Consider the following 57671-nt stretch of genomic DNA (forward strand, 5'->3'; position numbering starts at 1 on the left):
CAGCCGGTCCGCCCAGCACAGCGCCGCGTTCTTCGCCTCCAGCACCTCGCGAACCGCACTGGTCCACCAGCTCTCGTGCCGCGGCTCGACCACCACCCGAACATCGTCCGGAATCAGCTCCAGCACCGCCCGCAGCCGATCGGGCTCGGCCGGCAGATTCGGCGGCAACTGAATCAGCAGCGGCCCCAGCTTGTCGCCGAGTCCCCGCGCCGCCTCCACCGTGCGTTCCAGCGGAATCTCCACCTCCGACAGCCGCCGATAATGCGTGATCACCCGACTGGCCTTCACCGCCATCACGAAATCCGCCGGCGTGCGCTCCCGCCACCCTTCGAACGTCGAACGCCGGACCGGCCGATAGAACGCCGCGTTCAACTCCACCGTCCCGAAATGCCGCGCGTAATGCTCCAGCCACCGCCGCTGCCCGACGCCTTCGGGATAGAACACCGCCCGCCAATCCGCATACTGCCAGCCCGAAGTACCGATCGACATCGTCATCCCATGGCGATTCCCACTCCGCCGCCCCGCAACCACACACCGCCGACCTCCTGGGCAGCGAAACCCAGCAACTCGTCCATGGTTCGGAACGGAATATGACGAAAAAAGAGGGCGGTCCTGAACCTGATGGTCAGGACCGCCCTCGTTTGTAGCGGGGACAGGATTTGAACCTGCGACCTCTGGGTTATGAGCCCAGCGAGCTACCGAGCTGCTCCACCCCGCGTCGGTGAATACAACATTACACACGGGGTGGAGAGGGAACCAAATCGTCTGGTCAGGGCGGGTTTTGCGGGCGTGGTATCAATGAAATCGGCATGGTTGCCGGTGGAGTTCTCGCGGTTTCGAGGGATGGTTATGACGATGCGGTTCCGGACCTTGCGGCTGGAGGTCGGTGCGGGGGTTGCGGTTGTCACGTTGAACCGGCCTGAGCGGCGCAATGCGTTCACCGGGGAGATGGGTGCGGAATTGGCTGCGGCCTATGGGTATTGCGATGGGGCGGACGCGGTTCGGGTGGTGGTGCTGACCGGGGAGCCGCCCGCGTTCTGCGCGGGGGCGGATCTGGGGGCGGGTGATCGGACGTTCAGTGAGCCGGGTGCGGGGTTCAGTGCGGCGGGGGTCGGCTTGCCTGCCTGGCGGATTCGTAAGCCCGTGATCGCGGCGGTGAACGGGCATGCGCTGGGGATCGGGCTCACCATGGCCTTGCAGGCCGATATCTGCTTGATGGCGGAGGACGCCAAATACGGTGTGCTGCAGGTGCGCCGGGGCATGATCGGGGATGCGTATTCGCATTGGGTGCTGCCGCGGCTGGTCGGGGTGTCGCGGGCCGCCTACCTGCTGCTCACGGGGGCCACGTTCGACGGGCGGCGAGCCCGGGAGATGGGCTTGTGCCTGGAAGCGTTGCCGAATGACGAAGTGCTCGGCGCGGCAATGGAATTGGCGCGGGATATGGCGGTGAACGCCGCGCCGTTGGCGGTGGCCGCGAGCAAGCGGCTGTTGTGGGAGTCGTTCGAGAGCGATGCGGGGCGCGTGGGTCAGTTGGAGACCGACCTGCATTTGATGCTGATGGGTCACGAGGACGCCAAGGAGGGCGTGCGCGCGTTCCAGGAGCGCCGTGCTCCGAAGTGGTCGGGCAGCGCGAGCGAGCTCCCGGACGGCGATGGGATCGGTTCCAGCACAGCGTTTTTCAATCCCGAGACCGCACCCGATACAGAGCCCACGCCGGATCGCTGAGGTGCCGATCCGGCAGCACTGGAAATCCGCGAGGTCCCGGAATCAACGCAGGGCGAGCAGCGCGGATTCGACTGCGGCGAGCCGCTTCCGGGTTTCCTCGGGGGCGACGGCCGCCCGCAGTTCGATGGCCAGCCGGTCCTGGAAGGTGGACAGAATGTAGGTGGCGGGCGGGCCGAACGCGGCTTCGGGATCGACCGCGGCTTCGGTCATGACGGTGCGGAAGTCCTCGAATTCGAGGTTGTGTGGGCCGCGCAGCTCCGGCACCACGCCCCAGTTCGTGGAGATGACCCCGATGGGTCGCTCGTCGGCCGGCAGCTGCATCAACTGGGCGATTCGCGACCCCATATCGTCGTAGAACCGCAGGCCGGACTGGTGAATCGCCTGACTCTCCAAGTCTTTTCGCAGCTCGTCGGTGATGTCGCGGGCGATCGCCGGGGTGTCGGTGAGATCGCCGGTGGCCACGTAGGCGGCGAATCCCAGCGGATCGGTGGCGGCCGTGTTCTCGACCGGCGGGGTGATCCGGGTGCGCAGGTTCACCGGATAGCTGTAGGAGACCCGCTGCGGCGGCACCCCCGCGAATTCGGCCTCCACGCGCAGGATCAGGGCGGAGAGCACGCCATTGAGCGTCGTCTCGTTGCGGCGGGCGTAGGCCAGCAGGTGCGCGGTGGCGGCGGAATCGAGACGGCAGCGCGCCGCCGCGATCTGGAACACGCGGACCCGGTCACCGCGCGGACCCGGCGGAAACGCCGGGGCATCACCTTCACCGACAGGTGCGGCGGACTGAATTCCATTGTCCACCTTGGTGATTCCACGTTCTGCCAGCACCTGCTCCAGCGACTCCGGATACCCGCGCACCACGTCATCCACCGGCAGGCCCGCCACCGTATCGGTGTACAGCGACCACAGCTCCCCCAGCAGCGCGAGCGAGTGATACCCATCGGCGATGCTGTGATGGGTGAACAGCGTGACCGCGGCCCGGTCCCCGTCCTGAACCACCTGCAACCCGGACAGCACCCGGTTCTGATCAGCGCAGATATCGGACAGTACGGCGTCGATATCGCCCGCGCCGGCAACCACACCCGGCAACGGTCCCGGCCGGGCCACGATGGCGAATCCGTCCGCCTCGGCCTCCAGCGCCGCCGACAGCACCGGATACCGCCGCCGCAGCGCCGCGAAAGCCGTGGACAGCGCGGCGATATTCAGCTCGCCGCGCACCACCACGGAGTAGCCGATATACGCATTGGCCATGGCGAAGAATTTCTCACTCGGGTCGAGCGCTCGAATCCGGCCAGCCTGCACTGGTGCTCCTCATCGCCGAAATGTCTTGTGCGGCACCGGGTGGACCGCTACGGCGACCAGGATATAGACGCGCTCGGCGCGCGGCCGCCGGGTGAGATCGATACCACCCAGCAGCCCGTACCGGCCTAGGTCACCGAGTCCAGCGAGGAGAAGACGACGACATTGGACAGGTAGCTCTTGGCGTTCTGATCGAACTGGCCGCCGCAGGTCACCACCTGCAGGGTCGCGCCGCCGCGGGAACCGTAGACGAGCTGATCCGGGAATTCGGACTTCTGGTACATGCGCACGTCGGTGACCTTGAAGTGCGCGATCTTGCCGTCCGCGCGGGTCACGTCGATCAGGTCACCGGGCTTGACCTTCTTGAGCGCGAAGAAGATGCCCTCGCCCTGATAGGAGTCGACGTGGCCGAGGATGACCGCCGAACCCTGCTCGCCCGGGGCGGGGCCCTGCTGGTACCAGCCCGCCTGCCGGTAGTCGGCGGGGACCTGGACGGTGCCGTCGGCATTGAGCCCCAGCGAGATCAGCGAACCAGACGCGCCGATGGAGGAGATGGTGAACGCCGTGGGCGTCGACCGGCTGATCGCCGGGGCGGTCTGCACCGCCGAGGTGGTGGTGACGGTCGAGGCCGCTGGGGTGCTGTCGGAGGAGCAGCCCGCGGTCAGGACCGAGGTGAGCGCCACCGCCGCGGCGAGGACGCCGAATCGGATTCGCCCGGCGCGCAGCATGTTTCGGCTCACTTCGCGCTCACCTGAGCGGCCATGCCGCCCGCACCGGTTTCGGGTGCGCCCTTGGGAATCACGTAGCCGCCCTGCGGAACCAGGTCGGTGACCGCGGGGCCGCCGGTCATGCCTACGGTCGCGTTCGCGGGAATCGTCATGCCGTACACGGTGTCCGCACCCGCCGCACCGGATCCGGCGACGACTAGGTCGATGCCGCCCAGGCCGCCGGTCTGCGCACCACCGCCTACGGTCCCGCCGACACCGACAGTGCCACCGGTCTGGACTCCGCCACCGACAGTGCCACCCACACCGACATTGCCACCGGTCTGCGCACCGCCACCGACGGTCCCGCCGACACCGACGTTCCCACCGGTCTGCGCACCGCCACCGACGGTCCCGCCCACACCGACGTTCCCACCGGTCTGCGCGCCACCGCCGACGGTCCCGCCCACACCGACATTGCCGCCGGTCTGCGCATCGCCACCGACGGTCCCGCCGACACCGACGTTCCCACCGGTCTGGGCATCGCCGCCGACGGTCCCGCCGACACCGACATTGCCGCCGGTCTGCGCGCCGCCACCGACAGTGCCTCCGGCTCCGCCATTTCCGCCGGTCTGGGCGCCGCCACCGACGGTCCCGCCGACACCGACGTCCCCGCCGGTCTGCGCGCCACCGCCGACAGTGCCACCGGCCCCGGCAGTGCCGCCGGTCTGCGCACCGCCACCGACGGTGCCACCCACACCGCCGTTTCCGCCGGTTTGAGCGCCGCCACCGACGGTGCCGCCGACACCGCCGCCGCCACCGGCCTGTACGTCGACGCCGACGTTCACTCCCCCGGTGCCGACGCCCACATCCACCCCCACTCCGAGGCCGGGCGCCGGATTCGTCGTGGTGGCGGGGTCCGCTGCGGCCGATGCCGCACAGAGCGCGACCGCGGTGGCTACGGCCAACGCGGTGGTGAATGTCCTTGCCGACACTTTTTTATTCGCTTCCAGAAGAGGGGTCCGACACCCCGTTCGTCGGCGCAACCGTGCCGGTTGTTAGCCGGATTCGGTACCAATCCGAGCAATTGCGGCAAATTGGGAGCATTACAGACTGGACGTTTGTTCAATCCCTATGGGGTACACCGGGACCGCAATCGATCTACCCGGCGGTTCGCGCCACCACGAAAACCCGGCGGAACGGAAGCCAGGTGGTGCCATCGGGTTGCGGTGGGTACGCGGCGGTCAGCATGGGGGCCAGCTCCGCCCGGAATTCCGCCCATTCGGCAGCGTCGAGGAGTTCGCGGACCGGGGTCAGCGCGGTGCCGGCGACCCATTCCAGCACCGGGTCCGGACCGGTCAGGCGCTGGAGATAGGTCGTCTCCCAGGCATCGACCGCACAGCCCGCCGCGGTCAGCAGCCCGGCATAGCCCACCGGGTCGAGGACCGCGCGCGGTTCCAGCAGGTTCGCGGCGGCCAGCCTTGCGCGCCAGGCCGCGGTTCCCGCGAGCTCGCGGATGGCGAGATGCGATGGCGCGTCGAAGTTCCCGGGCACCTGGAAGGCGATCCACGCACCGGCGGGCAGCTCACCCGCCCAGCGAACCACCAGATCTTGATGGCCGGGCACCCACTGCAGTACCGCATTGGAAACCACCACATCGGTGTCCGCGCGCGGCCGCCAATCCCGGACATCCTCGAGCTCGGCCTCGATGCCGCGGGCGCGGGCGGCGGCGACCATCTCGGGTGAGGCGTCGGAAGCCTCGATCTCGGCTCCGGGCCAGCGCGCACCGAGCGTCACGGTCAAATTGCCGGGGCCACAGCCCAAATCCACCACCCGGCGCGGGCGGTCGGCGCGCACCCGATCGAGCAGATCGAAGAACGGCCGGGCGCGATGATCGTCGAAGGCCAGGTACTGCTTCGGATCCCACATGACCGCCACGCTAGTCGCGCCGGGCGCGGCCGGAGTTCAGGACAGCCAGGGTTCGCCGCGCAACGGCCGGTCGTCGAGGGCGCGGCGTTCGTTGTCGCGCAGGCGCGGTTCGTAGTGCGCGAAAAAGACCTTGCCGACCAGATCACGGCGGCTGCGGACGCCGGTCTTGTCGAAAATGCTCTTGAGATGCTGCTGCACGGTGTACGCGGAAAGCACCAGCTCCGTGGCGATCTGGGAGGTGGACGCGCCCTGCAGCACCAGGCGGGTGACGTCCTTCTCGCGTTCGGTCAGGCCGTAGGCGGACATCAGCAGCGGGTACAGGCGGCCGGGGTGGGCGGGCTCGATGATGACGGCGACGCGCCGGTCGCCGGTCGAATTCAGGCAGGCGCCGTGCAGGACCACCCAGGTCCCGGCATGCGACAGCACCCGGGTCACGGTGATCTCGCCGCGGTCCGGATGGTCGGCGGCGCGCAGGGCACGCCCGGCCAGGGTGAGCACGCAGGAGGGCAGGCGTCCCGAATCCCGGTCGCCGTCCGGCAGTTCCGCGAGCCAGCGATCGACGCCGGGCGTACTGGATTCGATATTCCCCTCGCGGTCGAGGATGAGCAGGCCGGGCGCATCGGCGCAGTCGGGTTGCCGGGCCTGGCCCAGCAGCAGGGCGGCGCGGGCGCCTTCGGCGAGCGCGGGCGAGACGGTGCGCACGAAACTCTGCTCGGCGGCGGAGAACAGGGGTTCGCCGGGCGCGCGGTACAGCGCGAGCGCGCCCCACACCTCACCGGATCGCGTCCGCAGGCGGGTGACCATTTCCTGGTCGCCGCCCATCGTCATATTGCGGTGCCAGCGCGGACTGCTGGACGGGTCGCCGTTCGTGGCCTCGTACAGGGTGGACAGGCCGGAGGGCGAACGGGCCACGTCCGCAAGCTGATTGACGTCGTCGGCGTAGTACTCGCTGACCAGCCATTCGCCCGGGAACTCGTCCAGGCCGTGATGGAAGTGGCTGGTCATCAGCAGCGACGCCGGATCCAGGGTGTAGAAGCAGGGGGTCCAATAGTGGGGCACGGCGTCCGCGAGCACCTCGGTCGTCGCCTGCCACAGCGACACCAGATCGCGCGGTTCGGCGCACAGCCGGGTGATCTTGTCCGCTGCGCGCCGGTAGCTATCCGCGCTCATCAACCCACCGTACGACCCGGCGCACCGGCGGGAAATGCCATGTTTCTGGTATTCCGGCGCGGACCGCGGCTTCCTAACGTCATCGCTATCGGACATGAGGAGATCGCGATGACCACGACAACGAAACCCAAGGTCCGGCTGGCCCCGCCACCGCCGGCGCTGATGCGCGTGATCAACCCGGCGGTCCGGCGGATCCTCGCCGATCCGCGGCTCGGCCGGCGCTTCAGCCTGCAGGCGCTGCTCGAATTCACCGGGCGCCGCAGCGGGAAGACCCTGCGGGTACCGATCTGCCTGCACACCATCGACGGGGTGCCGACGGTGTTCACCGAGCGGGCGTGGCGGCTGAACTTCACCGATCCCGCCCCGGTCACGGTCACCCGGCAGGGGCGGGTCCGGCGCGGGCGCGCGGTGCTGCTGCATCCGACGCCGGAGCAGCTGGGCGCGGCCCTGCGGCAGGCGCTCGATCACGGCGCTTCGCCGTTCGAACTCGGGTTGAAGGTGAGCCGCGGGCACGACCCGAGCGCCGCGGAGCTGTCGGCCATCGCACGCGGAATGATCCGCGTCGACTTCGACGAGGAGTGAGATCCCATGGAAATCAACAGGATCGGGCGCGATATCAGCGTGCTCGGCGACTGTCAGCCGGTGCCCGGCATCGGGTTCGTGCCGGTGAACGCCTTCGTATTGCACGCGGCCGAGCCGGTGCTCATCGATACCGGGCTGCCCGGCCGGGATTTCCTGGATGCGCTGGGTTCGGTGCTGGATCCGGCCGACCTGGAATGGATTTGGATCACGCACCCGGATCGCGATCACACGGGGGCGCTGCGCGGACTGCTCGACGCCGCGCCGCACGCCCGATTGATCACGACCTTTCTCGGGATGGGACTCATGTCGATGGAGGGTCCGCTGCCGATGGAGCGGATCTACCTGTTGAACCCGGGGCAGTCCCTGGACGTCGGCGACCGCCGGCTGACCGCCTTCCGGCCGCCGTTGTTCGACAATCCTTCGACCACGGGGTGTTACGACGAGCTGACGGGGACCTGCTTCAGTTCGGATTGCTTCGGCGCGCCCATGCCGTCGGCGGAACTCGCGACCTGCCCCGACGTCGGGTATCTCGGCGAGGCGGAATTGCGTGAGCGGCAGACGCTGTGGGCGACCGTGGACAGTCCGTGGGTGCACAGCGTGGATCGGGGCAAGTACCTCGAAACCGTGTACGCGTTGCGGGCATTCGATGCTGGCAGGATTCTCGGCACGCACCTGCCGCCCGCGACCGGGCGCACCGCCGAGTTTCTGGACATGCTCGCCGCGGTGCCGGACGCGAGCCCGTTCGTCGGGCCCGACCAGGCAGCGCTCGAACAACTGCTCGCCACCTTCGAACCGACGGGACCGGCCTGAAACATCTTGCCGTGGTGGGTGTTTCGATCCTAGCTGCGTTCGCGTGCACTGCCCGCCGCCGCGAGCAGCAGCGGTTCCAGTTCGGCGGCGACCTGCTCCAGGGGTTGCAGCGAACGTTCGACACGGCAGAGGACAATCGCGCCCTCGATCGCCGAAAGTATCAGGTTGGCAAGGCTTTCGGCGCGCGCGACGGGTACGCCGGCGTCGGTGAGCGAGGCCGTCAGCGCCGTGCGCCAGCGGGCCAGGATGAGCGCGACATCGGCGTGCAGGGCACGATCGTCCTCGGTGCCGCCGACCGCGACCGCGAAAGCCGGGCAGACGGCGTGGAAATCACCGGCGGACAGCAGCTTTCGCCAGAATTCGACGAACGCGCGCAGGGTTTCCCGCGGGCCGCCCGGCGCTGATCGCTCGATGAGCGCGGCAATGGCGTCGGCGGACAATTGCAGGCTCTCGCTCAGCAATTGCCTGCGCCCACCGGGGAAGTGGTGGTAGACCGAACCGCGCGGCGCACCGGTCCGGGCCAGCACGGCATCGATGGTGACGCCCGCCGAACCGCGTTCCCGCAGCAGTTCGACGCCGCCCACCAGCATCTTCCGCTTGGTCTCACCGCGCGCCACTCACGCCTCCGATTCCAGTTCCGCCTTCACCGCGGCCAGGTTGGCGCGCATATTGCGCTCCCACTCCACCAGCCGGTTGGCGACGATGCGCGCCTCCTTCTCCGGCATGGCGGTGATGGCCATGTTCAGGCCCGAGACACCGGGACCCATCCGGCCCCACTGCCGGACGATCACCGCGGAGCTGGCCGGATCGATCTCGAAACCCCAAGTGGCGCTGACGCCTTCGGGACCGTGCACCGCCCACACCCAGCGCCGCTCCGGCTCCACCTCGATCACTTCGCATTCGGTGCTCCAGGCGCCCAGCGCATCGTGCTTGCTGGTGCCGCGGAACCGCGCGCCCACCTCGACCCGGTCCGCGCCGCCGAGCCATTCCACCGTCGCCAGTTCCTCGGAGACGCGGGACGGCAGCGTGATGTCGGTGACCAGCGCCCACGCCTGGGCGGGGGTACAGGCGACACGTTCGGAGACCTCGACGGTCGGTTGGTCGCGATAGCGCACGGTGAAACCTTTCGGGGGTTCCCAGCAACAGTTTCTATGATCTATAACATAGTCCATGGTCGCAATGCAGCCCACACGAAAACCGCTTCAGGTCGGCGTCGCCATCGAACCCCGCCTGCCCGGCGCGGCGGACTTCGCGATGGAAGCCGAGAAGCTCGGCGTCACCTCGCTCTGGGTCCCGGAAGTGTGGGGCTACGACGCCCTCACCGGCCTCGCCTATCTCGCCGCCAAGACCACCTCGATCGGGTTGGGCACCTTCGTGGTTCAGCTCGGCTCCCGCTCCCCCGCCCTGCTCGCCACCTCGGCGCTCAGCCTGCAGGAACTCTCGGGCGGGCGCTTCCGGCTGGGCATCGGCGTCTCCGGGCCGCGCGTCATGGAGGGCTGGCACGGGGTCCGGTTCCGGAAGCCGGTGAGCACCACCCGGGAAACCATCGACATCGTGCGGATGATCAGCCGCGGCGAACCCCTCGCCTACGAGGGCGAGGTCTACACCCTCCCCCTCCCCGACAGCGCCGGCCGCGCCCTACGCCCCATGGTCGCCCCCCGCGACATACCCATCTACGTGGCCTCGATGGGCCCCACCAACCTCCGCCTCACCGGCGCGGCCGCCGACGGCTGGCTGGGCAATGCCTTCATCCCGGAGACCGCCGAGGTGTTCCTGGATCCGCTGCGCGAAGGCGCCGAATCGGCCGGGCGCGACCTCGCCGACCTCGAACTGGTCGCACCGGTCGCCGTCGAGTTCGCCGACGGCGAAGCCGATGCCGCGCAACGGATTCGCCGCCATGCCGAGGGCTACGCCTTCACCATCGGCGCGATGGGCGCGGCCGGCCGCAATTTTTACAACGAGGCCTTCACCCGCCTCGGGTTCGGCGCCGCGGTCGAGCGGGTGGCCGAGCTCTGGGCCTCCGGCGACCGCGAGGCGGCCCGGCGGGCGGTGCCGCTGGAACTGGGCAGCCACACCAACCTGGTCGGCACGCCGGAGGCCATCGCGGATCGGATCGCGCGCTATCGCGCCGCCGGCGTCTCCACCTTGCTGGCGAAGATGGAGACGCCGTTCGAGGAACAGCTGGTCACCCTGCGCCGCCTGCTCGAGCTGACCCGCGCCTGATGCGGATCGAATCGCTACTGCTCGCCGAAGCGCTCGGCGGCGTAGCCGGCATCGAACTGCTCGGCGAACTCGCCGGTGGGCGGGATCTCGGAGATGACATCGATCAGCAAGCCGCTGGGGTCCGAGACGATGAAGTGCCGCTGACCGAATTCCTCTGAGCGGATATCCAGTTCGGGCTTCAGGCCGCCCTGGACGACCATGCGCTCCCATTCCGCGTCCACATCGTCGACCTCGAAGTTGAGAATCAGGCCGTCGGTCGGCCGCCGGTAAGCCTCGGGAACGGTCGCGTGCGTGTAGTCGAGCAATGCCAGTTCGTAGGGGTGGTCGTCGGCGGTGCGGCGCAGGCTGATGTACCAGTCCGCCTCGAAGGTGATCTCGAACCCGAACCAGGTGGTGTAGAAGTCGCGCGCTTCGGCGAGCTTGCCGGTGCCGATTACGGGGTAGAAGCTGCTGAGTTTCACGGTGTCGCCCTTCGAGCCGTTCCGGTTTGACATACCATCGGTACGTCAACGACGTTAGTTCACATACCATCGGTACGTCAATCGGAAGGTTTCGACATGGCGGGAACACTGCGCACGCAGCAGCGCGAGCAGACCCGGCGCACCCTGCTGAGCGAAAGCAGGCGGCTCTTCGCCGCGAAAGGTTATGCGGCCGTCGGGCTAGCGGAGATAACAGCGGCCGCGGGCGTCACCAAAGGCGCTCTCTACCACAACTTTTCGAGCAAGATCGAACTCTTCCGGGCCGTTCTCGAAGAAGTGCAGAACGAAGTCGGCGATCGCGTCGCAGCCGCGGCCGGGGCCGTCGAGCAGCCGTGGGACCAATTGGTCAGCGGCTGCGAGGCTTTCCTGACCGTCTGCACCGATCCGGAGATCCAGCGCATCATGCTGGTCGACGGTCCGTCGGTGCTGGGCTGGCACGACTGGCGGGCCCTGGACGAGGCCGCCTCCGCCCGCCATCTGAGCGAGGTGCTCACCGAACTCGTTGCGGCGGAGGTGATTCCGCCCCAGCCGATCGAACCCCTCACACACCTGCTGTCCGGTGCGATGAACGAGGCCGCCCTGTGGCTGGCCTCGGCCACCGCACCGGACGCGCTCGCCGACACGCTCACGGCGCTGCGGCGACTGCTCCGTTCGATCCGAACCCCCGATTGAGTGGTGGCGGGGCGATCTCCGCCGGGATTCGATTTCGCGGACGCATTGTCAGTGCTACATGACGTAACAGATACCATCGGGTTCGTGGCTAAGCTCAAGGTGTCCGTTGATGTTCCGATTCCGCCCGATCAGGCCTGGGCGCACGCTTCCGACCTGCCCGAACTCGACAAGTGGCTGACGCTGCACGAGGGGTGGCGGGGGCCGGTGCCCGAGGGGCTGACGCCCGGGACCCGGTTGGTGGGTGTCGCCACGGTCAAGGGGTTCCGGAATCGGGTCAGCTGGGTGGTCGAGACCGCTGAGCCGCCGAATCGGCTGGTGCTCAAGGGGTCCGGGATCGGTGGGACGAAGTTCGGGATCGAACTTCGGGTCGCGCCGAGCGGTAGCGGATCCAAGGTGACCGCTGATTTCAATCTCGGCGGTGCGCCGCTGTTCGGACCGATCGGGTCGGCGGTGGCGCGCGCGCTGAAGGGTGATGTCGAGCGTTCGCTGGATCGGTTCGTGCAGCTCTACGGGTGAGTTGCGGCCTGGCCTGCGCACGGGGCGGGGCGCTCTAGAATCTGGGCATACGCACAGGATGTCCGGATGGCCGGGCAGCGAACAGGTTTGGGAGGCATGGGCGGTCCCGCGCGCGAGCAACCCCGTCAGGAGCGCAGCCGGCTGCGGCGGGAGGCGCTGGTGCGCGCCGCGCTGGAGCTGATCGCCGAGGAGGGGCCGGGGGCGGTGACGCATCGGCGGGTGGCGGCGCGGGCCGGGCTGCCGGGGGCGACCACCGGGTATTTCTTCGGGTCGGTGCAGGACCTGGTCGACGAGGCCCTGGCCTTGCAGGTACACGACCGGATCTCCGAGTTCGGGCCGATGCTCGAGCAGGCGCTGGCCGCCCGGCCCACCCTCGACGAGCTGCTGCGCCTGATCGCGACCACGGCGGCCCGATCGCGGACCGCGGTGATCGCGCAGTTCCAGCTGTACCTCGATGCCGGGCGGCGGCCCGAGCTCGAAGGGCCGGTGACGCAGGCGGTCGAGCAGTTCGAGGCCCTGGCCGCGCGGGTGCTGCGGGCTTGCGGCGCGGTCGATCCCGAGGAAGCGGCCGGGCAGATCGTGGCCATGATCGATGGTTTCCTGCTGCACCGACTCGGGCGGCCGCGCAGTCGCGCCGTCGAGGCAGACTCGCTGCACCAGGCCTTGCGAGCGCTCACGCTGTCGCACGTCGCCGGGCCCGAACGAGATGCGGCCGAGCGGGTACTGCAACAGCGCGTCGGGCCCTAATCCACAGGTAGACCGTGAAGCGGCATCGATTCGGCCAGAAACCTGTACATTCGCACAGATCTGTCTAACCTGTGCGGTAGTACAGATTCAGCCCATCGAGATGAGGACACATGCGATCGGCACTCACCGGGCTCGCCGTCGCCGCGGCGACCGTCGCGACCACCTTCCTGACACCCGCCCACGCCGGCGCGGCCCCCGCTTACGCCGAATACGTCGCTCTGGGCGACTCGTTCGCCGCCGGGCCCTTCGTGCCGGTCCAGAACAGCGCGGCCGTGACCTGCCTGCAATCGTTCGACAACGGGTATCCGGCCCGGCTGGCCGCCCTCCTCGGCGTGCGATCGTTCCGCAACGTCACCTGTTCGGGTGCGAAGGCCCAGGACTTCGACAAGTCGGGCAGTGGCTGGGGACGCAGCGGGGCAGCGCAATACGACGCACTGACCGCCGAGACAGATCTGGTGACCCTGACCATCGGCGCGAACGACGCCGGACTGTTCCAGGATCTGCTCGGCTGCCTGAACCCCCTGCCGGAGCAACACGCTTCGCCCTGCGTGGACCGGTTCACCGCGGGCGGCGCCGACCAGCTGGCCGCCAAGGTGGACGCCTCCGCCGCCATCATCGGCAGCACCCTGGACGAGATCGCCCGGCGCGCCCCACGCGCCCGCATCGCGATCACCAGCTACGGCAAGTACCTGCCGCCCGGCGGCTGCCTGACCCCGACCACGCCGATCCAGCCCCGCGATGCCGACTACCTGCAGACCACCATCGACCGCCTGGGCGACCGCATCGCCGAACAGGCCGCCGCACATGGCGGGACGTTCGTGGATCTGCGTACGGCGAGCCTCGGCCACGATGCCTGTGCCGCCGCCGCGGAGCGCTGGATCGAACCGCTGGCGCCGGCGTCGCCCGCCGCGCCCTTCCATCCCAATGCCCGGGGCGGACAGGCGTTCGCGGGTTTGATCGCGGCGGCCCTGTGATGCGGTGATCGATAGAAAGGCGAAAGGCCCGGAACCTGATGGTTCCGGGCCTTTCGCTGTAGTAGCGGGGACAGGATTTGAACCTGCGACCTCTGGGTTATGAGCCCAGCGAGCTACCGAGCTGCTCCACCCCGCGTCGGTGAACACAACATTACACACGGGTCGGAGAAGGAACCAAATCGCCTGGTCAAGGGCGGGTTTCGCGGGTGTGACGAGACATTGGAACGCGATCATGGTCGATTCCGGAGGCGCCCGAAAAGGTGAATCAGAAGCGTTTCACGCGCGCGTCGACCAAAAATCGGCCGGAAAACGTGACTGATGTCACATTTTCACAGTGAATCAGGTCACATCACGGGCATATAACAGACCGTTCGGATTATGCAATTACAGCATAGCCAACCTGCATCAACGCTGTTTTTATCATCATTCGCTTCATGCAATTCTGAAGTTATCAAGACGTGATCTGCCGAGATCCAGTCGTTATCGTCAGGAGCGGCCCGGATCAAACCTGTGATGGGCTCCGACTCGAACCGCTGCACGCCGGCAACCCTGTCCCGCGGTCGAGTACCCCGACTCCTGGGGACAGGGACCGGCAGCGAATGCCGAGGTCAGCGGGCACAGGGAGGGACATCGCTATGAAACAGAACCGGAAGTTCAACACCCGCGTCCTCGGCCTCGCCGCCGTCACCGGCGCCCTTGTTGCCGTCCCGTTCGGCTTCTCCGCAACCGCTTCGGCGGCCCCGGCCCACGACTGGGACGGCGTCGCCCAGTGTGAGAGCGGCGGCAACTGGGGCATCAACACCGGCAACGGCTACTACGGCGGCCTGCAGTTCTCGCAGAGCACCTGGGCCGCGAACGGTGGCGCCGGCTCGGCGCACAATGCCAGCAAGGAAGAGCAGATCCGCGTGGCCGAGAACGTGCTCGCCACCCAGGGCGTCGGCGCTTGGCCCGTCTGCGGCCAGTACCTGCGCGAGGGCGTCTCCGAGCCGGAGCCCGTCGCTCCCGCCCCGGCCCCCGCCGCCCCGGTCCAGACCGACCGCCAGGCCATGATCGAGCAGGCCAAGAACGTCGCCGGCGATCTCGCCGACCAGTTCGGCGTCCAGGACCAGTACCAGTCGGTCCTGCAGCAGAACGCCGCTCTCATCGAGTCCTGGGGTCGCTAGTAGTACCCCCGAAACTCCTTCCCCATATCGGAAGTAGCGAAAGGCGCTGCCGTCAACGAGGACGGCAGCGCCTTTGGTTTCACTGGCGGCGGGTCTAGCCGCCGGACTTGTTGTAGGCGTCCACGGCTGTCTGCAACGCCTCCAAGGCCTTGCCCAGCTGGCCCAGATCACCCGACTTCTGCGCGGCGGTGACCGCCTTCAGCGCATCGTCGAGTTGTTTGACCGCGGCGTCGCGGCCGGTGGTGGCCGGTGGCGTGGTACCGCCCTGGTTGGGTGGGTTGGTGCCCTGGTTCGCCGGGGGCTGGGTCTGCTGCCCCGGCTGATTCGTTGCGGCGCTGCCGGTTCCGGGCAGCACCTTGTTGAGCGCTTCCTCGACCGTCGAGCCGTACCCGACCTTGTCGCGATAGCTGGCCAAGACCTTCACCAGCTGCGGGAAGGACGGGGCGTTGGTGCCGGCGGTATTGCGTTCCAGATACCAGGGTTCGATATAGAGGATGCCGCCGTCGCCGACCGGGAGCGTCAGCAGATTGCCGTACTTGATCTTGTTGACATTGCCGCCCGTCAACAGGTTCCGGTCCCTCGACACTTCATCGTTGGTTGTCATCGAGGTCTGCGTCTGGCCCGGTCCCGGTGTCTGCCTGTCGGAATCGGCGGGCAATCGCAAGACCGTCAACTTGCCGTAGTTGTCCGGATCCGAATGCGCCTGGATGTAGGCCGACAGGAAGTTGCGCTTGTAACCCACCATGACGCTGGTCAGGTTGAACGCCGCCTTGCCGGTCTTGGGATCGCCGATCAGCTGGTAGTACGGCGGCTGATGCGCACCCGCGGCCGCACCCTCCTGGGTCGGATCGTTCGGCACCGACCAGAAGGCGTTGTTGGTGAAGAACTCTCGCGGATCGTCCACGTGGTACTTCGCCAGCATCTCGCGCTGCACCTTGAACAGGTCCTCCGGGTAGCGGAAGTGCGCCCGCAGGTCAGCGCTGATGGCGCTCTCCGGCTGCACCGCGTCCGGGAACACGCCCATCCACGCCTTCAGCACCGGATCGGTCTGATCCACCTGGAACAGCTTCACCGTGCCGTCGTAGGCATCGACGGTCGCCTTCACCGAATTGCGGATGTAGGAGACCTCCTTGCGCGGCACCAGCCGGCCGGTGGTCTGGTCGATGCTGTCCTCGACCACGCCGTCCAGCGAGGTGCGCTGGGCGTACGGGTAGCTGTCGAGGGTGGTGTAGGCGTCGACGATCCAGACGATCTTCTTGTCCACCACAGCCGGGTAGACATCGCCGTCGGCGGTAAGCCACGGGGCCACCTGCTGCACGCGCTCACGCGGATTGCGATTGAAGATGATCTTCGAATCGGAACCGATGGCGCCCGAGAACAGGATGTTGCGCTCGGCGTACTTGGCCGCGAACGCGAACCGGTTGAACCAGTTGCCGATCGGCACGCCGCCCGAACCGGTGTAGGTGTACTGCGCGTCCGGCTTGTCGTACTCGCGCGGCGGCTGGTTGTTGCCGCCCACGATGGCGTAGTCGGACTCGCCCTTGGAGATCAGCTCACCGAAGTAGATGCGCGGATTGTCGACCGGGATGGCTTCCTTGTCCTTCGCGGTGAACAGGTCGCTCACCGTGGACAGGTCGCCGACATTGAAGACCGGGTAGCCGAAGCCGCCCTGACCGCCGGAGTCACTGCCCGCCGCCGCCTGCGCCTGCTGAGTGTCCTTGGGCGGAGCCTGATTCACGCGATTGGCCGGGGACGCGACGAAACCGTTGCCGTGCGTGTACACGGTGTGCTGGTTGATCCAGTCCTTCTGGTTGTCGGCCAGGTTCTGCGGCTGGAGTTCGCGCGCGGCCACCACGTAGTCGCCGACCTCGCCGTTGACCGTGTAGCGGTCGATGTCGAGGGGATCGGGGAAGCCGTAGAAGTTCTGCAGCTGCTGGTTGCGCTGAATGAAGGTGGGCGTCAGCAGGTTCGGATCCAGCACCCGGATGTTCTTGATGGTCTGCTGATCGGCCGGCACCGTCACCGGATCCTTGGTGGCCACGCCCGGATAGTCCACATAGGTGACCTTGTCCGAGGTGATCCCGTAGGCATCGCGCGTGGCAGCGATATTGCGCTCGATATAGGTGGACTCCTTGGTGGCCGCGTTCGGCCGCACCGAGAACTGCTCCACCAGCAGCGGCCATACCGCGCCGACCAGCACCGAGGACAGCACCAGCAGCACCGCCGCCATGGCCGGAATCCGCAAGTCGCGCAGCACGATCCCGGCGAAGAAGGCGATGGCGCAGATCACCGCGATGGACAGCAGGATCAGCTTGGCGGGCAGCACCGCGTTGATATCGGTGTACGAACCGCCGGTGAAGGTCGGCTCCTTGCGCGTACTCGACAGCAGCGCGTACCGGTCGAACCAGTACGCGATCGCCTTGAGCAGCACGAAGAGTCCCGCCAGCACCGCCAGCTGGATGCGCGCCGAATTGCTCAGGGTGCCCTCGCGCCCGGCCAGCCGCAGCCCGCCGAACACGTAGTGCGTCACCAGGTTCGCGAAGAACGCGATCACCACGGCGACGAACAGCCAGTTCAGGACCATGCGGTAGAAGGGCAGATCGAAGGCGTAGAAGCCGACGTCGATATTGAACTGCGGATCCTTCACGCCGAACGAGCCGCCGTGCAGGAACATCTGCACCGTGACCCAGCTCGATTGCGCCACCAGGCCCGACAGCACGCCGATCACCAGCGGGATGCCGATGCCGAACAGGCGCAGCCGGCTCATCACGGTGGTGCGGTAGCGGGCGATCGGATCACCCGGACCGCTCACCGGCACGAACACCGGGCGCGAGCGGTACGCCAGCAGCAGCGCCAGCCAGATGATGGCCGCCACCACCACGGTGACGATGAGGAACAACAGGATCCGGGTGAGCAGGACCGTGTGGTAGACACCGCGGAATCCCACCTCCCCGAACCAGAGCCAATTCGTATAGGCGTCGGTGAGCCGAGGCCCGACCAGTAACAGAGCCGCCAACGCCAAGGCCGTCACCAACAGCACACGGCTGCGTCGCGACAACGAAGGTAAGCCGGTCGGGGGGCGCATGCCCACGATGCCACTCTCCCAGGGTCCGGCGACGCCCGCGCCGGGATGACCGGCCGGTGCGCCGCAGTCCGATGATGAGTTCGGTCCCACGGGACCGTTCGCGCCCCACTCTACGTAAAACGCCCGGAATTAGAGCCTAGGGATGGGGAACTCTCCGATCCCCCGGGCGGCCAGGCACTCCGTACAGGGCCGCGGCAACCCGGTCCGGGCGCGATGCGAGGATTGTCGGGTGAACCCTGAGCAGTGGGCGGCGTCGGCCCTGTACCGGTGTATTCGCGAAGTCGCGGAGTATGTGGACGGTGAAGGATGGGACCGGGCGCCGCAGATGTTCGCCCTGGTCCCGACGGCCGACCTGGTCGCCGCCGAGCCGTCCCTGCTGGATCAGCTGGACGCGGAGAACGCATTGACTCCCATTGCGCAGGAGGCGTTCCCGGACGACGTGGCGGTGGATCGGCACGCCATGGAGGAATACCTGGCTACCACCAGCTGGCCGCCGTCGGTGGAGGGCTGTGTTCTCGTACAGCAGATCGTGGTGCTGCCGCCCGCGGCCGAACAGTCGCTGGACGAGGCCATCGCGCCGCTGCTCGCCGATGACGAAGCCGCCGATCGGGCCGGGCGGCAGGCGGCGGCCGAGCATCCGGAACGCCGGGACGCGCGGCTCTTCGCGGGCGTGCTGCGGGACGGGACTTCGCTGTCGCTGCTGCAGGTTCGGCCGACCGAGGACGAGGAGGATCCCTTCGGCGATCTCGATCTGCGCACCGCGCCCAACCTCGCCCCGAATCTCGTCGAGGCCCTCAAGCACACCCTCGAGAACGACCCCGACGAATTCGCCTGAGCGATGCCCGAACACGGATATGCCCCGCTGCACCGGCAGCGGGGCATATCCGTAGGTACTACTTACCCGCAGGTCGGGGCGTCCTTACCGGCGTTGATGTCCTCCAGCGATTGCACTGCCCCGGCGAGGTTTTCGACCTTGACCAGGCGCAGGCCGTCGGGAGTGCGCTGCACGGCCTCGTTGCAATTGGCGGCCGGGACCATGAAGGTCTCGGCGCCGGCCTCGCGCGCGGCGATCATCTTGTACTGGATGCCGCCGATCGGGCCGACCTTGCCCTCCGGATCGATGGTCCCGGTGCCCGCCACGAACTTCCCGCCCGACAGCTCCCCCGGCGTCAGCTTGTCGATCAAAGCCAGGGTGAACATGAGACCCGCTGACGGACCGCCGATTTCGGCCAGGTTGAAGTCCACCTGGATGGGCCCGCTGGCGAACTCGCCCGGCACGATGCCCAGGTAACCCTTGTTGGCGTCCTCCGGTTTGGGCGCCAGGGTCACCTCCGCGGTCTGCTCGGCGCCGTCCCGCCGGAACACCACCGGGATGGTCGTCCCCGGCTTCACCGTCGACACCGCCGCCACCACATCCTTGGCGGTCCCGATCGGCTTGCCGTCCACGCTCACCAGATCGTCGCCCTTGCGCAGCACGTCCTTGGCGGGCCCGTCGTCGAGCACCGCGCGCACCCGCACCACGGTCGGCATTTTCAGATAGCGCAATGCCGCGAGTTCGGCATTGTCTTCCGAATCCTTGAACTCCTGCTGATTGTTCTTGTCGATGGTGTCTTTCGGCACACCGGTCGGATACACCTCGGCGCGCGGCACCAGTCCGTGATCACCGTCCAGCCACAGTCCGAACGCCTCGAAGATATTCAGCCCGTCGCGAACGGAGACCGTCGTCATATTCAGATTTCCGGTGGTCGGATCGAGTTGCGCATTCTGCACCTCGACCACCTGTTTTCCGTCGACCGTGCCCAGTGTGTTGAACGTCGGCCCAGGTCCGAGCGCCACGAACGGGACGGTGACGACGCTGCCTGCGATTCCGAGCGCCAAGATCGGGATCAAGGCGGCGAGCAGGGTGAATATCCGACGGTTCACGCGGCCAAGGGTACTGGTGCGGCGGCCGAATGCCGCGTTCCGCTCGGCGGTTCGCTCACTTCCGGGCTCCAGTACCGTGGTCTCTATGACTGACTTCCCGTTCGGATTCTCGAACCGCGACGACGACCCGGAGCGCAAGCCCGGTGACGGGTCGGGCGGTTCCGGTGCGAACAACCCGTTCGGATTCGCGGTGGGCGGTCCGGGCGGCGCGGGCGGATTCGATCCGTCGCAACTCGGTCAGATGCTGAGCCAGCTCGGCGCCATGTTCTCCAGCATGGGCCAGCCGGGCGCGGCGTCCAGCGGTCCGGTGAACTACGACATCGCCAAACGCCTGGCGCGCCAGCAGCTCGGCGCGAGCGTCACGCCGCTCAGCTCGGGGGCGCGCAGTGCCGTCACCGATGCCGCGCATCTGGCGGAACTGTGGCTGGACCCGGTGACCAACTTCCCGGCGGGCGCCACCAAGACCGCGGCCTGGACGGCCAACGACTGGATCGAGGAGACGCTGCCGACCTGGAAGCGGCTCTGCGATCCGGTGGCCGAACAGGTTTCGGGCATGTGGACGGCCACGCTGCCGGCCGAGGCCAAGGAATTCGCGGCCCCGATGTTCGGAATGCTGGGCCAGATGGGCGGACTCGCCTTCGGCTCGCAGCTCGGCTCGGCGCTGGGCCAGCTCGCCAAGGAGGTGCTGACCTCCACCGATATCGGCCTGCCGCTGGGTCCCGACGGCACCGCGGCGCTGATGCCGACGGCCATCTCGGAATTCAGCGCCGGACTCGAACAGCCGGAGAGCGAGATCATGGTGTACCTGGCCGCGCGCGAGGCCGCGCATCAGCGGCTGTTCGCGCACGTGCCGTGGCTGCGCCAGCAGGTGCTGGGCGCGGTCGAGGACTACGCGCGCGGCATCAAGATGGACTTCTCGGCGATCGAACAGGCCGCGGCCGGGCTCGATCCCATGCAGCTGGCGCAGGATCCCTCCAAGCTGGAGGAACTGCTGGCGCAGGGCACCTTCGAACCGCAGACCACGCCCGAGCAGAAGGCGGCGCTGGAACGCCTGGAGACGCTGCTCGCGCTGATCGAGGGCTGGGTGGAGACCGTGGTCACCGATGCGGTGTCGGATCGGCTGCCCGGTGCGGGCGCGCTGGCCGAGACGCTGCGCCGCCGCCGCGCCACCGGCGGTCCGGCCGAGCAGACCTTCGCCACCTTGGTCGGGCTGGAATTGCGGCCGCGCAAGGTGCGGGAGGCGGCGGCGCTGTGGCGGCGGCTGACCTCCGATGCCGGGGTGGAGAAGCGGGACGGGGTCTGGGCGCATCCGGACCTGCTGCCCGATTCGAACGATCTGGATTCGCCGGCCGGGTTCATCGATTCGGTACTGGGCGGCGGGACAACGGCTTTCGACGATCCGCTGGCGCAGCTGGCCGAGACCCTGGAGCGGGAGCGGCTGGCCAAGGAAGGCAAGGCGGAGCCGGAAGGCGAGGCCGAGGGGAACTCCGGCAAGCCGGGTGAGGCCGAGGGCGACGGCGAAAAGGGCGGCAGCGCCTCCTGATACCGGAGTGCGGCTGCTCGGAACCGAGAGCTACACCGTCCGATGCCGTGCAGCGACATCGCTCGGCGAACCTGTGGATAACCCGCGAAAGCGCTGATGAACAAGCGTTTTCGCGGGATTTTCCGTTTTGCGGGCGGCGCACACTGGCGGCATGACCAAGCTCGCCGGGACCCGCGGACCGCTTTTGCATCCTCGAATCACCGTGTTGCACCGGCCGGACGGGGCCGTGCAGCTGGGGTGGGATGCGGGTACCGCCGTGCTGTTGCGGCCGCCGGGTCCACCGCATGCCGGGCCAGCGTTTCTGGCGTTGCTCGACGGGATGCACACCGCGCCCGAAATCTCTTGGCGGGCACACGCATTGGGCATCGATTCCGAGGCGACCCGGGCATTGCTCGCCGCGCTGGACGCGGCGGGACTATTGGCACATAAGGCGGTCCGTTCGCGGCTGCGGCGGGTGACCGTGCACGGGCGCGGGCCACTGGCTGACCGCATGCTCGACGGGCTGGGTCGAATGGGGTTGCGGCCCCGGCATATTCGCGAATACCCGAACGAATGCCCGGAGACGGACCCGCCCGATCTGGTCGTACTGACCGATGCCTTGATGCCGGAACCCGGCCTGATCCGGGACCTGATGCGCGAGCGCGTTCCGCACCTGTCGCTGAGCATTCGTGACGGTCACGGGGTAATCGGCCCGCTGGTACTGCCGGGCGAGACCAGCTGTCTGCGCTGCGCGGATCTGCACCGCCGCGATCGCGATCCGGACTGGCCGCTGCTGGCCGCGCAATTGCTGGGGCGGGTGGGTTGCGCGCCGCTTCCGGACCTCGACGCGACGGCCGCCGTGGCGCTCAAGGAGATCGACACGATCGCTTACAGCGGCGGCGATCACGCACCCGCGACCTTGGACACCACCCTCGAACTGGACCTCGATTCTCACCGTCTCGAGCGCCGGGCCTGGACTCCGCACCCGCGCTGTGACTTCTGCGCGGAGTGCGATTCGCGGCCACGACCGGGCCCGGAATCGCACGATGATAGCCACGGGAGCGGAATGTGATGGATACCACTGGCGTCCATGACCCGCGAGAACGCCCAATTCCCATGGCACTCCGTCTGAGACATCGGCATGATGGGGACGTGTCAGAGATTGTGAGCCGGCGCTCCTCCCGCAATGCCAAGTTGGCCAAGATTCCGCTCGGCATCGCCGGACGAGCGGCCGTGGGATTCGGTCGCAAGCTGGCCGGGGGCGACAAAAAAGAAATCAACGCCGAACTCAACCAGAAGGCCGCCGAACAGCTGTTCGCGGTGCTCGGTGAGCTCAAAGGCGGGGCCATGAAATTCGGCCAGGCGCTGTCGGTGATGGAAGCCGCCGTACCGGAGGAGTTCGGCGAGCACTATCGCGAGGCGCTGACCAAACTGCAGGCCGCCGCACCGCCCATGCCCGCCGCCGCGGTGCACCGGCAGCTCGACCAGCAGCTGGGAACCGGCTGGCGGCAACGATTCCGGCATTTCGACGATGAGCCGACCGCGTCGGCGAGTATCGGCCAGGTGCACAAGGCAGAGTGGTCCGACGGGCGCATCGTCGCGGTGAAGGTGCAGTACCCGGGCGCGGACGAAGCTCTGCGCGCGGATCTGAAGACCTTGAACCGCATGGCCTCGGTGATCAGCTCGGTGATTCCGGGCCAGGATGTGAAGCCGGTGCTCGCGGAGATCAGCGAGCGCACCGAGGAGGAACTCGACTACCGCATCGAGGCCGGGCATCAGCGCCAGTTCGCCAAGGCTTTCGACGGGCATCCGCGGTTCCTGGTGCCGAAGGTGGTGGCGAGCGCGCCCAAGGTGATCGTCACCGAATGGCTGGACAGCGTCGGCTCGGTGGCCTCGGTCATCAAACAGGGCCAGGAGGATCCCGCGGGCACCGTGGAACTCCGCAATCGGGTCGCCACGCTGATGGGTGAATTCCATTTCAGCTCACCGGCGATCGCGGGGCTGCTGCACGCCGACCCGCATCCCGGTAATTTCATGGTCCTCGCGGACGGCCGCCTCGCGGTCATCGACTACGGCGCCTGCGCCCCACTGCCGAATGGTTTCCCGCCCATTCTCGGTCAGATGGTGGCCCTGGAAGTCGAGCAGCGCTACGACGAACTGGTCGAGCTCATGTACGCCAACGGCTGGGTCATTCCGGGCAAAACGGTGACGCACGAGGAAATTCAGAACTACCTGCGCCCCTTCACCGATCCCATCAAGGACCAGACCTTCCACTTCACCCGCAAGTGGATGCAGCGCGTCGCAGGCAAAGCCACCGACATCTCCAACTCCGACATGATGAAAACCGCTCGCGCCCTGCAACTCCCGGCCGAGCACATCATGATCTTCCGCGTCCTCGGCGGTTCCGTAGGCATCTGCGCCCAACTCGACGCCGAAGTCCCTTTTATGAAACTCATGGAAGACTGGGTCCCTGGCTACAAGGAATACCGCACGGCCAGCTGAAAGTCGCTGAACACCAGGGGGTTCGGGGGCGAAGCCCCTGAGAGCTACGAGAGTTGTTCAAACCCCTTGTTACGCAAAACGACCCGCTTACCGAGTGGTAAGCGGGTCGTATGCGTGCTATGCCCCCCGATGCGGGGCGGCTCATGCCACCGCGACCTTGCGCGGGCGACCACGCGGGCGCTTGCGGGCGATCACGACACCCTGGTCGAAGATCTCACCGCCCCAAACACCCCAAGGCTCGGCACGATCCAGCGCGGCGGACAGGCAGCCCTTCTGGATCGGGCAGCTGGCGCACAGCGCCTTCGCCTCTTCCAGCTGGGCGGGGGCCTCGGCGAACCACAGGTCCGGGTTGCCGACTCGGCAAGGCAGGGTCATGGTGACTCCCCGGCGAACGCGGGTAGTGGGGGCCACGGTGTTGCGGCATGTCACGCGGTCACGGGTAACCGTGTTGGACACGTCGTGCTCCTTCAGCTCGTGCAGCGGTCTTTGTCTTGTGGAGGACAGCTGTCTTGTCTTCCGCGAAACCGGTGCCGGTGGCTGAGGTGCCGATAAAACTATGGCCACGGTTTCGCTTCGAGGCGATCCGTGGCCAAAAGGTCCGGGAGGTTATCCCTACCTGAGTCGACTTCGGTGTCGACTCTTGATCACGGTCGCTGAGTGGGTACGGGGGCGGGCTGCCAGCAGATGGGCCGGCTCGAAGGCTCCGGCTTCTGCTACGTCGGCGCCGGTGCTCGCATATGCGAACGACGGCTGCCAGCCACCCATGGGCTTGTCCTGCTTCATAACGATCTGCTTGTCCCCTTGGACTTTGCTTGCAAAGACCTGAAGACCAAGATCGCCGCCGAGGCTGGACAGACGAATCCCCTGAATGCGGCTATCGCTGGCCGCGAGGATGCGCCGGGAGGCGGAAACGACGGACATGACGGACGTCGAATTGACATCGCAGACGCGAGCGCCGTTCAACCCGAAGTTCACGGTGCTGTTCATCGTTCTGCCTCCTTCCTCTACTCAATGCCGATGGTGTCTGTGCGCGCCGGGAGTACCCCGGTGCATGTGAACGACTCTAGGTAGTCATACGGATGCGCACAACCTATTTTTGACCAGCGGTTTTATGGTCTTGCGCACGAGTGCTGTATGCCCCCACGCTGTCGTGCGACCTAGGACGAATCGCGGAGGCGGGATTTGACGATGGCGAGTACGTCGGCGCCGTAGGTTTGCAGTTTCTTCGCGCCGATGCCGGGGATGGCGACCAGGGCGCGGTCGTCGGTGGGGCGTTGTTCGGCGATGGCGGTCAGGGTGGTGTCGCTGAAGACGACGAAATGCGGGAGGGACAGTTCGTCGGCTTTGTCCTTGCGCCAGTCCTGGAGGGCGCCGAGCAGTTCCTGGTCGACGTCGGAGGGGCAGCGGGAGCAGCGGCCGAGCATGGTGGCGGCGGTGGTGAGCAGGGGGCGGCCGCAGATGCGGCAGCCGGGGAGCACCTTTTTGGGGCCGCGTCGTTCGGTGGTGTGGGAGGCGATGCGGGAGGCGGGCGAGTCGTCGGGGACCAGGCCGATGAGGAAGCGGGAGCGGCGGCGGATCTTGCGGCCGCCGGCCGAACGCGCCAGCGCCCAGGACAGGTGGAGGTGTTCGCGGGCGCGGGTGACGCCGACGTAGAGCAGGCGGCGTTCCTCTTCGAGGGCGGCCTCGTCGGAAACCGTTGCGTCCGGGCCGAGTACGTGCTGGATGGGCATGGTGCCGTCGGCCAGGCCGACCAGGAACACGGCATCCCACTCCAGGCCCTTGGCGGCGTGCAGGGAGGCCAGGGTGACGCCCTGCACGGTCGGTGGGTGCCGGGATTCGGCGCGGGCGGCGAGTTCGCGCAGCAGGCCGGTCAGGTCCAGGTCCGAATCCTGTTCGGCCAGTTCCTCGGTCAGTTCCACCAGGGCGACCAGTGAGTTCCAGCGCTCGCGCGCCTGTACGCCGACGGGTTCTTCCTTGGTGAGGCCGAGTTTGGCCAGGGCCGCGCGGACTAAGGTGACCAGGTTCGCGCCGCGGGCATCGGGCAGGTCGTCGCGGGCGGCGGTCTTGCGGAGTTCCTGGACCGCCTGCCGCACCTCGCCGCGGTTGAAGAACCCTTCGCCGCCGCGCACCTGGTAGGCGATGCCGGCTTCGGTGAGCGCCTGCTCGTACACCTCGGATTGCGCGTTGATGCGGTAGAGCACCGCGATCTCGGCTGCGGGAACACCCTTTTCGAGCAGTTTCCCGATGGCCTTGGCGACCGCGGCGGCTTCGGCGGGTTCGTCGTCGTATTCGGCGAAGGCCGGTTCCGGGCCGTCGGCGCGCTGGCCGATCAATTGCAGCCTGGTGCCCGCGATACGGCCGCGGGCGGCCCCGATCACGCGGTTGGCCAGCGAGACGACCTGCGGTGTGGAGCGGTAGTCGCGTTCCAGCCGGACCACGGTCGCCTCGGGGAAGCGGCGTGAGAAGTCCAGCAGGTAGGCCGGACTCGCGCCCGTGAAGGAGTAGATGGTCTGGTTGGCGTCGCCGACGACGGTCAGATCGTCGCGCTCGCCGAGCCAGGCGTCGAGCACCCGCTGCTGGAGCGGCGTGACGTCCTGGTACTCGTCCACGACGAAACACCGGTAGCGCCCGCGGAACTCCTCGGCGACCGAGGTGAAGTCCTCGAGCGCCGCGGCGGTGTGCAGCAGCAGATCGTCGAAGTCGAGCAGCAGACCGTCGGGTGTGGTCTTCAAGGATTCGTACCCCGAGTAGACGGCCGCGACCTTGGCCGCGTCGTAGGGCGCGTCCCGATGCAGCCGCGCCACCGCCGAGGCGTAATCCTCCGGCGCGATGAGCGAGCCCTTGGCCCATTCGATTTCACTGGTCAGGTCCCGCAGGCTGTCGGTGTCGGTGGACAGCCCCGCCCCGCGCGCCGCCTGCGCCACGATCGGAAACTTGCTGTCGATCAACCGCCACGGCACATCCCCCACCACCTGCGGCCAGAAGTACTTCAACTGCCGCAGCGCCGCCGCGTGAAAGGTGCGCGCCTGCACCTGCCCCGCCTCACCGGCCAGCCCCAGCGCCCGCAGCCGATTCCGCAGCTCCCCCGCCGCCCGCGCCGTGAACGTCACCGACAACACCTGATCGGCTCGCACATGCCCCGCCGACACCAGATGCGCGATCCGATGCGTAATGGTCCGCGTCTTCCCCGTCCCCGCCCCCGCCAGCACACACACCGGCCCACGCGGCGCACGCACCGCCGCAGCCTGCTCGGCATCGAGCTCGTCGAGCCGAAGCGTGGAGGTCGTCGCGGCAGTCACGCGCACCATCATGACAGCCGGGTCCGACAGGGCGCCCCCGATCCCACCCCGCCCCCGCGCCACGCCCGGCCGGTCCCGGTGTCATATCGGCATGTCGCGGACCCGAATCGGAGAGCGGCGGTGAGTCCCCGGCCAAAAGCACGCCGGGATGACAAGGGGAAGCGCACACCGGCCGACGGAAGGCACGCATGCCGGACTGATATAGAGACCGCAGGCCGAGCCGACACAAGACACGCACGCCAAGCCGACGGGCCGCCACACACCAAGCTGACGAAGGACACGCACGCCAGGCTGGCGGGAAGGTGCGGGTGAGGGGTTCGAGGGCCTGAGGCGTGCGGGGCCGAGGGGTGGGTGGGATTTCGGGACGGTGGGTCGGTGTTGCCAACCGGCGAACGGGTGGCGGGCGGGTTAGCGTGCGGTCGTGGTGAACGAGACACGGGCCGAGGGTGGCGCGACCCATGAGCGGCATGCGAGTTGGATCGAGTTGTTCTTCGATCTGGTCGCGGTGGCGGGGATCGGGCAGTTGACGCATCTGCTGCACAAGGGGCCGGGGTTGGGGGACTTCGGGTTGTATGTGGTGCTTTATCTGGCGTTTTGGATGGTGTGGGCGTGTATCACGCTGTACGGGAACATCAGCCGGGGGCAGGCTCGGGTGGGGTTGATGCTGGCGGCCATGCTGGGGTTCGGGTTGATGGCGGCGGCGGTGGCGGGGATTCCGGAGCGGCATGCGACGACGTTCGCGGCCGTGTATGTGATCGTGCGGATCGGGTCGGCGCAGGCGTTCGGGCGCGGGCGGTTCGTGGTGGATTGGCCGACCGTGCAGTTCACGGTGGGGGTGCTGCCGTGGATCGCGTCGTTGTGGGTGGGCGAGCCGGGCAAGTACTGGTTGTGGGTGATCGGGCTGGGGCTGGATCTGTGGATCATGTTCGCGATCAGCGGTGAGCGGATGCTGGCGGGCGCGCGGGAGCATTTCGAACGGCGGCTGGCCAAGCTGCGCAAGTCGCCGCGGTTCGACGCGGGGCGGGTGCCGGAATTCCAAGCGCTGCATGCCGATCCGGCGCATCTGGGCGAACGCCTCGGGCTGTACGTGATCATCGTGCTGGGCGAGGGCGTGATCGCGGTGATCGGCGCGGTGGGCGGGGTGCGGTGGAATGCGACCGTGCTGGGTCTCGGGTTCGCCGCGTTCGTGATCCTGGCGGGGTTGTGGGCGCTGACATTGCTGTACGGGTTCATCCCGCGCCTGATGACCGAGCAGGTGGTGCCGGGTGCGGTGCCGTGGCAGCGGATCATGCTCACCCACTGCGCCATCACCGGTGCGCTCGCGACGCTGGCGGCCGGGCTGGGGTTGGCCATCGAACACGCCGAGGGACATCTGACCACCGGTATCGCCTGGTCGTTGTGCGGCGGCGCGGCAGCCTATTTCGTGATCGCGGCGGTGAGCGCGCTGCGCAGCGGGGTGGGCTGGCGCTGGACGCTGGCCTGGCCGATCCCGTGCGCGATCCTGGCGCTCGGATTGGGTGCGATCGGCGCCCACCTCACCGCGCTCCCCCTGGTCTGCGGTGTCGCGGCACTCGTGGTCTGGCCGCTGCTCTGGGAGACCTGGGCCGCGGGTAAATGGGGCCGCTCGGACCGGCGGCGGCCGAACAGCGGTGCGCCCGCCTGAGACGCGTGGCCTGAGCCCGAGCGCCGGCTCGACCGTCACCGGCTCACGCGCGTTCGTCGGCTCAGTCGGGTTCGCCGGCTCAGTCGCGGTCGCGCAAGCGCCGGAGGTCCGTGGTGAACCGCGGAATAGCGGCTCCCAGGGGTGCGAAGAACTCGCGATCGCAGGCTTCGACGGCCGTGATCGCGCGATTGACCAGCGCCGCACCGGTTTCCGTGGGCACCAGCGATTTCGCCCGCCGATCGGTGGGGTGATCGCGCCGCTCGATCAACCCCTTCTGTTCCAGCGCCCGCAGCACCTGCGAGGTCATCATCGGATCGGTGGCCGCGTGCCCGGCCAGATCGCGCTGCATCACCGGCTCCCCGCCGGACCGCCCGGTGTGCCAGGTCAGGGAGGCGAGCAGCACGAATTGCACATGGGTGAGATCGAACGGCGCGAGCGCCGCGCGCTGGGCGGCCTGCCAGCGATTGGTCACCTGCCACAGCAACAGCCCGGGACTCTCGTCGGCGTTCTCGAAATCGGTGTGCAGTCCCTGATTTCCATCGTGCGCCGTCACCGCCCGACCATAGCGCGGGCCGGGCTCACGCCCGGACACCCTCGGCGACCTTGATCAGCGCGGCCAGATCGGGGGCGACGGACTCGGCCAGATCCGCGCCCATGATCTTGTTCCAGAACCAGCGCAGCGGGCCTTCCATGCTGACCCGGACGGTGACGGTGGTGACCTCGCCGGTGGTCACCTCGTGGGCGAAGACCAGGCGCGCCCCGAGCAGCTTGGACACGTCCACGAATTCGGTGTCGGTGAGTTTCTCCACCACGAACCCGACCTTCGGACCGCCCTTGGGCTTGAGGGTGCCGGTCGCGCCCTGCACGAAGGGGCCGTCGAGTTTCACCCATTCGGTGTCCTGATTCCACTCCGGCCAGGACGCCATATCGCCCCAGATGGCGAAGAAGGTCTCGGGCGCGGCGGTCGAAGTGGCGGTGGCCTCGGCGATGATCGTCATGGATTTAGTATGCGCGCATACTATTATCCGGTCAACCCCGGCCGGGGAACATGATCGGAGGGAAGTATGTTGCACAATCCGTGACTGCTACCGACCTGACCATGTACTCGACCACCTGGTGCGGCTACTGCCGCCGGCTGAAGAAGCAGCTGGACGAGGCCGGGATCACCTACGAGGTGATCGATATCGAAGACCATCCCGAAGCCGCCGAGTTCGTCGGCAGCGTCAACAACGGCAACCATGTGGTTCCGACGGTGAAGTACCGGGACGGTTCCACGGCCACCAACCCCACGCTGGTGCAGGTCAAAGAGGCGCTCGCAGCGATCAGCTGAGGGGCCCAGCGCTCAGGGGCCACGCCCCGAACCTCTGAATTACCGAGCCGCACGCCCGAGGCGTGCGGCTTGCCCTTGTCGCCACCGCCGGCGGCGAATCCGAATCAGCTTGCGGCGGCCCAGGATTCGACGATGGTCCGGGCGATCGAGATCGAACCCGGCAGCAGCAGGCGGACATCGGCCTTGGTGCCCCACGCGCCCGCTTCCAGGGCCTCGCGCACCTCGGCGCGCGTGTACCAGTGCGCCTCGGCGATCTCCCCGTCGTGGAAGTTCAACGGCTGGTCCGGATCGGCTTCCGCGGCGAAACCCAGCATGAGCGAACGCGGGAACGGCCACGGCTGGCTGCCCAGGTAGCGGACCGCGCGCACATCGACGCCGACCTCTTCCTTGATCTCGCGCTCCACACAGCGCTCCAGGGACTCCCCCGCCTCCACGAAACCGGCCAGCAGCGAGAACAACCCCTCCGGCCAGGTGTGCTGACGCGCCAGCAGTACGCGGTCGCCACCATCGTGGATGAGGCAGATGACGGCCGGGTCGATGCGCGGGAATTCCTCGTACCCGGCCTCGTTGGTGCGCGACCAGCCGCCATTGGTGACCCGGGTGGCGGAACCGTCGACGGCGCTGAAGCGCGCCTTGTCGTGCCAGTTCAGCAGCGCGATGGCGGTGGACAGCAGCCCGGTGCCGAAATCGTCGAGCTCCAGGGTGGTCCCGAAGGCGCGCAGATCGGTCAGCTCGCCGTCGATCTCGTTGTCGCGCACCGCCCACAGGTGCAGGCCGTCGTCGACGCCCAGGAACACCGCCTCGGGGGCCGGTTCGGCGGCCAGCGACACGGCGGCGTCCAGCACCACGGTGCCGTCGATCACGCGCACTTGGCCGCGCTTGTTCATGCGTAGCAATTTCGCTTGCGCCCAGCCCTCTTTCAGGGCCTGCTCATCCGAGCGGAGATCCTCCGCTCGGTCGAGGGCGGAACGGGAAAGCACCGGAACGGCATTCAACTCGAACGAAGACACGGTTCGAGACTAGCCGGGCGGGGTGGCGCGGCGTCGAACGAGCGGCCTCAGTTAGTGGACGCGGCGCAGATACAGCAGTTTGTCGCCGGTCTCGAGCGCGTCCACCTCGGGATCGCCGACCCGGATGAGCTCGCCCGCGCGGACCACGCCCATCACGATGTCGCGCAGGTGGCGGGGCGAGCCGCCGATCTCCTCGGGTTCCACGTCCCGCTCGGAGATGGCGAAACCGGCTTCGGGAGTGAGCAGGTCCTCGATCATCTCCACGACGGTGGGGGTGGTGGTGGAGATGCCGAGCAGGCGGCCCGCGGTCTCGGAGGACACCACCACCGAATCCGCGCCGGACTGGCGCAGCAGATGGGTGTTCTCGGCCTCGCGGACCGCGGCGGAGATACGGGCCTTGGAATTGATCTCGCGGGCGGTCAGGGTGACCAGCACCGCGGTGTCGTCGCGATTGGCGGCGACCACGACCGCGGCGGCCTGCTGCACGCCGGCCAGGCGCAGCACATCGGATCTGGTGGCGGAGCCGTGCACGGTGACCAGTCCGGCGTTCGCGGCGGTCTCCAGCACCTGCGCATCGGTGTCGACCACCACGATGTCGGCGGGCTTCACGCCGTCGCCCAGCATGGCGTCGATCGCGGTCCGGCCCTTGGTGCCGTAGCCGACGACCACGGTGTGATTGCGCACGGTGTGCCTCCATCGCTGAATCTTGAACGCCTGCCGGGATCGTTCGGTCAGCACCGACAGGGTGGTGCCGACCAACACGATGAGGAAGAAGATGCGCAGTGGCGTCACCACGAGGATATTGACCAATCGCGCTTCCGGCGTGACCGGTGTGATGTCGCCGTAGCCGGTGGTCGACAGCGATACCGTCGCGTAGTACGCGGCGTCCAGCATCGACATCTCTTCGCGCGCGTTGTCGTGGTAGCCGGAGCGGCCGATGTAGACCACGACGGTCGCGATGGCCAGCAGCAACAGCGCCAGGCCGAGCCGCCGCGCCAGCGAGATCCACGGACTGATCTGTTCGGTCGGCACCCGCAGCACGCCCACCAGGGCGTGGTCCGGGCGGTCGGTGAGCCTGCCGATACCACGCGACGAATCACCGAACACGGGAATCACCGGCCATTTCGGGGACGTCTAGGTGCGGCACAGGACCGGAGCGTACCGGGCCGCGCCCGAAATCGCGGCCTCGACCGGCGCGCGTCGCGGCTATCGGATCGGGTCGGGTGGCAGGGATTCCGGATCGGGCGGGGGTTCGAAGTCGTCGGGCGGGGCCCAGTCCGGCAGGCCGGGGTGGGCGCGCAGGGAATCCACGTCGAGGGCACGGGATTCCGGGGATTCCGGGGACGGGGCATCGCGGCGCACCGGATCCGCACTCGGCGCCGGCTCCTCCCGCTCGGGGGCGTTGGTGCGGATGAGGTGTTCGAGTTCGGCCGGGCCGGGCAGATATTCGGGGGCGATGGTGCGGCCGGTGCGGACGTAATGGAAGGCCGCGTCGACCCGGTCCAGCAGCGCCGCCTCGGGCAGCCCGGTGCGCGCCGCCTCCAACCGTGCCCACGCCAGGCGGTACACGGCGAGCTGTACCGCCACCGAATCCGCTTCGGCCGCATTCGGTTCCGCGCCGGTCTTCCAGTCGACCACGGTCCAGCCGCCGTCCGGGCGCGGAAACACCGCATCCATGCGCCCGCGAATCACGGTGCCCGCCAGTGTGGTTTCGAACGACACCTCGACCTCGACCGGATTGCGATCGGCCCACTGCGAGGCCAGGAACGCCTCCTGCAACCGCATCAGCTCGGCGTCCCGGTCGGAGCCGTCGGCGGCGCCGGGCAATTCGTCGAACGCCAGCAGCCGGCCGGCCCCGAACCAGCGCTGCAGCCAGGCGTGGAAGGCGGTGCCGCGGCGGGTGAACGGGCTCGGCGGATACGGCAGCGGACGGCGCAGGCGCGCAGCGAGTTTCGCGGGATCGGAGCGCAGATCCACCAGCGAGGTGGCGGCCAGCTGTCCGGGCAGCTCCACCTCGCGCACCGCCTGTTCCGCGGCGAGATGCTCGGCGATCAGGGCATCGACGTCGGTCCCCCAGCCTTCCGGATCGTCGGCAGTGGCCGGGTCGAACTCCGCTGCCTCGCCCTCGTCCTCGTCAGGCAACCGAAGTGCCGGGCCGAAGTCGAATTCGGCTTGTTGCGGGCGGGCGGCCTCGCGGAGGGCGGCGAGGGCGCGTTTGACCAATTCCGCGCCCTCTTCCACGAATTCGCGGCGCGCGCCCAAGGGGTCGCGGGGCCATTCGGCGGTGGGCGGGTTGTCGGTGAAGGGGTTGGTGGTGTCGGGGAGGGGCGGGTCGTCCCAGCGGTCGATGCGGACGGCGCGGGCCAGGTCGGTGCCGGGGGTTTCGGTGGCCTGTTTCAGGTCGAGGAGGAAGTCGGAGGGGCCCTTGGGTTTCGAGCCGGTTTCGGCCCAGTGGTGGGCGGAGACCAGCAGGACGCGTTCGGTGCGGGTGAGGGCGACGTAGAAGAGGCGGCGTTCCTCGTCTATGCGGCGGCGGGCCAAGGCCTTCTTGTGTTCGTCGAGGGCGTGTTCGAGGTCGGCGCGGTCGTAGATGCCGGACAGGTCGAGGACGGGGACGCCTTCGCCCGCGCCGTCGTCCTGCTGGCGGTCGCCGCGCAGGCCGGTGGGGAGTTCGGCGAGCGCGCCCATCCAGGTGGTGGTGCCGGTGCCGGAGGGGAAGGTGCCCTCGACCACGTGCGGGACGGCGACCACCTCCCATTCCAGGCCCTTGGCGGCGTGCACGGTCAGGACCTGGACGCGGTCGTGGGCCACCTCGACCTCGCCGGGTTCCAGGCCGCCTTCGACTTCCTCGGCGGCGGTGAAGAAGTCGAGCAGGCCGGTGAGGGAGGAGCGGTGGTCGGCGGCGTAACCGGCGACGACGTCGGCGAAGGCGTCCAGGTGTTCGCGGCCGGCGGCGGCGTGGGCGCGGCGGGCCTGGGTTTCGACGCCGACGCCGATGGTGCGTTCCACATCGGCGACCAGTTCGGACAGGGGCTGGCCGCTGCGCTCGCGCAGGGCGGTGAGTTCCTGGCCGAGGGCCACGATGCGCGCGTAGCCCTCGGACGAATACTGGTCCACCGCACCGGGATCGGCGATGGCGTCGCCCAGCCCGGCCCGCTCGGACGGTTCGGGTGCGACCTCGCGCAGGGCCTCGTCCAGCGCCGCGGTGTCGCTGATCTCCTGCGCTGGTCCGCCCGGCCGCCGGATGGAGAGCTCCCGGGCGCGCCGCGACAGGGCCGCGATATCCGCTACGCCGATCCGCCACCGGGCTCCGGTGAGAATGCGCACCGCCGCGCTGCCCGCCGCCGGATCGGCGATCAAGCGCAGGGTGGCGACGATATCCGCTACCTCGGGGGTGTGCAGGAGTCCGCCCAGACCGACGATCTCCACCGGTAATCCGTGCTCCCGCAAGGCTTCCGCCAAAGGCGCGGCATCCGCATTGCGGCGCACCAGCACCGCCGAGGTCGGCGCGGGCTCGCCGGCGTCGGCCGCCGCCTCCCATTCGGCCGCGATCCGTTCCGCCACCCAATCCCGTTCCTGGGCAACGGTTTCCGCGAGCGCCAGTGCCACCACGCCGGGTGTCGCGTCCGGGCGCGGGCGCAGGGCGTCGACCGTCACCCCGCCGCTCTCGATCGCCTTGCGCCGCAAGGGATCCGCCACCAGGTTCGCCAGATCGAGAGCTTCCGGCGGGTTCCGCCAGCTGGTCAGCAGGGGCAGGATCGGGGCGGGCACCCCGGGCGATACCGGGAAATCGGTGGCGAAGCGCGGCAGATTCGCCGCGGACGCCCCGCGCCAGCCGTAGATCGACTGCATCGGGTCGCCGACCGCGGTCACCGCCAGCGGCTGTCCGGCCGAACCGGCAGGGGTGGAACCACCACCGGTCGCTCCGAACAGGGAGGAGAGCAATACGCGCTGTGCGTGGCCGGTGTCCTGGTATTCGTCGAGCAGAACCAGGCGGAAGCGGGTGCGTTCGGCCGCACCGACTTCCGGGTGGATAGAGGCGAGCCGGGCGGACAGGGACATCTGCGCGCCGAAGTCCAGTGCGCCGCGGCGGCGGAGTTCGTCGGCGAGGCGCTGCACCAAGGGCAGCAGGGTGACGCGTTCGTTCTGGACCTCGAGCAGATCCAGCAGTGCCTTCTTGGGGCCGCCCTTCTGCCGGGGTCCGGCCGGCAGCGTGTGGACCAGCCGGTCGAGTTCGCGGTGGGCGCTGGTCAATTGGTGCGGTTCGACGAGATGTTCGGCGAGCTGACCCGACAGCGCCAGCACGGCTTCGGTCACCGACACCGGACTGCGATCGGTATCGAGGTCACCGTCCCAGGTCGAAACGACGCGATAGGCCAGCTGCCAGAGCTGGGTCTGGGTGAGCAGCGTCGCGGTGGGTTCGACGGGCAGCAGCAGACCGTACTCGGTGAGCAGCCGGCCGGCGTAGGAGTGGTAGGTGCTGATCTCAGGTTCCGAACCGGTGAGCAGCGCGCGCAGGTGACCGGTCGGGTCGATGTCCCGCACGATCGGCGCCCCGGCCAGCCGGGCGAGCCGGGTGCGGATACGAGTCGTCAACTGCTGGGCGGCTTTTCGCGTGAAGGTGAGCCCCAGCACCTGCTCCGGCTCGACCAATCCATTGGCGACCATCCACACCACGCGAGCCGCCATGGTCTCGGTCTTGCCCGCCCCCGCACCCGCCACCACCAGCGTCGGCCCGGGTTCGGCCGCGATGACGGCAGCCTGTTCGTCGGTCGGCGTCGGCAACCCGAGCGCGGCGGCGAGCTGCTGGGGAGAAATCCGCTCCGTCACCGCGACGACTCCGCGCGGCCGCACGTCGCGAAGGTCCGCCGCGGCCACCCGCCCGCGGCATCCGCGAAGCTGAGCCGCGCTGCCGCGACATCCACGGCGCGACCGGCGCCCGCGGCGCAGGGCCGGGGCGACCGGGGGTGGGACGACTTCACTCGTCCGTCACCTGCCGTCCGGTGTCCTGGACGGGGCAGCTGCCGGCGACTTTGCAATGGCGGCAGCCGTCGTTGCGCATGGCCAGGTAGCTGGGGCCTTTGGAGGAGTCGGCGGCGTCGTGGATGACGGTGCGCCAGTTGTCGATTCCGTCGGAGTCGAGGGTGGATTGCAGGCGCTGGGTGGCGCCTTCCTTGGCGTTGGGTTTGGCGACGTAGACCAGGCGGGCGCCGCCGGGGTCGCCTTCGCCCAGAGCGCCGGAGGCGGCGGCCACCTGGTAGGTGGCGAGCTGGGCGTGGTCTTCGGCGGCCTGTTTGGAGATGGGGGTCTTGCCGGTTTTGACGTCGATGATGACGAAGCGGCCCATGGCGTCGCGTTCGACGCGGTCGACGCGGCCGGAGATGCGGACCGGATGGCCGTCGGGGGTGCGGGGCGGGAGGGTGAGGTCGACGGGGACTTCGACGCCGATGGCGGTGAGTTCGTCGCGGGTATTGCGCAGCCAGGCCAGGAAGGTGTCGACCATGGTCTCGGTGCGGCGCAATTCGGCTCGCGAGTACCAGTTCTCGCCGTCGCGGGCGGTGGGGTCGATCTTCTTCCAGGCCTTGGCGAGGGCCTGTTTGACCTGGGCCTCGTCGACCTGACCGGCGAGGGCCTGGACCAGGGTGTGCACCAGATTGCCCTTGAGGGCGTGCGGGTTGTCGCCGTCGCCGCCGCCGTGGCGTTCCAGCGCCCAGCGCAGCGGGCAGGTCTTGAGCTGTTCGACGGTGGACGGGGACAGGGCGATGGCGCCGTCGGCGCTGTCCCACAGCGGGTTCGTGGAGGACAGTTCGGCGGTGCCGTACCAGTCGCCGGGATGCGCCCCGCGCACGCCCGCGTCGGCCAGCCGGGCGAGTTGATGGGCCGCGCGGGTGCGGCGTTCCGGGGTGGTTTCGGGATCGCAAGCCACGGAACGCAATTCGGCGATGAGGGCGTGCATGGCGAGCGCCCGGCCGGGATCGACCGGCGGCGGGATCTTGCCGGGCTGCCCGTCGGCGGCATCGGCGTCGAGTTCGGCGAGGAAACGCGAGGGCACCAGATCCTGGTCGCCGGTGACGGATTCGACGGCGGTGACCAGCAGCGAGCGTTGCGCGCGGCCGCACGCCACCAGCAGCAGCCGCCGTTCTTCGGCGAGCAGCGGGGCGGCGCGGCTCACCCGCTCACCGGTATCCCCCACTCCGGCAAGCAGATCCACCAGATCCTCGACGCCGAGCAGGCTGCCGCGCGGCCGCAGGTTCGGCCAGATCCCCTCCTGCACGGCGGCGACCGCCACCGTGTCCCATTCGCGCCCGGCGGCGGCGTGCGCGCTGCAAATGGTGACCGCCGCACCCGGATCGGTATGCGGCGCATTGTCCTGTGGAATCTCCTGCTGCTCCAGGTATTCCACGAAGCCTTCGATGGTGGCGCGCGGCAGCCGGTCCACATACGCGGCCGCCGCCTCGAACAGCCCCACCACCGCGTCCAGGTCACGATCGGCCTGCATCCCGACCGCTCCCCCGCGCTCGGACTGCCCCACCCAGCGCCGCTCCAGGGTGGAGCCGGTCCAGATCCCCCACATCACGTCTTCGAGCCCGCCGCCTTCGCGCCGCTTCTTCCGCGCCCGCCCCAGCGCCTTCAACACCCGCCGCAGCGGTGCGGCCTCCACATCGGTGAGCCGCTCCAGAATCACCCGATTCCCATTGCCCACCAGCAGATCCCGCAGAATCTCGGCCGACGACCGATCCAGATCCGCATACCGATCCGCCGCCTCGGCCGCGGCCTCCCCGGCCCTTGCCGAATCCGCCACGACCCGGGCCGCAATGGCCGTATCCCCTTCGGCCGCAGCCGATCCCGGCAGCGGTTCGTCCCCGTCCGCCTCCGTGACCTCCCGCTCCGGATAGCCGAGTTCCAGCACGGTCCGCCGAATACCGCGCCGCAACCGCCGCAGGCTGATCTGATCCGCCCCGCCCAGCGGCCCCGCCAGCAGATCCAGCGCATCGTCCGCGCTGAACTCGATCGGCCGCGGATGCCGCACGGCCGTCGGATCACCCGCCGTGACCGCCCGCAGCGCCGACAGCATCCACGCCGCCCCGCGCCGCCGCGCCAGCGGCACCTCGGCCGGCGGCTGCCGCACCGGCACCCCGGCCGCGAGCAGCGCGCGCCGCAGCGGAGCCAGCGACAGCGGCACCGATCGCACGATCACCGCCATCCGAGACCACGGCACCCCGTGCGAAAGATGCGCCCGCCGCAGATGATCCGCGATCAGCGCAGCCTCCTTGGCGGGCGTCGTCAGCACCTGCACCCGCACTTCCCCCGCGAAAGGCTCTCCCTCCCAATCGATTCGGTCCACCTCTTCCGGCGGTTCCACCCCATCCCCGGGGGCGATATCCGAGATGAAATCGGTCGTGGCGGGTGGGGTGCGGTGGCGGCCGGCGCCGGGGAGCCGGGCGGTGATGCGGGAGATGACCTCCTGGATGGCCGGAGCGCCGCGGTGGTTGTGGCGCAGGGTGATTCGGTGATCGGCGGGGGTGTCGAGGTCGGCGGCGAAGCGGGCGTCGGCGCCGCGGAAGGTGAAGACGGATTGGTCGGGGTCGGCGGCGATGACGGTGGTCGCGCCGCCGCTGCCGAGGGCGCGGACGAGCTGGGCGGCGTGCGGGTCGAGATGCTGGGCGTCGTCGACCAGGAGGGTGTGCAGGCGGTCGCGTTCGGCGATCAGGAGTTCGGGGTCGGCGGCGAGGGCTTCGAGGGCGGCGGTGACGAGTTCGGCGGCGTCCAGGGCGGGGGCGCTGGCTTCGGGCACATCCATGCCGACCGACCAGCGCAGCAGCTGGATCTGTTCGTAGCGCTCGAAGAAGCGGCCGGCGGCGACCCATTCCGCCCGGCGGTGGATGCGGCCGAGTTCCACCAGGTCTTCGGGACCGAGGCCGCGTTCGGTGGCGCGCAGCATGAGATCGCGCAGCTGTTCGGCGAACCCGGCGGCGGGCAGCGCGGGATGCAGGCGCTCGGGCCAGCCGGCGGCGCCGTCGAGCAGATCGCCGCGCAACATCTCGCGAATCACGATGTCCTGTTCGGAACCGGTGAGCAGCCGGGGCGGCGGATTGCCGCGTGCGGTGGCGAAGCCGCGCAGCAGGCCGAACGCGTAGGAGTGCAGGGTGCGGACCAGCGGGCCGCGGGTGGCGCCGGGCACCCCGCCGAGTTCGGGATCGGCGGCGGCGATGCGGGCGGTGACGGCATTGCGGACGGCGGTGGCGGCGCGCTTGGTGTAGGTGAGCAGCAGCACGGATTCCGGATCGGCCCCGGCCAGGATGCGCGCGGCGGCCAGATCCACCAGCAGCGCGGTCTTGCCGGTCCCGGGCCCGCCGAGCACCTGCCAGGGCCGCCAGCCGGGATCGGGCAGGGTGTCGGCGAACAGCGGCGCGATAGCGGCGTCCCACTCCCGGGGACGGGAGACCGCCTCGGCCCGGCGCACCAATTGCACCGAGCTATCCGATCGCATCACGTCGGCTATTTCAACAGATCGCCCCGACAGGTTTCGTTTGCCATGAGTTGTCCGTGCCGCCGATCACAGGGCAGCGGGTGTTCATGTCCGGCGCAGGCAGCAGAATGGGCGCGTGTCCGATCTTCATATTCATCGCTTCGGTCCTTCGACCGGTCCGGTGGTGCTGGCATTGCACGGGCTGACCGGTCACGGCCGACGCTGGCGGGCGCTGGCCGACGAGTATCTGTCCGACCTGCGGATTATCGCTCCGGATCTGCGGGGGCACGGGAGGTCGCCCGGCGTGCCGCCGTGGGATTTCGAAACCGTCGCCGATGATCTCGCCGAACTGCTGAAAGCCGAGACGAGCGAACCCGCGGTGGTGCTCGGGCATTCGTTCGGCGCGGCCGCCGGGGTGCATCTGGCGCATCGGTATCCGGAGTTGGTGCGCGGGCTGGCGCTGCTGGATCCGGCGATCGGGCTGGACGCGGAATTCATGCTGCACATCGCGAATTCCATGCTGGAGCACCCGGATTACGCCGATGTGGAGCAGGCGCGCCGCGACAAGCTGGAGACCGCGTGGGCGGAGGTGGACCCGGAGCTGCTCGCCGACGAACTGGCCGAGCATCTGGTGCCCACCGCGAACGGCCGCGTGGGCTGGCGGCTGGCCATGCCCGCGATCATCGCCTTCTGGGGTCAGCTGGCCCGCGATTTCGTGCTGCCCCCGGCGCACCTGCCGACGGTGCTGGTGCAGGCCATGCGGGTGGATCCACCGTTCGTCACGCCCGCGTTCCGGGCCGCGCTCGCCGACCGGCTCGGCGACAATCTGACCGTGCGCGAATTCGATTGCGATCACATGGTCGCCCAATCCCGTCCCGCCCCGACCGCCGCACTGCTGCGCGAACTGCTCGGCGGGCTCTGATGCCGACCTCCGACGCCGATATCGAGCGGGTGCGCGAACTGGTGGCCGCCATTCCACCCGGGCGAGTCGCCACCTACGGCGATATCGCGGCCGCCGCGGGCCTGTCCACGCCGCGTACGGTCGGCTGGATCATGCGCACCGATTCCGCCGATCTGCCCTGGCATCGGGTGCTGCGCGCCGACGGCACTCCGGCGCCGCATCTCGCGCACCGGCAATTGCGGCAGCTGGCCGCGGAGGGCTGTCCGCTCGCGGGCGATCGCGTCGACTTGCGCAGGGCGCGTTTCGTTTTCGATTGACGCCTACTTCCGGCGGGTGCACTTCCGGCCGATTTCGGCGGGAATCCCGAGGAAGATCTTGATGTGTTCGGAGTGCGCCACCGAATCGACCCGGAACATCTGCGCCACGATGGTGTGCCGCGTCCCGGACTCCGGATCGCGCAACCGCATCCGCGCCCCTTCCCGCCCGTAGGTGACGATGCCCTCGTCCCAGTATCGGCAGAACAGTTCGTACTGGCCGAGTTCGGCGAGAAACGCGACCGAGGACGCGGTATCGCCGGAACTGGCGATGAGGCCGCGCAGCCAGTGCACGCTGAGCCGGACCTCCTGCTCCCATTCCGGCAGCACCCGCCGGGCCTGGACATTGCCCAGCAGCCAGTGCAGGACATTGCCGTCGCGGACCTGTCCGGGGAAGGCGCGGGTATAACTTTCGTTGTACGCCAGCAGATTCCAGTGGGTATCGAGATAGGCGGCGAGATTCGGCTCGTGCAGATGCAGGGCGTCCACCATTTCTTCGGTGATCTCGCCGCGTAACTCGTCGACGCTGGGATAGTCCGGGGCGCCCAAACCGGCCAGATCATTGAGATGCCGGTGTTCGACCGGGGAGAGCGGGCCGACCAGATCCAGGTAGCGGACCAGCGCGCGCAGCACCTCGCGGGTGGGGCGTTCGCGATTGCCGTTCTCCAAATGCGTGATGTAACTGGCGCTTACGCCCGCGTTGAAGGCCAGGCGCTCGCGGGATATCCGGCGGGCGTCGCGCAGTCGGCGCAACTGCTTACCCAAGGTCGGTGGTTGTAGATTTCCGGGTCTTTGGACGCACTCTGCAATCGGTGCCATCGGTGCTCCTCGCTGTCCTGGTTTTCCTACTCGATTTAGGACAAGGTAATTCATTGCGAGCCTATCCATCTCATTGCGGTGACCGCATGGCAAGGGATTGTGACTTCGAACTCCACAGGGGTACAACGGATTACATAGATTGCGCTGAGTTTGCCAAAAGCTCTCCGATCATCTTTCGGATCAGGGTCCCGCAATGGTTACCGAGCGAATCCGTGCCATGAGTTCCGTTGCCGCGGTGCGATATCGAGAAGCTATTGCGGAATTGCCCAGTGCGGCCGCGAGATCGGCGAGTAGTTCGTCGACGGGGCCGAAAACGACGGTTCCGGTCTCGGCTCCGGCGACCGTTCCGGCGTACGGGCGCAGGCGGTGGAACAGCACGCGCAATTCGCCGGGTTCACCCAGGACCAGCGCGGCGTGCGCACGGAAGACGGTGCCCACCGCGGTCCCCCGAGCCGGGTCGAGGGTGCCGTCGATTTCGAAACTCACTGCGGCCCTAGCTATTTCACCGGCGTGCAGGAGCGACATCGTATAGATGTGGGTCAGATCGCCGGGTAGCGCGCGGCTCGCTGCGGCGAGTTCGTCCACCCGGCCGGAGAGATCGCCGCGCGCCCAATCCACCGCCACCCGGCCCAGCAGCCGGAACTCGCCCCGATTCGGTGCGCCGAGCGCTCCGGCCTGCTCGTCGCGATCCCGGTAGAGCTGCTCCGCGCCGTCCGGATCGCCGCCCAGCAGCACGGTGGCCGCCGTGAAGGAGTCCAGGGCCGGCGTCAACACCCCCGATCCGGCCGCATCGGCGAACGCGGCGGCCAGCCGTTGCTGACGCATCGCTTCGGTCAGATCCGCACCGGCGCAGGCGATCCGCAGGTGCAGGTAGTGCGCGAGCGCGAGATAGTCGGTACGCCCCGCCAGGATGGCCGCGCGCTCCAGCTCCCCCGCCACGTCCGGCAGCTCCGTCCACGCGCCCCGCTCGAGCAATACCGCGGCCAAGGCATTGAGCGCACCGCAGTGCAGCACCGGATCCCCGGCGGCCCCGCCGACCGCCTCGCGCGCCCACTCCAGGACCGGCTGCGGGCCTAGCGGGTCTGCCTCGAAAACCATTGCGGTGCGCAGTGCTACGCGCTCCCACTGGTTCTCCGCCGTCCCGAGTGCATCGGCGAGCGCGTGCTCGATGGCCGCGTCGGGCCGGAGCCGATCCCGGAGCGGCCAGGCGACCGGCGCGCGCCAACTGGTGAGCGCACGCACGACCAGCTCCCGCTCCCCCAGTTCCACCGCCGATTCGACCGCTGCCGTGCGCGCCCGCCGCGCCGCCTCGCTCCGCCCCGCCCCCGCCAGCGCCGCCACCAGCTCGCAGCGCGCCTCCGAAAGTTCCACCCGCCGACCGTGTTCCGCGTCCCGCGCCGCATGCCCCGCCAGCTCGTGCAGGTCGATAGCCGTCTGCCACAGCCGAATCGAGTCGATCTCCGCACTCGCCCCGATCCCGGTCCGCGCCGCCGCCGCGACATACCCGGCCGCTCGGGCCACGGTCTCCGCGGCCGGTGGCGAATGTTTCTCGTGCGCAGCGGGTTCCGGGTCGGTCGGCCGCGGTCTTCGACGGCCGGTCACGAGTGAGTGCGCGTCGGACCGGCCGGCGGTCAGGGCGGGATCTTGGTTGAGGATAGCGGATTCCAGCGCCTGGAGGCGGGGGCCGGGATCCACCGCGAGGTCATTGCGCAGGTAGTCACGGGTGCGGCGCAAGGTGGCCAATGCCTCGGTCTGCTGGCCCAGGCGGTATTGGGCGGTGGCCAGGAGGCGGGCGGTCTCCTCGCGTTCGGGGTGTTCGGCGGCGGTGCGGTGCAGGCCGGTGAGGACTTCGGCCGGGCGCTCCAGATCGAGAGCGGCGTCGGCTCTGAGCTCGGCGGCCAGCAGCCGCAGGTCGGCCAGGCGCGCGGATTCGGCGGCGGCCCAGGGGGCGTCCTCGAAGGCGGCATACGGACGGCCGTGCCAGCGGGCGAGAGCGGCATCCAGCAGGCGGCAGCGGGTTTCGGAGTCGGGGGAATTCAAGGTGTCGCGGACCGCCTGCTCGTAATCGTGCAGCAGCGCTTCGAATTCCCAGGCGTCGACCGCCGCGGCGGGCAGGCGCAGGGCGTAGCCGCCGGGCTCGGAGACCAGGACGCCCGCGGGGACGCGCGGCGGTCGGTCGGGTTCCAGTACCCGGCGCAGGTTGTGGACCTGGACCTGCAGGACCGCGGCGGCGGTGGCGGGCGGCGCGCCCTCCCAGATGTCGTCCACCAGCCGGCCCGCCGTCACCGGCTGGCCGTGCGCCAGCACCAGGCGGCCCAGCAGGGCGCGGCGGATACGCCCGCCGGTGCTCGCGGGTCGCCCGTCGACGAATATCTGCAGGGGACCGAGTACTCGAATCGACCATTCGCTCATCACAACTCCGGCGTGTGCCCATTTTTCTCGGGACAGCTGCGAGGCCTCCCACCTCGCTCGATGCTGAATGTTAGCCACCGGCCCGATATTTCGGTGAAACGCCGTCATTGCGTGTCGCCGCGGCTTTACCGATTTCGATAGGCGGATATGAGGCGCATCACATAACCGCCCGGTCGTCGCCGTTGCCGGCCGGGCGGGATTCGCGGTGGGATCGGCCAACACCCGACCATCCCCACTTATTCCGAGCGCACCCCGGAAAGGTTTGCGCGGCCTCCGAATTGAGGGCTTGCAAATCGAGTTGCGAGCCGATTGCACAGTGAAACGTCCGCATACGCCGAGGTCGTTACTGTTACCGTGCACAAACTGGCAAGCCAGGTCATTGCAAGTTTTCACAAAATGTGCATCGCGCCTTGGAAAACGCACTGCTCCCGACTCCCCGCCCCGGAATCGAAAGTCGGCGGGAAGTCGCGTTGCGGATGCTACTGGAACCAGCTGAGGGAAGGCGGGCCTCGAATGCAGTACGCGACTCGGACCGACCGCTGGCGGATTGCTCGAAGTCGCATCGGGAACAATTCCGGCGGCAGGGAGCCATTATGCGGAGAACCGGTCTGCTTCGAATCTTTGTCGGTTATCTGGTCCGCCCGGCGGAGGCGGTGGCCCGGGCGATCGATCGCCTGGCCGCCGCCCATGCCCGCGAGCCCATCGCCTGGTTCCGGCCCGATGAGCTCGCGGTGCCGCCCGGCCTCTACCGGGATCGCTGCGGACATCTCTGGGAGCGCACCGCCCACGATTGGCGCATGTGGCTGCGCTCCGGCGCCACCATCGATTCGGTGGCGCTGTGGAATTGGAGCCATTACAGCGTCTGCGATCATGCGCCGTTCGTGGTGCTCATGCGGTCCTGACACCGGTCTTCCAGGTGGCGACCGCCCAGATCACCACCACGTCCAGGGTGATGATGGCGAGCGACCACCACGGATAGTGCGGCAGCCACAGGAAATTCGCGATGATCGACAGGGCGGCCAGGAACATGGCCCCGATCCGCCCCCACATGGTGCCCGCCAGCAGTCCCGCGCCGCAGACGCCGAGCAGCGCGCCCAGCACGATATGGGTCCAGCCCCAGGCGGTGGCGTCGAAACTGTAGATGTATTCGGGCCCGACGACATACAACTCGTCGCCGGCCACGGCGGAGATCCCGGCCAGCACCGACAGCACGCTCACGGTGAGCAGCAGTATCGCCGCTCCGATCGAGGTGCCCGCCGCAATGCCCTGTCGCACCGGATGTTCGGTCATGGTCTGCCCCTGTTCGCTCGGTGGGTGAGATGGACCGACTCTGCGCCGATCCCCCCGGCCCGCCCTCATCCGTCGCGGATGAGCGGGCCCGTACCCGTTCCGTTTCGCACCCACAGGAGATGCCGACCGTGACCTCCACCCGAATTTCGGACCTGCCCCTGGTCGCCCCGCCGCGCGCCGCCCCGCATCGCGCCCGGCTGCTCGCCGAGATCCGTTCCGCCAGTCCGGAATTGGTGCGGGAGCTGGCGGCGCGCACGGCCGACTGGTACGACGAGAACGGCCAGCCGATGCTGGCGCTGCCGCATGTGCTCGCGGCGGGCGATCCCGAACGCGTGGCCGATTTCCTGTGCCATCGCGGCATGGCGATGGTGCTGGAGGGCCACGGCGGCCGGCTGTTCACCCAGCTGGAGCGGTCCTGCCCGGGCCTGGCCGAGGATCCGTTCGTCTGGGTGCTGCGGGCGGTCGACGCGGTCACCCACGAGGACCCGGAAGCGGCGAGTGCCTTCCTGGATCTGGTCGATTCCCGTGCCGGAGTGACGGATTCGATGGCCCCGCCGGAGTGGCTGACGGTGCTCACCCGGGCCGCCCGGGTGGATGCCGCGCCGGACCGCGACGACCTCGGCGATCTGCACGGCACCGGGCAACCGGATATCGACTGCTATCTGGCGGCGCAGGCGGCGACCGCGACCCTGCTGCGCGGGGACCGGGAGCGCGCCGAGGCGCAATTGCGGCGCGGGCTGGCGCTGGCGGCGGGGGCCGATCGGCCGCGGGCGGCGGTGCGGGCGGTGACCCGGCTGGCGGTCACCGCCGGTTACGGCGGCGCGGTGACGACCATGCGGGAGCGGGCGCGAAAAGCGCTGGTGGTGGCGGAGGATCATGAACTGCGCGGCAGCACCGACGCCCTGCACGCGCGGGCGCTGGCGGCGTTCGGGGCCTACCTGCAGGGTGATTCGTACTCCCCGCGCGATCTGGAACCGCTGGCGCGCACCCGCGAGCACCGGGACGGTTCGGTGCGCCCGGTGGGCGGCTGGGCGGCGCAGGTGATCGGCCGGCTGCTGGCCTTCCGCGCGGGCGAGGACCGCTACGCAGGCGCGGAAGCCCTGCGGCACAGCATGCTTTCGCTGCTGGAGTACGGCGGGCCGTTCCCGGTGAGCGCCGGGGATCTGCTGGCGCACGTGGTGTGGGCGCTGCTGGAGGTACGCGAGCCGCGCACCGCCCGCCTGCTGATCGGGCGAGCACGCACCCAGCTGGGTGACACGCCCCTGGTGGAGACGGCCCGGGTCATGCTGGCGGTGGGCACCGAGACCGTCGGCGCCACCCCGGTCGTCGGTGAATTGCTCACGCGCGCAGATGATCTGGGCCCGGTGGAGCGGATCACCGCCTGGCTGCTGTACAGCGCCGTGCACGCCGATCAGCGCCAGCGCAATCCGCACCGGGTGCGCAACGGTTTGGAGCGGGCGCTGGAGCTGGCCGCCGATTCCGGGGTGATCCGCCCGTTCCTGGACGTGCCGGGCACCATCGCGCTGCTGGACGAGCGGGTGGGCGGCTTCGGCCATCGCGACGAGCTGGTGGCCCGCATCCGCAACCATCCGCAGGCCCGGCGGCGACCGCCGGAGCAGCAGCTGACCGCGACGGAACTGACCGTGCTGCACTATCTTCCGTCCGGTCGCACCGCCCAGCAGATCGCCGCCGAACTGGGCGTATCGATCAATACGGTGAAGACGCATCTGCGGGCCATCTACGCCAAGTTCGGGGTCGGCTCCCGCACCGCCGCGCTGGCGCAGGCGCGGCGCGCGGGATTGCTGTGATCAGCCCACCGGAGCGCCGTCCATGGCCGCGTCCAGCACCAGCGCCGCGTCGATCAGCGACAGATGCGTGAACGCCTGCGGGAAATTGCCCAATTGCTGTCCGGTGACGTCGATTTCCTCGGCGTACAGGCCGACGTGATTGGCGTAGGTGAGCATCTTCTCGAACACCAGCCGGGCCTGCTCCAGCCGTCCGGCGCGGGCCAGCGCGTTGACGTAGTTGAAGGTGCACAGCGAGAAGGTGCCCTCCGCACCGGCCAGGCCGTCCGGGGAGGCGTGCGGGTGATAGCGGTAGACGAGACTGTCGGTGACCAGTTCCGCGCCGATGGCGTCCAGGGTGGTCAGCCAGTTCGGGTCCCGCGGGGCCACGAATCCGACCTGCGCCATGCGCAGCAGCGAGGAATCCAGCACATCGGTGTCGTAGTGCTGGACGAAGGCCTGCCGGCCGGAATGCCAGCCGCGTTCCCACAGCTGGGCGTGAATGGCGTCGCGGGTCTGCCGCCAGTGCGCCACCGGGCCGGGCAGGCTGCGTTCGGTGGCCAGCCGCACCGCCCGGTCGAACGCCACCCAGCTCATCAGGCGTCCGTAACTGAAATCCGCTCGGCCGCCGCGGGTTTCCCAGATGCCCTCCTCGGGCTGGTCCCAGTTGACCGAGAGCCATTCCAGCAGTTCGACGATCTCCTGCCAGCCCTGGTGCCCGATCCGCAGGCCGGCCCGATCGGCCTGATAGATGCTGTCCAGCATTTCCCCGTAGATATCGAGCTGCAATTGCCCGGAGGCGTCGTTGCCGATCCGGACCGGACTGGAATCCCGGTAGCCCGCGAAGTTCTCCAGCACGTCCTCGGGCAGATCCCAGGACCCGTCCACCCGGTACATGATCTTCAGCGGTCCGCCGTGCGCCCGGTAGCGCTCGCGCAGCCAGCCCGCGAAAGCCGTTGCCTCGTCCCGGAATCCGAGTGACAGCAACGCCGAGACCGAGAACGAGGCGTCCCGGATCCAGGTGTAGCGATAGTCCCAATTGCGTTCCCCGCCCAGCTGTTCGGGCAGTCCGGCGGTGGGCGCGGCCACGATGCCGCCGGTCGGCGCGTAGGTCATCAGCTTGAGCGTGATGGCCGACCGGTGCACCATCTCCCGCCAGCGCCCGCGGTAGGTGGAGCCCGCCAGCCAGCCGTGCCAGAACGCCACCGTCTCCCGGAACAGGTCCTCGACCTCGGCCGGGCGGATCAGCCGCGGCGGTCCCGGCGCGCCCGATTCCAGCACCACCCCGCGCGTCTGCCCGGCCTCCAGCGTGATGGTCCCGCGCACGTGCCCGCCGCCGACCACTTCCAGCCGCGCCAGCCGGGCCTCGTCGGGTTCGCGCACCGCGTGCACGGTGAGCACCTCGGTGCCGGCGTCGAAGACCGCGCCGTCGGTCAGCACATGGGTGGCGTGCGGCCGCCGCCCGTAGTCGAAGCGTGGGATCAGATCCAGTTCGAAGGTCATCCGGCCACGCACGCAACGCAATTGGCGCACCACTCGGTGCCGGTCGGTGGGCGCGGGATCGGTGATCGGCGGCATGAAGTCGACGATCTCGCCGGTGCCGCTCGCGGTCATGAACCGGGTGATCAGGATGGCGGTGTCCGGGAAGTACATCTGCGTGCTGCGATACGGCTGCCCGCCGGCCGGCCGGATGCGGCAGTGCCCGCCGCGCTGGGTGTCCAGCAGCGCCGCGAACACGCTGGGGGAATCGAAGCGGGGCAGGCAGAGCCAGTCGATGGTGCCGTCGGTGGCGACCAGCGCGGCGGTTTGCAGGTCACCGATCAGGCCGTGGTCGGCGATCGCGGGTGACGGGTCCACGAAGACCGGTGGGGTGGCTGCCATCGGATTCTCCTCACGGGTAGGGGTCTACCGATCCGGTAGGCCGCCCACCGTAGGAGCGCGGGCCGGGGGCGGACCTCACCCGAACGGTGTGAGGGCCCGGGTGCGCTCGCGGTGCACGATCGAGGGCGGTTCCGGCGATCCCGGCCCGCGGCGACCGGCCCGGCGGTTACCGTGGAAGGCATGTCCACGCGCCTGGCTTGTGTGGTATTCGATGCGGCCTCGCCCCGCACCGCCGCCCGTTTCTGGGCCGAACTGCTGGGCTGGGAGGTGACCGTGGACCGGCCCGCCGGGGTGGAGGTGGCCGCGCCCGACCCGGACGGTCCGGACGTGGCGCTCACCTTCCTGCCCGCGCGGGTGGGCAAGACGGCGAAGAACCGGATCCACCTCGATCTGGCCAGCCGGTCGCTGGATCATCAACGGGTGCAGGTGGATCGGGCGCTGTCGCTGGGGGCGCGGCGGCTCGATATCGGGCAGGGGGCGGTGCCCTGGTCGGTGCTGGCCGATCCCGAGGGCAACGAGTTCTGCGTGCTGGAGCCGCGCGAGCACTATGTGGATACCGGCGCGGTGGCCGCGATCGTGGTGGACACCGCGAATCCGCTGCGGCTGGCGGAGTTCTGGTCCACGGCCTCCGGCTGGCCGGTCACGCACGACAGCGCGCGCTACACCGGGATTCGTTCCGCCACCGGACAGGGTCCGTGGCTGGAGTTCCTGCGCACGCCCGCGGCGCTGGACGAGCGCAGCCGCCTGCATCTGGATCTGATCGCCTTCCCCAGCGACGATCCGGCGGCCGAGGCGGCTCGACTACGGGCCGCGGGCGCGCGCCCGGTGGGTCCGGCCGATGAGCCGGTGGTGGTGCTGGCCGACCCCGAGACCAATGAATTCTGTTTACTGCAATCGGCTTCCGATTGACGTCCGCGGTAGCGCAGGGCGGATCAGGCCGCGCCGCGGTCGTAGCGCCGCCGTTCGCGCGGCGAGAGCCCACCCCAGATACCGAACCGCTGATCGTGCGAGAGCGCGTAATCCAGGCATTCCTTGCGCACCTCGCAGGAGCCGCAAATCCGTTTGGCCTCACGGGTCGAACCGCCCTTGTCCGGGAAGAACGCCTCCGGATCGGTCTGCGTGCACAGCGCCTGCTGATGCCAGGACTGGGACTCGAAGGAGTCGTCGCGCCGGGCCAGGGTTTCGAACATCGCGTCGAAATTGGTGAACAGCAGCTTCATTTTCCTCATCCCTTCATCGGTGCATAATCCGCGCGGTGACACCCCGTTGCGCACCGCGCGACTGTTTCGTATTACGCGCGAACGATTTACGCGCGACCCATACCGCAATCGCCGACCGCCGCCAGCCGCTGCTGCTCCATACCGCCGGCGAAGATCCGGCGGGCGTGCACGGCGGCCGGAGTGGTGGACCACGGCGCGAGTGCGGTGGTGAACATCAACTCGCACCACGACAATGCCGGCACCTCGCCGATGGAAAGGGTGTTCAGCAGCGACAATTCGGTGTCGGAGGTATTCCAGGCGGCGAACAACCACGTGGCATCGAGGCGGCCGAGGAATTCTTCGGCGTCCTCCGGAAGGCCGAGCGGCGCGTCGACCGCGAGATGCACGACCGCGGAAATCGCGTGCCGCATTCGCGCATCGAGACCGACGCCGTCGTGCAGCAGCAAACCTTCCAGCGACTCGCGCAATCCGGCGCCGGGATCAACATGGAAGTCACGGCGGCCGGTGGTGATGTCGAACATTTGATTCCTCCTGACGATTTGCGCTTGTCCCGAAAGCGCTACGGCCTGATTAGAAATGGCGCGAGACCGCGTTGTCCAGTTTTGAGCACATTTAGGGCAAACCCCTAGCAGTACTGACACTGGCCAGTGTGGGTACCCGTCGGGAACAGCACCGAAGGGTGTCCGGCACAACCCCGGCAACCTGCGCAGATCGGGCAGTTCGGACCATTACGGTCGGTGCATGCCTTACGTTCGATCAGGTTCCGCCACCGTTCATTACGTCGCCGGAAACACCGCCGGGCCGACTTTGCTCCTGGCGCACGGATTCTTCATGGACGAATCCATGTTCGATCCCATGCGCGAACCACTGGCAATAGCCGGTATCAATCTCGTCACGATCGACGCACGCGGCCATGGTCGCACGCAGACACCCGATGGCGAACCGTTCAGTTATTGGGATCTGGCTGCCGACGCATTGGCGGTACTGGATGAACTCGGAATCGAGCAAGCGGTCGTGGGCGGCATGAGCCAGGGCGGTTACGCCGCGCTGCGCATGGCCCTGATGGCGCCCGAGCGGGTGCGGGGCCTGGCCCTGATCAGCACCGAATCCGATGCCTGCACACCCGCCGAGCTGGCCTACTACCGGACCTTCTTCGAACGCTGGTGCGGCGTCGAGCCTTTGGCGCCGCTGGTCGCGGAATTGGCGCCGCAATTGATCGGCGGTTCCGATCCGCGGCTGTGGCGCACCTGGACCAGCCGCTGGTACGCCTCCGACCGGCAGGCCGTACTGCCCGCCGCGCACTGCCTGATGGATCGCGGTTCGCTGGTGCACCGACTATCGGAGATCACCGCGCCGGCGCTGATTCTGCGCGGCAGCCACGACGGCACCAGCACCGCCCAGAAATCGGATCTGATGGCCGCGGAACTGCCGGGCGCGGACGGTGTGGTCACCATTCCGGGCGCCGGGCACGGGGCCGCGTGGACGCATCCCGAGGTGGTCGCGCCGCTACTGGCGCAATTGGTGCACCAGGCCACGCAGCCGGTCCCGGCGCCGAGCCGCGATCAGTCGATCGGCGCCTGACCCACCGCTATTGCTCGCAGCTGTCCGGGCATTCCTTCGCCATTCCCAGGAAGATCTGGATCTGATCGGGATAGGCGGCGCAGAAGACCCGGAACATCTGCACGGTGATCATGCGGCAACGACCCGTCACGATGTCGCGCAGGTGCATGCCGGGGCGGTCGCCGCCGTAGGTGACCGCGCCTTCGTCCCACAACCGCCGGAACAGCTCGTACCGGCCGAGTTCGGCGAGGAATTCGGCGGACCAGGCGGTATCACCGGAACTGGCGATCAGCCCGCGCAGCCATTCGACGGTGAGCCGGACCTCGGTCTCCCAGTCGACCATGACTTTCCGGGACGCCTCGTTGCCGAAGAACCAGCGCAGGATATTGACGTCTTGTTCCAACCCCGGAAACGCGGCGGCATAACTGCGGTTGCACGCCAGCACATTCCAGCGGGTATCGACATAGGCGGCCATATTGGGCTCGTGGAGTTCGAGCGCCCGGAGCATGTCGGCGGTGATTTCCGCGCGCAGTTGCTCGATGGTCGGGAATTCGGTGACGCCCAGCCCCGCCAGATCGAGCAGATGCCGGCGCTCGACCGCCGACAGCGGGTCGATGCGATCCAGGTAGCGCACCAGGGCGTCGACTACTTCGCGGGTGGGACGGTCCCGGTCGCCTTTCTCCAAATGGGAGATATAGCTGGCGCTGACGCCGGCATTGAAGGCCAGGCGCTCGCGTGAGACGCCGCGCGCATCGCGTAATCGGCGCAGCAGCAGACCGAAAGTCGGGGGGCGCAGTTCTTCGAAGTCATTCGGCTTCACGCGCTGTACCACGCCGTATCCCTCTCCACAAACACTCAGCAACCATCCTTCATCGGTCGAGGGCCGCCGCTGCCCCGGCGGCGGGATCCGCCTGACGTCGACCGGCGCGGTCCGGGGAATCGCCGCGTACCCGCCAGTTCTTGTTTCGGATACTGCCATATACGAAAGTGACGGAGTCCGAAACATGATCATTCCGGTCATGTGTCGCTGCCCACCTTATCGCGGCCGAACCATGGGCAATTGCATAGCAAGCCAACGATTCCTGGGGCGGCGCGCAGCGCGGCGGACCCGAGCGCCCGGCATCGAGCAAGCCGTGCCGCCGAGCCACTACGATCGGCAGACATGATCAGCCACGCGCCGGGTTGCGCTTCGTGACGACCGTCGACGCGATCGTGCTGGCCGGTGGCCGCGCCAGCCGCATGGGCGGGGTGGACAAACCGGCCATCGTGGTCGGCGGGCAGTCCATGCTCGATGCCGCGCTCACCGCGGTCGCCGGATGCGATCGCACCGTGGTGGTCGGGCCGCACCGGCCGGAGTTGCCGCCGGAGATCCTGCAGGCGCAGGAGGTGCCGGCCGGGGGCGGACCGGTGGCGGCCATCGCGGCCGGACTGGGAGCCCTCGCGGGCTGCGAGTTCCCGGCCGGGCTGATCGTGGTGCTGGCGGCGGACATGCCGTTCCTGACCGCGGCGGCCATCGGCGAATTGCTCTCGCACGCGCGCGAATCCGGCAGTGACGCGGTGTTCGCGGCGGATGCGTCCGGGCGGCCGCAGTATCTGGTGGGGGTATGGCGGCGCGGGGCGCTGACGGCGGCGCTGAAGAATCTGGATTCGGTGGTGAACCGGCCGATGAAGGCGCTGGTGCCGGTCGATACCGCCATGGTGGCGCTGGCGGGGGTGGACGACTGCGATACGCCCGAGGACATCCGGCATGCCCGGGTGAGCGCCGGGCGCAGTGCGGCGGCGACCGGATTGGACGAGGCGCGGGAGATCCTGCGCGGGAACATCTCCCGGCTGCCCGCGCATCGGGTCGCGGTGCGGGCGGCGCGGGGCGCGGCGCTGGCCGAACCGCTGGTCGCGGTGGAGGCGCTGCCGCGTTTCGACGTGTCGGCGATGGACGGTTATGCCGTAAGCGGCGACGGCCCTTGGCAATTGCGCCGGGATATCGGGTTCGCGGGCGGGCAGCGGCCGGTGGGGTTGCTGGACGGGGAGGCCGTGCGGATCGCGACCGGGGCGCATGTGCCGGAGGGCACCGGCACCGTGGTGCGGGATGAATTCGTCAGCGTCGAGGGAGACGGGCTGCTGCATCGCCTGCCGGACAGCCCGATTCGCGATGATGTCCGCCGCCGCGGCGAGGACTGGCTGCCCGGGTTCGAGCTCGCGCCCGCCGGCACGCCGGTGACCGCCGCCTTGATCTCGGTCGCGGCCAGCGCCGAGGTGGGCACGGCCGCGGTGCGCGGTCCGGTGCGGGCGCGGATCGTCATGACCGGCGACGAGATCCGCAGCGAAGGGCCGCTGCACACGGGGCAGACCCGCGATTCCCTCGGCCCGATCCTGCCCGAGCTGCTGGCCTGGTACGGCGTCACCACCGTGGACCGGGTCCACCTGCGCGACACCGCCAATGCCTTCGACGAGGTGCTGGCCGCCGCCACCGACTGCGACCTGCTGCTGATCGTCGGCGCCACCGGCGGCGGGGCGGCCGACCAGCTGCGCGCCAGCCTGGACCGCGCCGAGGCCCGAGTCCTGCTGCGCCGCCTGCACCTACGCCCGGGCGGCTCCACCGTGGCCGCCCAATTGGCCTCCGGCCCCGTGGTTCTCGGCCTCCCCGGCAATCCCTTCGCCGCCACCGCCACCCTGCTCGCCCTGCTCCGCGCCACCCTCGAGGGCCTCACCGGCGCGACCCCGGCCCGCCCGCTGCGCGGCCCGCTCCGCAATGCCGCCGAAATCGCCGGTCCCGCACCGCGAATCGTGCCCGCCCGGCACCATCACGACGGCGGGTGGATCGGCGACGGCCACCTCCGCACCGCCCACCTGGCGGGCCTGCTGGACCGAGACGGCCTGGTGATCGTGCCGCCGCACGCCGAAAACGACGCCGTCGTAGAGTTCATTCCCCTGCGCGGCTGACCCACGCAGGGCCGGGCCTACAGGGCTTCGATGATCATGGCGTTGGCCTGGCCGCCGGACTCGCACATGGTTTGCAGGCCGTAGCGTCCGCCGCGTTCGCGCAATGCGTGGACCAGAGTGGCGGTGAGCCGAACCCCGCTGGCTCCCAGGGGATGTCCGAGGGAGATGGCCCCGCCGTGGACATTGACTCGGGACAGGTCCGCGCCGGTTTCGTGCGCCCAGGCCAGCACCACGCTGGAGTACGCCTCGTTGACTTCGAACAGGTCCATATCGGACAGCTGCATGCCGGTCTGCTGGAGCACCTTGGCGGTCGCGGGAACCACGGCGGTGAGCATGAGGTGCGGATCGTCGCCCACCGCCACGTGACCGAGGATGCGGGCCAATGGGGTGAGGCCGAGGCGGCGGGCACTGGCGCTGGTGGTGACCATGACCGCGGCACTGCCGTCGCCGAGCTGGCTGGAATTGCCGGCGGTGACCTGCCAGCCGATCTGCGGGAAGCGGTTCGCCAGCACCCGGTCACGGTCGAGTTTGGCGAAGGCCGAGGGCAATTCGGCCAGGCTCTCCGCGGTGGCGTGATAACGGATGCACTCGTCGGTGTGCAGGCCGAAGATCGGCGGGGTGAGTTCGGCGTCGAAGAGCCCGTTCTTGGCGGCGTCGGCGGCCCGGTGATGGCTGCGCAGCGCGTAATCGTCGAGCTGGGCGCGACCGAATCCCCAACGGGCGGTGATGAGTTCGGCGCTGATCCCCTGCCAGGGCACGCCCTCCGGATAACGCTCCAGGAAGGCGTCGCCGGTGAGATCGGCGTGTTCGAGCCGATTCAGGCTGGTGCCCATGGGAATTCGGCTCGTCGACTCCACGCCGGTGGCGATCACCACCTCGCAGTCGCCCGCGATCACCGAATGCGCCGCGAAACGCAGCGCCTGCTGACTGGCGCTGCACTGCCGGTCGATGGTGGTGGCGGGCACCGATTCCGGCAGCCCGGCGGCCAGCGTGGCGCGCCGGGTCACATTGGTGGCCTGTTCGCCGACCTGGCTGACCACGCCGCCGATGACCTCGTCGATGAGCGCCGGATCGATGCCGGTCCGCTCCACCACGGCGCGCAGGCTGTGCGCCATCATGTCCACCGGGTGCACCGCGTCCAGCGCCCCGCCGCTCTTACCCCTGCCGATCGGTGTGCGCACCGCTGCGACGATTACCGCGTCCCGCATTTTCCGAACATTTCTGTGACCACTTACCTGACTGAGTAATTCGGCACCGGCAGCGCGTGCACCGCGTGCCGCCGCTCTTTGGCGTCGATGAGTTCGCGATCGATCACCCGGCGTTCGAGCTGATGCACCGAGGTGATCCGGCCGGCCTGTTCCAGCACGATGGTGAACACGAAGCGATAGTCCCCGCGGTCGCCGGGTTCGGCGGATTTCAGGGTGAGCCGCAGCGTCGCCGGCACCGGGTAGAGGAAATTGTGGAATTCGGTCTCCAGCCGGTCGATGGTGGCCAGCCAGCGGTCCGGCAGCAGATTCCCGAAATACCGTGCGGCCACGGCGAAGAACATGTGATCGCACGCCTCGATCGCGAGCAGCCCCGGCACGTGCATGACATCCCGGTCCCGGGTCAGCAGCGCCAGATCGGCCGACAGGCGCAGATCGGCCGAGAATTCGGTGTCGGAATCCCGCCGCAAACCGGAAATCAGGATGTCCTTGGAGTTTTCGATGAGCAGGTCGTCACAGGACGGCAGCGGGCGTTCCGGCCGCGGCCCCACTTCGATCGAGTCGAATCGGTAGCGGCGCACGGCGGCGGAGATGCGCTCGGCATCACCGCGTCCCACGCCCTGCCCCGGCTGCAATATCACCCGGCCGTCGGGGACCGTTCCGGTCTCCAGCGCGGCAATGGCTTCGGCGACCGTCCACGCGCCCGTCGCTTCCGCGAAAGCCGCGAATCTGTCGCCGACGACGTGAACTATCTTCGGGTCGAACACTTGACGCTCCACTATCTCTTCTCACCCGCCCCCGCGGTGTGGCTCACGGTGTGATTCCCAGAACGCGCCGCATGGACGCGAGTTTCGCCGAGGTCTCGGCGAATTCGGTCGCCAGGCGGCTGCCCGCGACCACGCCCCCGCCGGCCCGCAGCGTCAGATGCCGCTCGCGGGAATCGAATTCGAGTCCGCGCAGCGCCATATAGAATTCGCAATCCCCGGCGCGGTCGAACCAGCCGACCAGGCCGCCGTAATAACGCCGCGCCGATTCGTGCGCGGTGATCAGCCGCAGCGCTTCGGCCTGCGGCACCCCGCACACCGCCGGCGAGGGATGCAATGCCGAAACCAGTTCGGCGATCGGCGTATCCGGATCGCTGAGCCGGCCGGTGATCGGCGTGCCGAGATGCCAGACGCCGGGCGCGGCCACCAGTTCCGGCTGGTCCGGATAGCTCAGCCCGGTACAGAGCGCGGCCAATCCCTTGATCATGAACTCGGCCAGGTGGCCGTGCTCGTCGAGGTATTTGCAGGTGTACAGCTCGGCGCGGGCCTGCGCCCGGTCTGCCTCCTCGGACAGCAGCGGATTGCGCGGCACCGTGCCGGCCAGCGGGGTCATGGCGACCACGTCACCGGTCTTGCGCAGGAACAACTCCGGGCTGGCGCCCATGGTGTAGACGCCGGGCGCGTCCAGATGCTCGACGAAATAGCTGTGCACCTGCGGATACAGCTGGGCTATGCGCTCGTACATGCCGAGCGGGTCGACGGCGTCGGTGTAGGAGAAGCGTTCCGA

At 68.8% G+C, this 57671-nt stretch carries 52 protein-coding genes and 2 tRNA genes (2 of these 54 running past the window's edge); 22 read left to right on the forward strand and 32 right to left on the reverse strand.

Features of this window, described 5'->3' with window-relative positions:
• Both NY1_RS21245 and NY1_RS21250 read right to left on the reverse strand, forming a co-directional pair.
• Nucleotides 1-489 carry the 5' portion of a DUF72 domain-containing protein gene (locus tag NY1_RS21245; RefSeq protein ID WP_169815386.1) on the reverse strand. 321 nt of this gene lie to the left of the window's left edge, so only the first 489 of its 810 coding nucleotides appear in the window; it begins with the start codon at nt 487-489; its stop codon lies beyond the left edge, outside the window.
• Between the two features lie 155 nt (nt 490-644).
• Nucleotides 645-718 (reverse strand) — tRNA-Met (locus NY1_RS21250).
• A 131-nt stretch (nt 719-849) separates the two neighbouring features.
• Here NY1_RS21250 and NY1_RS21255 point away from each other — a divergent pair.
• The gene (locus tag NY1_RS21255; protein ID WP_218028405.1) at nt 850-1725 is read left to right on the forward strand and encodes an enoyl-CoA hydratase/isomerase family protein; all 876 of its coding nucleotides are present in this window, start codon (nt 850-852) and stop codon (nt 1723-1725) included.
• A 42-nt stretch (nt 1726-1767) separates the two neighbouring features.
• Here the strand turns inward: NY1_RS21255 and NY1_RS21260 are convergent, their stop codons facing one another.
• From NY1_RS21260 to NY1_RS21280, 5 genes are all read right to left on the reverse strand, one after another.
• A complete protein-coding gene (locus NY1_RS21260) occupies nt 1768-2973 on the reverse strand; it encodes a phthiocerol/phthiodiolone dimycocerosyl transferase family protein (RefSeq protein ID WP_067716084.1) in 1206 nt (401 codons plus the stop codon).
• A gap of 176 nt (nt 2974-3149) precedes the next feature.
• Nucleotides 3150-3761 (reverse strand): class F sortase, encoded by a 612-nt coding sequence (locus tag NY1_RS21265; protein WP_233434418.1) that lies wholly within the window; start codon nt 3759-3761, stop codon nt 3150-3152.
• Nucleotides 3758-4720, reverse strand: coding sequence for a hypothetical protein (locus NY1_RS21270; RefSeq protein WP_157762413.1), 963 nt, complete (start codon nt 4718-4720; stop codon nt 3758-3760). Before NY1_RS21270 ends, NY1_RS21265 begins: the two co-directional genes overlap by 4 nt.
• Nucleotides 4721-4886: 166 nt before the next feature.
• Nucleotides 4887-5654, reverse strand: coding sequence for a trans-aconitate 2-methyltransferase (locus NY1_RS21275; protein ID WP_067716295.1), 768 nt, complete (start codon nt 5652-5654; stop codon nt 4887-4889).
• Between the two features lie 36 nt (nt 5655-5690).
• Nucleotides 5691-6824, reverse strand: a complete 1134-nt coding sequence (locus tag NY1_RS21280; protein WP_067716089.1) for a helix-turn-helix transcriptional regulator — start codon at nt 6822-6824, stop codon at nt 5691-5693.
• A gap of 108 nt (nt 6825-6932) precedes the next feature.
• Here NY1_RS21280 and NY1_RS21285 point away from each other — a divergent pair, with 108 nt between their 5' ends.
• Both NY1_RS21285 and NY1_RS21290 read left to right on the forward strand, forming a co-directional pair.
• Entirely contained in the window at nt 6933-7406 is a 474-nt protein-coding gene (locus NY1_RS21285) for a grhN (RefSeq protein ID WP_233434419.1), read from the forward strand.
• A 6-nt stretch (nt 7407-7412) separates the two neighbouring features.
• Nucleotides 7413-8216 carry an MBL fold metallo-hydrolase gene (locus NY1_RS21290; RefSeq protein ID WP_067716092.1) on the forward strand — a complete coding sequence of 268 codons (804 nt, stop codon included), beginning with the start codon at nt 7413-7415 and terminating at the stop codon, nt 8214-8216.
• Nucleotides 8217-8245: 29 nt separating this feature from the next.
• Here NY1_RS21290 and NY1_RS21295 read toward each other — a convergent pair whose 3' ends face one another.
• The gene (locus tag NY1_RS21295; protein WP_233434420.1) at nt 8246-8833 is read right to left on the reverse strand and encodes a TetR/AcrR family transcriptional regulator; all 588 of its coding nucleotides are present in this window, start codon (nt 8831-8833) and stop codon (nt 8246-8248) included.
• On the reverse strand, nt 8834-9331 hold the full coding sequence (locus tag NY1_RS21300; RefSeq protein WP_067716094.1) for an SRPBCC family protein: 498 nt from the start codon (nt 9329-9331) through the stop codon (nt 8834-8836).
• 55 nt (nt 9332-9386) lie between these two features.
• Here NY1_RS21300 and NY1_RS21305 point away from each other — a divergent pair, with 55 nt between their 5' ends.
• Nucleotides 9387-10439 (forward strand): LLM class flavin-dependent oxidoreductase, encoded by a 1053-nt coding sequence (locus NY1_RS21305; RefSeq protein WP_233434421.1) that lies wholly within the window; start codon nt 9387-9389, stop codon nt 10437-10439.
• Nucleotides 10440-10453: 14 nt separating this feature from the next.
• Here the strand turns inward: NY1_RS21305 and NY1_RS21310 are convergent, their stop codons facing one another.
• Nucleotides 10454-10900, reverse strand: coding sequence for a VOC family protein (locus NY1_RS21310; protein ID WP_067716303.1), 447 nt, complete (start codon nt 10898-10900; stop codon nt 10454-10456).
• Nucleotides 10901-10996: 96 nt separating this feature from the next.
• Between NY1_RS21310 and NY1_RS21315 the strand changes: the two genes are divergently transcribed.
• From NY1_RS21315 to NY1_RS21330, 4 genes are all read left to right on the forward strand, one after another.
• Nucleotides 10997-11590, forward strand: a complete 594-nt coding sequence (locus NY1_RS21315) for a TetR/AcrR family transcriptional regulator (RefSeq protein ID WP_067716101.1) — start codon at nt 10997-10999, stop codon at nt 11588-11590.
• A gap of 84 nt (nt 11591-11674) precedes the next feature.
• Nucleotides 11675-12106 (forward strand): type II toxin-antitoxin system Rv0910 family toxin, encoded by a 432-nt coding sequence (locus NY1_RS21320; RefSeq protein WP_067716306.1) that lies wholly within the window; start codon nt 11675-11677, stop codon nt 12104-12106.
• 96 nt (nt 12107-12202) lie between these two features.
• On the forward strand, nt 12203-12853 hold the full coding sequence (locus NY1_RS21325; RefSeq protein ID WP_067716104.1) for a TetR/AcrR family transcriptional regulator: 651 nt from the start codon (nt 12203-12205) through the stop codon (nt 12851-12853).
• 110 nt (nt 12854-12963) lie between these two features.
• Complete coding sequence (locus NY1_RS21330; protein ID WP_067716106.1) at nt 12964-13827, forward strand: SGNH/GDSL hydrolase family protein; 864 nt, start codon at nt 12964-12966, stop codon at nt 13825-13827.
• A 62-nt stretch (nt 13828-13889) separates the two neighbouring features.
• On the opposite strand, the gene NY1_RS21335 is transcribed toward NY1_RS21330, so the two are convergent.
• Nucleotides 13890-13963 (reverse strand) — tRNA-Met (locus NY1_RS21335).
• A gap of 499 nt (nt 13964-14462) precedes the next feature.
• On the opposite strand from NY1_RS21335, the gene NY1_RS21340 reads away from it, so the two are divergent.
• The gene (locus NY1_RS21340) at nt 14463-14990 is read left to right on the forward strand and encodes a transglycosylase family protein (protein ID WP_067716109.1); all 528 of its coding nucleotides are present in this window, start codon (nt 14463-14465) and stop codon (nt 14988-14990) included.
• A gap of 94 nt (nt 14991-15084) precedes the next feature.
• On the opposite strand, the gene NY1_RS21345 is transcribed toward NY1_RS21340, so the two are convergent.
• Nucleotides 15085-18081, reverse strand: coding sequence for a UPF0182 family protein (locus NY1_RS21345; protein WP_067716112.1), 2997 nt, complete (start codon nt 18079-18081; stop codon nt 15085-15087).
• A 223-nt stretch (nt 18082-18304) separates the two neighbouring features.
• Here NY1_RS21345 and NY1_RS21350 point away from each other — a divergent pair, with 223 nt between their 5' ends.
• Entirely contained in the window at nt 18305-18910 is a 606-nt protein-coding gene (locus tag NY1_RS21350) for a PPA1309 family protein (protein ID WP_067716114.1), read from the forward strand.
• 62 nt (nt 18911-18972) lie between these two features.
• Here NY1_RS21350 and NY1_RS21355 read toward each other — a convergent pair whose 3' ends face one another.
• Entirely contained in the window at nt 18973-19998 is a 1026-nt protein-coding gene (locus NY1_RS21355; RefSeq protein WP_067716117.1) for a YlbL family protein, read from the reverse strand.
• Between the two features lie 85 nt (nt 19999-20083).
• On the opposite strand from NY1_RS21355, the gene NY1_RS21360 reads away from it, so the two are divergent.
• The 3 genes from NY1_RS21360 to NY1_RS21370 all read left to right on the forward strand — a co-directional run bounded on the left by NY1_RS21360 (nt 20084) and on the right by NY1_RS21370 (nt 24022).
• Entirely contained in the window at nt 20084-21541 is a 1458-nt protein-coding gene (locus tag NY1_RS21360) for a zinc-dependent metalloprotease (RefSeq protein WP_067716119.1), read from the forward strand.
• A gap of 151 nt (nt 21542-21692) precedes the next feature.
• On the forward strand, nt 21693-22592 hold the full coding sequence (locus NY1_RS21365) for a TOMM precursor leader peptide-binding protein (RefSeq protein ID WP_084535179.1): 900 nt from the start codon (nt 21693-21695) through the stop codon (nt 22590-22592).
• Nucleotides 22593-22636: 44 nt separating this feature from the next.
• A complete protein-coding gene (locus NY1_RS21370; protein WP_067716125.1) occupies nt 22637-24022 on the forward strand; it encodes an ABC1 kinase family protein in 1386 nt (461 codons plus the stop codon).
• Between the two features lie 141 nt (nt 24023-24163).
• Here NY1_RS21370 and NY1_RS21375 read toward each other — a convergent pair whose 3' ends face one another.
• The 3 genes from NY1_RS21375 to NY1_RS21385 all read right to left on the reverse strand — a co-directional run bounded on the left by NY1_RS21375 (nt 24164) and on the right by NY1_RS21385 (nt 27330).
• On the reverse strand, nt 24164-24397 hold the full coding sequence (locus NY1_RS21375) for a WhiB family transcriptional regulator (protein ID WP_084535181.1): 234 nt from the start codon (nt 24395-24397) through the stop codon (nt 24164-24166).
• 237 nt (nt 24398-24634) lie between these two features.
• Nucleotides 24635-25009: a hypothetical protein gene (locus NY1_RS21380; protein ID WP_067716130.1), complete on the reverse strand. Its 375-nt coding sequence runs from the start codon at nt 25007-25009 to the stop codon at nt 24635-24637.
• Nucleotides 25010-25179: 170 nt separating this feature from the next.
• Complete coding sequence (locus tag NY1_RS21385; RefSeq protein ID WP_233434422.1) at nt 25180-27330, reverse strand: ATP-dependent DNA helicase UvrD2; 2151 nt, start codon at nt 27328-27330, stop codon at nt 25180-25182.
• 412 nt (nt 27331-27742) lie between these two features.
• On the opposite strand from NY1_RS21385, the gene NY1_RS21390 reads away from it, so the two are divergent.
• On the forward strand, nt 27743-28984 hold the full coding sequence (locus NY1_RS21390; protein ID WP_067716135.1) for a low temperature requirement protein A: 1242 nt from the start codon (nt 27743-27745) through the stop codon (nt 28982-28984).
• A gap of 79 nt (nt 28985-29063) precedes the next feature.
• Here the strand turns inward: NY1_RS21390 and NY1_RS21395 are convergent, their stop codons facing one another.
• Complete coding sequence (locus tag NY1_RS21395; protein ID WP_067716308.1) at nt 29064-29537, reverse strand: MarR family winged helix-turn-helix transcriptional regulator; 474 nt, start codon at nt 29535-29537, stop codon at nt 29064-29066.
• A 25-nt stretch (nt 29538-29562) separates the two neighbouring features.
• Entirely contained in the window at nt 29563-29982 is a 420-nt protein-coding gene (locus NY1_RS21400) for an SRPBCC family protein (RefSeq protein ID WP_067716137.1), read from the reverse strand.
• A gap of 80 nt (nt 29983-30062) precedes the next feature.
• On the opposite strand from NY1_RS21400, the gene NY1_RS21405 reads away from it, so the two are divergent.
• On the forward strand, nt 30063-30314 hold the full coding sequence (locus tag NY1_RS21405; RefSeq protein ID WP_269821640.1) for a mycoredoxin: 252 nt from the start codon (nt 30063-30065) through the stop codon (nt 30312-30314).
• Between the two features lie 104 nt (nt 30315-30418).
• Here the strand turns inward: NY1_RS21405 and nudC are convergent, their stop codons facing one another.
• The 4 genes from nudC to NY1_RS21425 form a co-directional block, all read right to left on the reverse strand.
• Nucleotides 30419-31324, reverse strand: a complete 906-nt coding sequence (nudC, locus tag NY1_RS21410) for an NAD(+) diphosphatase (RefSeq protein WP_067716143.1) — start codon at nt 31322-31324, stop codon at nt 30419-30421.
• A 51-nt stretch (nt 31325-31375) separates the two neighbouring features.
• On the reverse strand, nt 31376-32431 hold the full coding sequence (locus NY1_RS21415; protein WP_439956029.1) for a potassium channel family protein: 1056 nt from the start codon (nt 32429-32431) through the stop codon (nt 31376-31378).
• A 99-nt stretch (nt 32432-32530) separates the two neighbouring features.
• Nucleotides 32531-36154 (reverse strand): ATP-dependent helicase, encoded by a 3624-nt coding sequence (locus tag NY1_RS21420; protein WP_084535199.1) that lies wholly within the window; start codon nt 36152-36154, stop codon nt 32531-32533.
• 148 nt (nt 36155-36302) lie between these two features.
• A complete protein-coding gene (locus NY1_RS21425) occupies nt 36303-39815 on the reverse strand; it encodes an ATP-dependent helicase (protein ID WP_067716145.1) in 3513 nt (1170 codons plus the stop codon).
• A 115-nt stretch (nt 39816-39930) separates the two neighbouring features.
• Here NY1_RS21425 and NY1_RS21430 point away from each other — a divergent pair, with 115 nt between their 5' ends.
• On the forward strand, nt 39931-40716 hold the full coding sequence (locus NY1_RS21430) for an alpha/beta fold hydrolase (protein WP_067716148.1): 786 nt from the start codon (nt 39931-39933) through the stop codon (nt 40714-40716).
• Nucleotides 40716-41012: an MGMT family protein gene (locus NY1_RS21435; RefSeq protein WP_067716151.1), complete on the forward strand. Its 297-nt coding sequence runs from the start codon at nt 40716-40718 to the stop codon at nt 41010-41012. The genes NY1_RS21430 and NY1_RS21435 overlap by 1 nt, the downstream gene beginning before the upstream one ends.
• Nucleotides 41013-41015: 3 nt before the next feature.
• Here the strand turns inward: NY1_RS21435 and NY1_RS21440 are convergent, their stop codons facing one another.
• Both NY1_RS21440 and NY1_RS21445 read right to left on the reverse strand, forming a co-directional pair.
• Complete coding sequence (locus NY1_RS21440; protein ID WP_233434423.1) at nt 41016-41774, reverse strand: helix-turn-helix domain-containing protein; 759 nt, start codon at nt 41772-41774, stop codon at nt 41016-41018.
• Between the two features lie 234 nt (nt 41775-42008).
• Nucleotides 42009-44240: an AfsR/SARP family transcriptional regulator gene (locus NY1_RS21445; RefSeq protein ID WP_067716156.1), complete on the reverse strand. Its 2232-nt coding sequence runs from the start codon at nt 44238-44240 to the stop codon at nt 42009-42011.
• Between the two features lie 593 nt (nt 44241-44833).
• Here NY1_RS21445 and NY1_RS21450 point away from each other — a divergent pair.
• The gene (locus tag NY1_RS21450; protein ID WP_157762415.1) at nt 44834-45142 is read left to right on the forward strand and encodes a hypothetical protein; all 309 of its coding nucleotides are present in this window, start codon (nt 44834-44836) and stop codon (nt 45140-45142) included.
• Here NY1_RS21450 and NY1_RS21455 read toward each other — a convergent pair.
• The gene (locus NY1_RS21455) at nt 45129-45530 is read right to left on the reverse strand and encodes a DUF7144 family membrane protein (protein WP_067716162.1); all 402 of its coding nucleotides are present in this window, start codon (nt 45528-45530) and stop codon (nt 45129-45131) included. The two genes, NY1_RS21450 and NY1_RS21455, sit on opposite strands and share 14 nt — an antisense overlap.
• 128 nt (nt 45531-45658) lie before the next feature.
• Here NY1_RS21455 and NY1_RS21460 point away from each other — a divergent pair, with 128 nt between their 5' ends.
• Nucleotides 45659-47338: a LuxR C-terminal-related transcriptional regulator gene (locus NY1_RS21460; protein ID WP_157762416.1), complete on the forward strand. Its 1680-nt coding sequence runs from the start codon at nt 45659-45661 to the stop codon at nt 47336-47338.
• Here NY1_RS21460 and NY1_RS21465 read toward each other — a convergent pair whose 3' ends face one another.
• Complete coding sequence (locus tag NY1_RS21465; RefSeq protein WP_067716167.1) at nt 47339-49195, reverse strand: glycoside hydrolase family 15 protein; 1857 nt, start codon at nt 49193-49195, stop codon at nt 47339-47341.
• 180 nt (nt 49196-49375) lie between these two features.
• On the opposite strand from NY1_RS21465, the gene NY1_RS21470 reads away from it, so the two are divergent.
• Nucleotides 49376-50104 carry a VOC family protein gene (locus NY1_RS21470; protein ID WP_067716170.1) on the forward strand — a complete coding sequence of 243 codons (729 nt, stop codon included), beginning with the start codon at nt 49376-49378 and terminating at the stop codon, nt 50102-50104.
• Between the two features lie 23 nt (nt 50105-50127).
• Here the strand turns inward: NY1_RS21470 and NY1_RS21475 are convergent, their stop codons facing one another.
• Both NY1_RS21475 and NY1_RS21480 read right to left on the reverse strand, forming a co-directional pair.
• A complete protein-coding gene (locus tag NY1_RS21475; RefSeq protein ID WP_084535184.1) occupies nt 50128-50424 on the reverse strand; it encodes a WhiB family transcriptional regulator in 297 nt (98 codons plus the stop codon).
• Between the two features lie 77 nt (nt 50425-50501).
• Nucleotides 50502-50936, reverse strand: coding sequence for a hypothetical protein (locus NY1_RS21480; protein ID WP_067716172.1), 435 nt, complete (start codon nt 50934-50936; stop codon nt 50502-50504).
• Nucleotides 50937-51156: 220 nt separating this feature from the next.
• Between NY1_RS21480 and NY1_RS21485 the strand changes: the two genes are divergently transcribed.
• Nucleotides 51157-51996, forward strand: a complete 840-nt coding sequence (locus tag NY1_RS21485; RefSeq protein ID WP_067716175.1) for an alpha/beta fold hydrolase — start codon at nt 51157-51159, stop codon at nt 51994-51996.
• Nucleotides 51997-52003: 7 nt separating this feature from the next.
• Here the strand turns inward: NY1_RS21485 and NY1_RS21490 are convergent, their stop codons facing one another.
• Entirely contained in the window at nt 52004-52795 is a 792-nt protein-coding gene (locus tag NY1_RS21490) for a helix-turn-helix transcriptional regulator (protein WP_233032887.1), read from the reverse strand.
• Nucleotides 52796-53166: 371 nt separating this feature from the next.
• Between NY1_RS21490 and NY1_RS21495 the strand changes: the two genes are divergently transcribed.
• Nucleotides 53167-54915 carry an NTP transferase domain-containing protein gene (locus NY1_RS21495; RefSeq protein ID WP_084535200.1) on the forward strand — a complete coding sequence of 583 codons (1749 nt, stop codon included), beginning with the start codon at nt 53167-53169 and terminating at the stop codon, nt 54913-54915.
• A gap of 17 nt (nt 54916-54932) precedes the next feature.
• Here the strand turns inward: NY1_RS21495 and NY1_RS21500 are convergent, their stop codons facing one another.
• The 3 genes in view from NY1_RS21500 to NY1_RS21510 are tightly spaced (at most 43 nt apart) and all read right to left on the reverse strand, a layout consistent with a single transcriptional unit that may run on beyond the window.
• Nucleotides 54933-56123, reverse strand: coding sequence for a thiolase family protein (locus NY1_RS21500; RefSeq protein ID WP_067716177.1), 1191 nt, complete (start codon nt 56121-56123; stop codon nt 54933-54935).
• Nucleotides 56124-56146: 23 nt separating this feature from the next.
• Nucleotides 56147-56887 (reverse strand): AfsA-related hotdog domain-containing protein, encoded by a 741-nt coding sequence (locus tag NY1_RS21505; RefSeq protein ID WP_067716180.1) that lies wholly within the window; start codon nt 56885-56887, stop codon nt 56147-56149.
• 43 nt (nt 56888-56930) lie between these two features.
• Nucleotides 56931-57671 carry the 3' portion of a chorismate-binding protein gene (locus tag NY1_RS21510; protein ID WP_067716183.1) on the reverse strand. The gene runs 360 nt beyond the window's last position, so 741 of the gene's 1101 nt are visible here — the last part of the coding sequence; the start codon falls outside the window, past its right edge; the stop codon is at nt 56931-56933.

It is taken from the genome of Nocardia yamanashiensis NBRC 100130 (genome assembly GCF_001613325.1).
Classification (GTDB): domain Bacteria; phylum Actinomycetota; class Actinomycetes; order Mycobacteriales; family Mycobacteriaceae; genus Nocardia; species Nocardia yamanashiensis.

Coding starts and splice junctions, on each gene's coding strand:
- NY1_RS21375 (WP_084535181.1), bottom strand. CDS start 24,397: ATGACCCTGCCTTGCCGAGTCGGCAACCCGGACCTGTGGTTCGCCGAG.
- NY1_RS21445 (WP_067716156.1), bottom strand. CDS start 44,240: ATGAGCGAATGGTCGATTCGAGTACTCGGTCCCCTGCAGATATTCGTC.
- NY1_RS21280 (WP_067716089.1), bottom strand. CDS start 6,824: ATGAGCGCGGATAGCTACCGGCGCGCAGCGGACAAGATCACCCGGCTG.
- NY1_RS21325 (WP_067716104.1), top strand. CDS start 12,203: ATGGGCGGTCCCGCGCGCGAGCAACCCCGTCAGGAGCGCAGCCGGCTG.
- NY1_RS21470 (WP_067716170.1), top strand. CDS start 49,376: ATGTCCACGCGCCTGGCTTGTGTGGTATTCGATGCGGCCTCGCCCCGC.
- NY1_RS21285 (WP_233434419.1), top strand. CDS start 6,933: ATGACCACGACAACGAAACCCAAGGTCCGGCTGGCCCCGCCACCGCCG.
- NY1_RS21385 (WP_233434422.1), bottom strand. CDS start 27,330: ATGGTGCGCGTGACTGCCGCGACGACCTCCACGCTTCGGCTCGACGAG.
- NY1_RS21450 (WP_157762415.1), top strand. CDS start 44,834: ATGCGGAGAACCGGTCTGCTTCGAATCTTTGTCGGTTATCTGGTCCGC.
- NY1_RS21305 (WP_233434421.1), top strand. CDS start 9,387: ATGGTCGCAATGCAGCCCACACGAAAACCGCTTCAGGTCGGCGTCGCC.
- NY1_RS21485 (WP_067716175.1), top strand. CDS start 51,157: ATGCCTTACGTTCGATCAGGTTCCGCCACCGTTCATTACGTCGCCGGA.
- NY1_RS21435 (WP_067716151.1), top strand. CDS start 40,716: ATGCCGACCTCCGACGCCGATATCGAGCGGGTGCGCGAACTGGTGGCC.
- NY1_RS21260 (WP_067716084.1), bottom strand. CDS start 2,973: ATGGCCAATGCGTATATCGGCTACTCCGTGGTGGTGCGCGGCGAGCTG.
- NY1_RS21365 (WP_084535179.1), top strand. CDS start 21,693: ATGACCAAGCTCGCCGGGACCCGCGGACCGCTTTTGCATCCTCGAATC.
- NY1_RS21340 (WP_067716109.1), top strand. CDS start 14,463: ATGAAACAGAACCGGAAGTTCAACACCCGCGTCCTCGGCCTCGCCGCC.
- NY1_RS21465 (WP_067716167.1), bottom strand. CDS start 49,195: ATGGCAGCCACCCCACCGGTCTTCGTGGACCCGTCACCCGCGATCGCC.
- NY1_RS21370 (WP_067716125.1), top strand. CDS start 22,637: ATGGCACTCCGTCTGAGACATCGGCATGATGGGGACGTGTCAGAGATT.
- NY1_RS21425 (WP_067716145.1), bottom strand. CDS start 39,815: ATGCGATCGGATAGCTCGGTGCAATTGGTGCGCCGGGCCGAGGCGGTC.
- NY1_RS21455 (WP_067716162.1), bottom strand. CDS start 45,530: ATGACCGAACATCCGGTGCGACAGGGCATTGCGGCGGGCACCTCGATC.
- NY1_RS21480 (WP_067716172.1), bottom strand. CDS start 50,936: ATGTTCGACATCACCACCGGCCGCCGTGACTTCCATGTTGATCCCGGC.
- NY1_RS21255 (WP_218028405.1), top strand. CDS start 850: ATGACGATGCGGTTCCGGACCTTGCGGCTGGAGGTCGGTGCGGGGGTT.
- NY1_RS21400 (WP_067716137.1), bottom strand. CDS start 29,982: ATGACGATCATCGCCGAGGCCACCGCCACTTCGACCGCCGCGCCCGAG.
- NY1_RS21500 (WP_067716177.1), bottom strand. CDS start 56,123: ATGCGGGACGCGGTAATCGTCGCAGCGGTGCGCACACCGATCGGCAGG.
- NY1_RS21315 (WP_067716101.1), top strand. CDS start 10,997: ATGGCGGGAACACTGCGCACGCAGCAGCGCGAGCAGACCCGGCGCACC.
- NY1_RS21360 (WP_067716119.1), top strand. CDS start 20,084: ATGACTGACTTCCCGTTCGGATTCTCGAACCGCGACGACGACCCGGAG.
- NY1_RS21290 (WP_067716092.1), top strand. CDS start 7,413: ATGGAAATCAACAGGATCGGGCGCGATATCAGCGTGCTCGGCGACTGT.
- NY1_RS21475 (WP_084535184.1), bottom strand. CDS start 50,424: ATGAGGAAAATGAAGCTGCTGTTCACCAATTTCGACGCGATGTTCGAA.
- NY1_RS21275 (WP_067716295.1), bottom strand. CDS start 5,654: ATGTGGGATCCGAAGCAGTACCTGGCCTTCGACGATCATCGCGCCCGG.
- NY1_RS21380 (WP_067716130.1), bottom strand. CDS start 25,009: ATGAACAGCACCGTGAACTTCGGGTTGAACGGCGCTCGCGTCTGCGAT.
- NY1_RS21330 (WP_067716106.1), top strand. CDS start 12,964: ATGCGATCGGCACTCACCGGGCTCGCCGTCGCCGCGGCGACCGTCGCG.